Origin of the sequence: Arthrobacter sp. M4, assembly GCF_020251205.1 — a bacterium.
Taxonomy (GTDB): domain Bacteria; phylum Actinomycetota; class Actinomycetes; order Actinomycetales; family Micrococcaceae; genus Arthrobacter.
In genome coordinates this window covers 1-55,684 of the sequence record NZ_JAIWYX010000005.1, presented here as the reverse complement: position 1 = coordinate 55,684, position 55,684 = coordinate 1, and the positions used below count along the sequence as shown (strand labels likewise).

Sequence of the window (55,684 nt, the reverse complement as noted above, 5' to 3'; positions counted from 1 at the left end):
GCCGATGTAGTAACGGGTTTGGGTCCAGGCGTACCCAAGCCAAAGGCCCGCCACCACGAACAGCGCCAGGACGGCGGCGAAGGTCACCGTGATCCAGCGGCGGCGGCGCGGATGGGTACCTTCCTCGGCCTCGAGGGCTGCCAGGCGGTCCTGCTCCGCCTTGTGCGTGAGGACCGTGGCCGCGCGGCGGGCGACGCTTCGCCCGGCGACTGTGGGAATCGAGCCGGTTTCCGCGGCTTCGGCGGCTGCGCCCACTAACTCGTGCGGACGGCTTGCCAGTTCTTCGCGGAGGACCTCGGCGGACAGGTGTTCCCCAAGATGCGGATCTGTGGTGGTGTCTGGTTCCTTGAGATCGTCCGTTGCGGGACTGGAAGAGGCGGCAGCCTCTGACGCCAGTGCGGCAGTCTTGCTGGATGGCGTTCCACCTGCGGCACTGGGGACTGCTTTTGAATCGCTGCCAGCGCCGGCAGTCGGCTTGGCCTTGGGCTGAGCGGAGGCATCGGCTTTACCGCTGGCTGCTGCCGCCGCAGCCGGACTTTCTACAGCGGCCGCCTTTGCTGCGGCTGGAGCCTTAGCTGCCGTCCCGCCGTCGGGCTCTTCATCGGCAGATTTGGTGCCTGTTATTTTGTCCGCCGCCGCCGGAAGGGCCACGACGTCGACGGCGTCCGTACTGACGTCGTCGTGGGTCTCCTGGTTGATTTCCAGAACCACCACGGTGACGTTGTCCGGTGCGCCGGCGGCGAGGGTCAGTTCGACCAGCTTGTTGGCGCATTGCCTGAGGCTTAGAGTCTCGCGGACCACCTTCTCCACGACGTTGCCCGGAACGTAGTTCAGGCCGTCAGAGCATAGGAGCCAGCGTTCGCCGGGTTCTACATCCAGCGTTGCAAGGTCCAGCTCCGGACTGGCATCGACGTCTCCCAGGACGCGCATGAGGACGTTCTTATGCGGGTGGGACTCAGCTTCTTCCGGAAGCAACCGGCCCTCGTCAATGAGGCGTTGCACAAAGGTATGGTCCACGCTGATCTGCTCGAACGTGCCGCCTGCGCCGCCGCGGAGCCGGTATGCGCGGGAATCGCCGATGTGGGCGAAGTGCAGCTTGCCCTCGGCGAGGAGGAGCGCCGTGACCGTGGTTCCCATGCCCGCAAGCTTGGGGTTGATGTGAACCAGCTCGGAAAGCAGGGAGTTGGCCGTTTGGATTTCATCGGCCAGGACGGTTTCGGCATCGCCGTCGTAGTTGTCCTGGTCCAGGTGGATCATGTCCAGCACCGTCGACGCGGAGGCAATGTCACCGCCCGCGTGTCCGCCCATGCCGTCAGCGACGACGGCCAGGTGACGCCCGACGTAGGCGGAGTCATCGTTCTTGGAACGGATCCTGCCGACGTCGGAACGGGCCGCGTAGCGCATGATCAAGGGGCGCTGGGCAGGCACGGCATTGCCTTCGGTGGTCTGGGCAACAGCCATCGGCTACGGCCTCAATTCAATGACCGTCTTGCCGATCCTCACGGGGACGCCAAGCTCCACCGGCAGGGCGCGAGTGAGCTGCTGGTCGGCCAGGTAGGTGCCATTAGTGGAGCCCAGATCCTCGATGAACCAGCGGCTACCCTGCGGGAACAAACGGGCATGCCGGCCCGAAGCGTAGTCGTCTTCCAGGACCAGCGTGGCCTCTTGGGCACGGCCAAGCAGGATGGGGCTGGACGCCAGCGGTACGGAAGTGCCCTTGAGCGGACCTTCCACTACAACCAACTGGCGGGCTTGTTGCCGGACGGGCTGCGGCGGTGGTGTGGCCAGCGAAGGATCCTTCCGCACCTGGCGCGCGGTGGGGGCACCCGTGGCAGCCTTGCGGCCGATCATCAGGTCCCGGCGCATGGCCGACACGATGCTGAAGATAAGGACCCATAGCAGGATCAGGAAACCGAAACGAAGGACAGTAATAGTCAGTTCACTCATGGGCGGCCGCCATTGGTCACGGGGAGGAGGCGGAAGATGATTTTGGTCCGCCCCATCGAAATCGTGGAACCGTCAGTAAGTTCCACGCTGCCGTTGACCTTGTGGCCGTTGACGTAGCTTCCGTTGGTTGAACCGAGATCAACGGCCCAGGTGGCCCCGTTCTCGTTGCGGATTTCAAGATGCTTTCGGGAAACGCCGGTGTCCTCGACGAGGATATCGGCTTCGGACGAGCGGCCCAGAACTACAGACGGTGCGTTCAGCGAGTAACGCTGCCCGGCGATGTCCAGGACGGGCTGGAGCTTGCCGGGATTGCGAGTGGGGGCCGCGGGGACATTCGGGCGCTGCGGAGTGGCAGAGCCTGAGGATTTCTCAGTCTTGGAGACGATCTCAAAGGAGCCCGGGCGGTTCGCTTCCTCCTTGAGGAAGGAGATCCGGACGGGACCTTGAAGTGTGTAGCCCTGGCTCCTGACGTGCTGGATAACAACGTCGCAGAGTTCCTCGGCCAGCGGAGTGCCCCACTCCTGGGCACGGCTGAAGTCTTCGGAACTTAGCAGGACGTCGAAGATATTAGGGGCGAGCGTGCGGCCGGCAGCAATGGTGATGGACTTGTTGTCCAGTTCCCTTCGAAGCCGGCTGGCAATTTCCACTGGCTCAACACGCGCCCGGGACCCCGTGGAGAAGACAGCGCCCACGGCTTTTTCAATGCCGCGTTCTACTTTATCCAGCAGACCCATGGTCTTCTCCTTTCCGTGCCGATGTCCTGCAGAAGCAAGTGCCAGGGACAGTTATCTGCACACGCCGGAGTGCGTGCGCAACAATCGCCGTTACACCCGATACTACTGTCCAACCCTGTTAATGGCCCTAATCCACAACGCACCAGAGCGCGAAAAGGTTCGTCGGTTTCAACCTCTTTTCACAGGTTCTTAGCCTTGTTTCCGCGGCTTGCTGGACCCTCCTGGGCAGAGACCGGGTGTTCGAGTGGGCTCGATATTGAGGCTGATTTACGGGCTCCTGCGCTCGATTGGTGTTTTGCTCCCGGTGTCCGTTATGCTTGATCTCGCTGCTTTTGCAGGGATGAAGCCGGTAACGTCAAGAGACTGGCAACAGACAAGCAAAAGAAGTTGCGCGCGAGTGGCGGAACGGCAGACGCGCTGGCTTCAGGTGCCAGTGTCCGAAAGGGCGTGGGGGTTCAAATCCCCCCTCGCGCACGCAATGAAAACCCCGGTCTTCGGATCGGGGTTTTTTGTTGTCTTGCCTACTGGGTTCATAGGCGGGAGTTCTAGTCTGCGCGGGCCGCAGCTCGTAGCCGGCGGCGGGAGTTGCCCAGGTGCGTGCGCATGGCCGACGCTGCCGCGGCGGAATCCCGTTCCACGATAGCCGCGTATATAGAGGTGTGTTCCTGGACCACGCGTTCGAACTGCTCAGGGGCGTACGGTTCTCCGCCGGGCATAAGGCGTGTGCGGGGCATGGCGATCATGGTTTGACCAAGTCCGGCAATGCAGTCGGCGAAGAACGGATTGGCAGATGCTTCGGCGATGGCCCGATGGAATTCGAAGTCGTATTTCATGGCCGTGGATGGGTGGCCACCGCTGCCCGCAAAGCCATCCAATGCCGTCGACATCGCCGAGAGTTGGCGGTCCGAGTGGTTGCGTGCCGCCAGGGCGGCGGCCTCGGATTCCACGCCGATCCTGAACTCCAATAGGTTCAGGCGATCCTCAAGGCTGACCACAGGCCTCCCGGTTTGGGTTCGAGCGCCGGCGTCCGGCGGCGGGGTCAGCGCGAAGCTGCCCCGTCCGCGTTCGGTCTCCACGAGTCCCTCGGCCTGAAGCCTGGTAATCGCAGCCCTGACCACTGTCCGGCTCACACTGAACTTGCTGATCAGCGTGTTCTCGCTGGGGAGCTTCTCTCCGGGCTGGATTTCGCCGTCGACGATCTGCGCTCTAAGGCGGTCGGCGACGGCGACGGTCAGGTTTTTGCTCATGCCTCCAAGGCTACGCGGCGGTCCTATGTCGGCCATCAGGCTAGGCTCCGGCCGGGACGCCGTTGCCGAACTCGACGCTGTCCGTGGTCCAGGCGCGGGCCTGCTCGCTCAGGGAGACACCTAGGCCGGGGCGGTCGGGAACGATCATGCGGCCGTTCTTGGTTTCAAGCCGCTCGTTGAACAGCGGGTCCAGCCAGTCGAAGTGCTCCACCCACGGCTCGCGCGGATAGGCGGCGGCGAGATGCAGATGGATCTCCATGGCGAAGTGCGGAGCCAGGCCCAGCCCGCGTTCGTCGGCCAGGGCCAGGAGTCGGAGGAACTGTGTGATGCCGCCGACGCGCGGGGCGTCTGGCTGGATGATGTCGCAGCCGTTCGCGGTGATCAGCCCCTTGTGTTCAGAAACAGATGCGAGCATCTCACCGGTTGCGATGGACGTGTCCAATATCTGTGCCAAGTGGGCGTGGCCCTCGAAGTCGTAGGCGTCCAGCGGTTCCTCGATCCAGACCAGGTTGAATTCCTCAAGCTGGCGGCCCATGCGCAGGGCGGTGGCGCGATCCCATTGCTGGTTGGCGTCCACCATAAGCGGTACGTCCCAGCCGATGTGCTCGCGGATTCCGGCTAGTCGGCGCAGGTCTTCCTTGGTGTCCGGGAGGCCCACTTTGATTTTGATGCCGCCGATTCCTTCGTCCAAGGAGCGTGTGGCACGGGCTTTGACCTCGTCCAGCGAGGCGTTGAGGAAGCCGCCGGAAGTGTTGTAGGTCTGAACCGAGTCGCGGTAGGCGCCTAGGAACTTGGCAAGTGGGAGGCCGGCGCGCTTGGCCTTGAGGTCGTAGAGGGCAATGTCGACGGCGGCAAGGGCCTGGGTGGCGACGCCGGAGCGACCCACCGAGGCGCCGGCCCACAGGAGTTTGGTGTAGATCTTGCCGATGTCGTTGGGGTCCTCGCCGATGAGGCCCTCTGCCACTTCCTTGGCGTGTGCGTACTGTGCCGGCCCCCCTGCGCGCTTGGAGTAGCTGAAGCCGATGCCCGTGCGGCCTTGTTCGGTGGCGATCTCGGCGAAAAGGAAGACCACCTCTGTCATGGGTTTCTGCCTTCCGGTGAACACCTTGGCGTCACTGATGGGAACAGCGAGGGGGAGGGTTGCGGTAGAGAGCTTGACGTGGCTGATGAGGTCTACGGAACCCATGGGTCCTCCTTGGTCCGGGTCGGAGCATCGTCGCCCACGCCCGCGCGTTTGCCGGGCTCGAACCTACTCTATAAATCAAAGACTTGTTATACAAGTCGCCCCCCTAAACTGACTGCCTCTTGGAGCAGGAATGTTTAGGCGACCACCCAGATGGCCGCCGCCGCAGTGGTCCCCAGCGCGATGTCCGAGTCCTGGCCGTGGATGCGGACGGTGGTCACATCGGCATAGGGCCGGCGTTCGCGGACGGTGAGGCGCGACTCGGGAGCGAGTCCTAGTTCCGTGAAGTACCTAAGCATGTCCGGATCCTCATCGGATATGCGGGTAACTGTGACCTGGCTTCCAGGTTTGGCCTGGTCCAGTTGGAAACCGACAGTGGCTGCCGGTGTACCAACTGCCGGTGGGATGGGATCGCCGTGGGGATCACGCGAAGGGTGCTTTAACAGTCGGTCGATCCGATCCACCATGAGATCGGAGACGGCATGTTCCAGGACCTCGGCTTCGTCGTGCACTTCGTCCCAACCGTAGCCCAGGATCTCCACAAGGAACGTTTCCAGGAGCCGGTGGCGGCGAACCATGGCCACGGCATGTTCCCGGCCTGCCTCCGTGAGTTCGATGCTGCCGTAGGGGGCGTGTGTCACCAAGCCTTGGGCCGCCAAGCGCTTGATTCCGTCCGAGACTGTGGAGGGCTTGACGCCGATACGCTCCGCCATGACGCCTACCGTGATTGGCTTGTCCGCCCATTCCGTAGCGGACCAGATCAGCTTCAGATAGTCCTGTGCGGTGGAGGAAAGCTCGGAAACGGGCATGGCTTCGATTCTAACAAGTCCAACGCGTGCTGTCGGGTGGCAGAGGATAAATGTTAGAGTGATCTAACATTGGTGTTTGATCAATGGAGTGCGTATGTGCGCGGAATTCGCCCCGGAAACCAACACTCCCCGGAACGAGCGGGCAAAAACCGCCGGACTGCCGAGTCGTCGCGCCATGCTCTCGAGCGCCGCGGCCCTTGCCGCCCTGCCCACCGCTGCCGGCGTCGGACTTCTCTGGCCGTCCCGCCGGCCCGAGGCATTGCTCCCCGGCGACGCCGGATCCGGTCACACACACGACGGCGGCAGCTCCTCCAGCGGGCACGCCGGCGGACAGCCTGGCAGCCAAGCCGGCGGATCGCCGTCGTCGATGTGGACCCATGCCGGGCACCCGGGGTTCGCCGGGGGATCGGTGCCGCCCGCGCGGGCGGGCATGGACCCGACGGCGGTGCTCCGCGACTTTGACCGCGGCCGCACCAGCACACTGCCCGACGGCAGGACGCTGCGGGAGTGGGACGTTGTATCCGTGGACAAGGACTTTGAGATCGCGCCTGGGGTGGTGTTCAAGGGCTGGTGCTACAACGGCCGCATTCCGGGCCCCACCCTGTGGGCAAAGGAGGGCGACGCCCTGCGGATCCATTTCACCAACCAAGGAACGCATCCGCACACGCTTCATTTCCACGGCATTCACCGCGCGGAGATGGACGGCACGCCGGGAATTGGGGCAGGATCCATTGCAGCGGGGCGGAGTTTCACATACGAATTCGACGCAGTTCCGTTCGGCACGCATCTTTATCACTGCCACCAGTCGCCCTTGGCTCCGCACATTGCCAAAGGGCTGTACGGCGGATTCGTCATCGAGCCAAAGTCCGGCCGGCCGCCGGCGGATGACGAGTTGGTTATGGTCATGAACGGCTACAACACCGATGGTGGCGACGACAACGAGTTCTATTCGGTCAACGGACTTCCGTTCCACTTTATGGACAACCCTGTCCGGGTCCGCCAGAACGCCCTGATCCGCATCCACCTGATCAATGTCCTGGAGTACGACCCGGTCAATTCCTTCCACATCCACGGCAATTTCTTCCACTACTACCCGACCGGCACCATGCTGACTCCCAGCGAATACACGGACACTGTGTCTCAGGTCCAAGGACAGCGCGGGATCGTGGAAGTGAGATTTCCGTTCCCGGGGAAGTACATGTTCCACGCCCACAAAACCGAGTTTGCCGAGCTCGGCTGGATGGGCTTCTTCGAGGTGGCAGCGGCATGACTGCCACACAGTCCCGGAAACAAGTGGCCGGCTGGCGTCGCTGGGTCCTCGGGCTGGGTCCACTTTTGTTGATCGCCGTAGTCGCCGTGCTCTTCGCGGCGCTCAATCCCGCACTCAAAGGGTTATCCGGCGGCATCCCGCCCAAGGAGGAGGTCGCCGTCGAAAGTATTCGCCTGGATCCGGGACAGATAGTCATCACGGCGCGAAACGTGGGGCCGGATCCGGTATCCATCGCGCAGGTCAACGTTTCAGACTTCTATACGACGTTTGAGCAGAGCCGTCCCACGATGGCACCGCTGGAGTCCACCACGATCAGTGTCAGCTACAACTGGGTGGAAGGCGATCCGTATGAAATCGCCCTGGTGACCTCCACGGGCGGGAAGTTCACCACGGACATCGCGGCCGCGGCGGCGAGTCCGGAGCGAGGAACACAATTCTTTGGGTTGATGGCGTTGCTTGGGGTGTATGTGGGCGTGATCCCGGTGGCACTTGGCATGTTGTGGATGCCATTTGTCCGGCGATCTCCCGCGATTTGGGTGCGGGCACTGCTGGGCTTGACCGTTGGACTGCTGGCGTTCCTGGCATTCGACGCTGCCTTCGAGGCCTTTGGCCTGGTGGCTGGGAATGGCGCTTTTGGCGGTCCGCTGGTGGTGGTCTTGGGCGCGTTGCTGGCGTACCTGCTGCTGGAGGGCAGCGATGCGCTGATGGTACGACGGCGGGATGCCGGTTCGAGTGCCGCCGCGGACCTGGGCGGACCGGCACGGGCGGGCGGGTTGCGGCTCGCTTTGCTTGTTGCCGTCGGAATCGGTTTGCACAACCTTGGTGAGGGACTCGCGATAGGTTCCGCCTACGCTGTCGGCTCGCTGGCGCTGGGCACCTCCCTGATTGTGGGCTTCGCATTGCACAACACCACTGAAGGTCTGGCGATCGTGACCCCGCTGTCCCGGCAACCAGCGGGCTTGTGGCGTTTGATGGGGCTCGGATTGATCGCCGGCGCCCCGGCCATCCTTGGCGCGGTCCTCGGAGCCACCGTTTTCCAGCCGGCCCTCGCGGCCTTCCTGCTTGGCCTCGGTGCCGGCGCGGTGGCGCAGGTAGCAATCAAGATCCTGCCGCTGATGAAGGATCCTGGCGGCAGGGTGCTGACTGTTCCCACAGTTGTTGGAATGGTGGCCGGGATGGCAGCGATGTTCACCACCGGTTTGCTGGTGGTGGCTTAGCCCTTCCCGGCCAGCAGTGCGCCGAAACCCGAAATCAGGGCCTCCAGGCCGAGGCTGAAGGCCACATCGGTGGGCCTCTTGTGGCCCTGCGCCGCGAGGCTGTCGACGGCGGCATTGAGGTTGGGGGTCCGCTCAGCCAGGCTGCCGGCGTCGTAGATGTCCTCCGGTGCGTTGACGTCGAAGGCGGCACCGAAAATAAAGGCCTCCAGGGCAACCACCGCGGAGATGATCTGTTCCTGGGGGAAGCCGGCGCGACGGAAGCCCGCCGTCACGGCCTCGTACATTGCAAGGGTCTTGGGAGCGTTGGCAACCGGCATCACGGCAATGATCGGGATGAGCGGGGTGTGCTGGGAGAAAACGTCCCGGTATGACCATGCCCAACGGCGCACGGCCGCATCCCATGGCTCGGTTTCGAAGGCGGACACATCAACCAGGTCCGCCACGTGGTCCTCGATGAGCAGCATCACGTCGTCCTTGGATGCCACGTGGTTGTAGAGGGCCGACGGTGCAACCTGCAATTGCTTGGCGAGGGCAGCCATAGTCAGCGCCTCGTAGCCCTTTCGGTTGATCAGGTCCACGGCTGCTTTGGTGATGACGGTCTGGTCCAGGACCGCCGCGGTGGGCCTGCCGGCACGACGTCGGGGAGTGGTCCCGGCAGATGCTGGGCTGGGTGCAGGCATGACGGGCCTTTCGTTGGGCGACCTCAGCATTATTCCACTTGGGTCTTTGGGGGCTTCACAGCGGGCCGGGCCACCGCTATATTGGAGATAAATGAATGACATTCATTTAATGGTCGGCCAACGACGGCGACCAGGAAAGGACATCATGCTTCATCTGGAACGCGACGTTGTAATCGTGGGCGCCGGCCCCTCCGGACTCACCGCAGCTCGCCAACTCACGAAGGCCGGCCTCAGCGTCGCAGTGTTGGAGGCCCGCGACCGCGTGGGTGGCCGGACATGGACCGACAGTGTGGATGGCGCCATGTTGGAAATCGGCGGACAATGGGTTTCCCCAGACCAAACGGCACTTATGGGACTCCTGGAGCAGCTGGGACTCGGAATGTACTCCCGCTACCGTGCCGGCGAATCCCTATATCAGGGCCCGGACGGCCGGACCACCCGCTACACAGGGGATACGTTTCCGGTAGGCGAGGACACCCGGCGGGAGATGGACCGGCTTGTGTCGATCCTCGACGAACTCGCCGCCGAGATCGGCCCCACCGAACCCTGGGCCCACCCGAAGGCCCGGGAACTGGACACCATCTCGTTCCATCACTGGCTCCGTCAGCAGTCAGCCGACGAAGAAGCGTGCAAGAACATCGGCCTGTTCATCGCAGGCGGAATGCTAACCAAGCCGGCCCACTCCTTCTCGGCCCTACAGGCCGTCCTGATGGCTGCGTCGGCCGGTTCGTTTACGCACCTCACGGACGAGGATTTCATTCTGGACAAGCGCGTGATCGGCGGGATGCAGCAGGTCTCCCTGAAGATGGCAGCGGAACTGGGTGACGCCGTCGTCCTTAACAGCCCCGTGCGCACCATCAACTGGGAGGAGGATGGCGACGGCGGCCACCGCGTTGTGGCGGTTTCTGACCGCGCCACTGTGGCGGCCCGGTTCGTCATCATGGCGGTTCCGCCCAACCTCTACTCACGTGTGTCCTTTAACCCGCCGTTGCCGCGGCGCCAGCACCAGATGCATCAGCACCAGTCGCTGGGCTTGGTGATCAAGGTCCACGCGGTCTACGACACACCGTTCTGGCGCGAGGAGGGGCTGTCCGGCACGTGCTTCGGCGCAGACGCCCTTGTCCAGGAGGTCTACGACAACACCAACTATGGGGATACCCGTGGGACGTTGGTGGGCTTCGTCTCTGACGAGAAGGCGGACGGGGTCTTCGAGCTCAGCGCCGAAGACCGCAAGCGCGCCATCCTGGAATCAATCGCTGGTTTCCTGGGCGACAAGGCTCTGACGCCTGAGGTGTACTACGAATCCGATTGGGGCTCCGAAGAATGGACCCGCGGAGCGTATGCCTCAAGCTACGACCTGGGCGGACTGCACCGCTACGGCAAGGACCAGAACACCCCGGTTGGTCCGATTTACTGGTCTTCCTCCGACCTGGCTGCCGAAGGGTACCAGCACGTCGACGGCGCCATCCGGATGGGCCAGGCGACGGCAGCGCGGATCATTGCAGCTGATGTTGCCCTGAGGGCCGCGGTCTAGCTAGCTCCCAACTTCGTCCCTGACCCGCCTTTTCGCTGATGCGCGCCTGTGTGTCAGCGACAAAAGGGCGGGTTAGGGACGCCGTTACAACTTTTCTGGGACGCCGGCCGCGCGTTCGGCTTGCCGGAGCGCATGGCTTAAGCGTTCGACGGCGGCAGGATAGTCGGCGTCGACAGCTGACCGGCTCCGTTCCGCCTCATGAAGGGCGCGGATGAGTTGGGCCGTCTCCGGCACCCGAACGTCGATCATTGCTGGATAGAGGATGGTCTGGCCGGGGTCGATTTCGTACCGACTCCAGCGGGCGACTAGTTCCCGATGCTGCACATCGGCGCCGCTATATCCCGGCTGGCGCCACGGCTGGCGGGAATGCCTGGCATCGAGGCTGTTGCCAGCAAGAAGCGTCCCGATCGCAGTGGCTGCGCTGAGCAAAAGCAGGAATAGGCCGGCGAGAGGGGACGCCAGCGAGGGGATCACCAGCGCTGGAAAAATCACCACTGCGCCGCCGAAGGCGTCCCAGAACAGGGGATCCGGTTCTTCTGCGGCTTCATTGTCCACTGGCTGGGAAACTAACCGGCGCCTCAGCGCAAACACTGTGAACGTCACTGCTGCGATCAGCACGGCACACCAGAACACCAACTGTCCGGCGGACAGCTGGATCCCGGATTGCGCAGCTTGTGCCACAGCGGGCATCGGGAACCTCCGGCGCACTGAATTGGCGGCACCTGCGTGCTGAGACGCGAAGAACCGCTTCCAATTTCAGTATGCGCCGGGCGTCGGGTCCGCGCGAGGGGCTAATTTCTTGCCGCACCGTGGTCAATGACGGCGGCGCATCGCTCGTGTGGTAACGAGGCTGCTAACCCTTTTTGGCAGCCTTTTCTTCAGCGGCTTCCTTGGCACGCTTGGCATCCTTGACCCGCTGGGCCTCGCTGCGGACGGCGGCGTGCGTTGCGCGTTCGACGACCAGCCACTGCGGCGGTGCCTGCAGCAGTGCGGTGATTTCCGCCGTCGTGAGTGCTTCCGTCACTCCGCCCCTGGCGAGGCCGCCGATGGAGATGTTCAACTTCTGTGCCACAACGGGCCGCGGGTGAGGGCCGTTCCGGCGCAGTTCCACCAGCCACTCCGGCGGGTTGGCCTGCAGTTCAGCGAATTCCTCGCGTGACAGTGCGTTGTCTTGGAACTCCTGCGGAGTGGCAGGCAGGTAAATGCCGAGTTTCTTGGCAGCCGTAGCCGGCTTCATGTGCTGGGAGTTCGCGGACGTCATGGATCAAGCCTAGCCGCTAGGGATTGTTGAAGGCCGACGGCTGCTTACGTTTGTGCCGCCGCTGATGATGCAGAAGGCGAGAATTCCTTGTCCAGTGAAGGTTTCCAGCTCCTTGGAGGCGCCGAAAGCTCGGCGGTGATATTCGCCGCCACAAGTTCCTCAACGATGATTTCCACCATCTTTACGCCCATGGCCCGCGTGAGTTCGCCGTCGGTATCGGTATAGATGAACGGTCCCTTGTCCGTTATGAAGACCGGGGATATGTAATCCGGCGTGTACAGATCAGATGTTGATCCCGACTGCAGTTCAACACCTGAATCCGTTACATGGGACAAACGCTGCGACGCCTTGTGGAGCGCCTGGGCAGCCTTCGTCTGCTCCGGAGAAGTGACCAGAAAGGCCGGGGAAGTCGTCCACCCTTCACCGATGGCTGGGTCGTCCCACGCATCACCCTGTCGGCTGAGAATCCGATCCTGCACCGTGACTTTCTGTTTGCCGGGGTACCCCTTGGGGACGGTAGAGGCACACGCAGTTGCGGCCAGCAGGCACAGAGTAGTGAGCACCGCGAGAAAGGTCCTGCGCCAGTTTGAATTCATGTATCCCCCAGTAATAGTGAGATGCACCCTATAGATTCCGGCGGTCGTCGTCCAGCGGTTGGTCCTCGACAAGTGGTGGGTGCTGCCGTCATGACGCATCTGCGGAAGTCCTGGGTGTGATTCTCCGCAGATACGGTTCTAAACTTGCCTCATGCTCTTCATTCGCATTTCAGAGGCAGCCCGTTTCCTGGGCGTGAGCGACGATACTGTCCGTCGCTGGACCGAGAATGGTCAGCTCACGCCGCACAAGGATAAGTCCGGCAGGTTGGCCGTTGATGGCTTGGAGCTGGCAACACTTGCCCGGGACCAGGCGCAGTTGCCCGACGACCCCACGCGCATCGGCCGTTCGGCCCGCAATCGCTTTGTTGGGCTGGTTACGGACATCACCATGGATAAGGTCATGGCGCAGGTGGAACTCCAATGCGGCCCTTTCCGCGTGGTGTCACTGATGAGCAGCGAGGCCGTGCGTGAACTTGGCCTTGAGCCAGGATCTGTCGCTACTGCCGTGGTCAAGGCGACCACTGTGATCGTCGAAACGCCTCAAGGGAAGAGTCTCCTGTGATTTTTGCTAGTCGCAAGCCGGCCGCCCGTCGGCCCTTTCGCGCCGCCCGGCTGTCTGCCGTCGTCGGTGTTTTGGCCATAACGACGGCGGCACTTGCCGGCTGCGCCGGTGCCCAAAGCTCAGGTACGGCGTCGGGGTCCTCAACAGGCCAGCTATCCGGTACCGTCACAGTTTTTGCCGCGGCGTCGCTGAAGGCGAGCTTCACTGAAATTGCTTCGAAGTTTGAGGCAGCGAATCCGGGGACCAAGGTCAAGCTGAGCTTTGCCGGATCCTCGGACCTGGTGACGCAGCTGACGCAGGGCGCGCCGGCCGACGTCTTCGCATCCGCGGACACCACCAATATGAAGAAACTGACCGACGCCTCCCTCGCGGAAGGCCAGCCGGTCAACTTTGCCACCAACGTCCTGACCATCGCCGTTCCGCCGAGCAATACCGCCGGCGTCTCCGGCTTCAGGGACCTTGCAAAGCCGGGCGTCCGGCTGGTGGTCTGCGCGCCCAAGGTGCCATGCGGAGCGGCCACCCAGTCAGTCGCAAAATCCACCGGCACAACGCTGGCACCCGTCAGCGAAGAATCGTCGGTGACGGACGTCCTAGGCAAAGTCAGTTCAGGGGAAGCCGACGCCGGGCTGGTGTATGTCACCGACGTGAAGAGTGCCGGGGACAAGGTGAAGGGTATCGCCTTCCCGGAGTCCTCGAACGCCGTAAACACGTATCCGATCGTGGCCCTGCGTGCGAGCAAGAACAAGGATGCGGCAAAGGCATTCATCGCCATGGTGACCGGCAGCGAAGGCCGGCAGGTGCTGCAGTCCGCAGGCTTCGGGGTTCCGTAGATGGTTGTTGTTCATACGGCCGGAAGGTCGCGGACCGGCTACAGCGGCATTCCCGCGTGGGTGTTCGTCATCGCAGCGGTGGGTGCGGCTTTTGTGCTGCTCCCGCTCGCGGCGATGGTGGCGAGGGTCAATTGGGCGCAGTTCCTTCCCCTGATCACCTCCGAGGCGTCACTGGATGCGCTTTGGTTGAGTATCCGGACATCGGCGGCCAGCACCGTGTTGTGCGTTGTGCTCGGGGTGCCGATGGCGCTTGTCTTGGCGAGATCCGAGTTCCCGGGCCAGCGCCTGCTCCGGTCTTTGGCGCTTTTGCCGTTGGTGCTGCCACCTGTCGTGGGTGGTATTGCGCTGCTCTACACCTTTGGCCGGCAAGGGCTGCTGGGCCGCTACCTCGAGTTCGCCGGAATTCAGATCGCGTTCTCCACCACCGCCGTGGTCCTGGCGCAGACCTTTGTGGCGCTGCCGTTTCTGGTGGTCAGCTTGGAGGGTGCCGTCCGCACCGCAGGACACCGCTATGAGGCGGTCGCGGCTACCCTTGGCGCGCGGCCATCGACGGTGTTGCGACGGGTCACCCTTCCGCTTGTCCTGCCCGGGCTTGCCTCTGGGGCTGTGCTTTCCTTCGCCCGGAGCCTCGGAGAGTTTGGGGCTACGCTAACTTTCGCCGGAAGCCTGCAGGGGGTCACGCGGACACTTCCACTGGAGATTTATTTGCAACGGGAGACCGATGCTGATGCGGCCGTTGCCTTGTCATTAGTGCTGGTGGCGGTTGCCGTTGCGGTTATTGGGCTTAGTATCCGTTCCGGGATTGGTTCTGGCCGTCGGGACGGGGCGTTGGCGGCGTGAGCTTCGAGTTTTCAGCCCGCCTCGAGGAGCGGGCCTTTGACGTCTCATTAGAGCTGGCGCCAGGCGAGACGGTGGCGATATTGGGCCCCAACGGGGCCGGAAAATCGACGCTACTTTCCCTGATTGCCGGGCTGTTAAGGCCCGACGCCGGCAGGGCAGTCTTGGACGGGAAGGTGCTGTTCGACGTCGGCTCTGGCAGTTCGGATTGGAGGCCGCCGCATCGCCGGGGAACAGCATTGCTGGCGCAGGAGGCCCTGCTGTTTCCACACCTGAGTGTTGTGGACAACGTTGCGTTTGGTCCGCGCTCGGCGGGGAATTCACGGAAGTCATCCCGCGATGCGGCGCTGCACTGGTTGGGCGAGGTTGGCGCCGTCGAACTTGCTGAACGGCGCCCGGCGGAACTCTCGGGTGGGCAGGCGCAGCGCGTGGCGGTGGCGCGTGCCCTGGCAGCTGATCCGGAACTGTTGTTGCTGGACGAGCCTATGGCCGCCCTGGACGTCCATGCCGCGCCGATGCTGAGGAGCCTCTTTAAGCGGGTTCTGGCCGGGCGCCGCGCGCTGATCATTACGCACGGTGTGGTTGATGCACTGACCCTGGCGGACCGAGTGGTGGTCCTAGAGGAAGGTCGGATTGCGGAGGTGGGGCCAACGCGTCAGGTGCTGGAACAGCCGCGCAGTCACTTTGCCGCCGGGCTGGCGGGGCTGAACCTCCATACGGGCGTTGTGGTTTCGGATGGGCTCCGAGGTGCGGATGGCTTGCACGTTGCCGGGCATCTGGATCCCGAGGCGGTGCCGGGCCAGGCTGGCGTGGCAGTGTTTCCGCCGTCGGCCGTGTCCATCTTCCTTGAAGCGCCGCACGGTAGTCCTCGCAACGTTTTTCCTGCGGTTATTCACCACCTTGAACCCCATGGCGACCAGATCCGTGTGCGAGCGGGCGGCTTTATGGCCGACGTAACGCCCGCGGCGGTTGCAGACCTGGCCCTGGAGCCCGGGCTGAGGGCGTTCTTTGTGGTGAAGTCGGCCTCGGTGGCTGTATATCCGGCCTGACTGGCTGCCGACGTAACTGTAGGGTGAAGCTGTGCCTGAGCCAGAATCCAACGAATCCCCTTCCCGCGCTGTCCTTCGCGTTGCGTATGTCCCTGGTGTCACGCCCGGGAAGTGGATCAGGCGGTGGGAAGAGCGCATGCCAGGCGTCCCCCTCGAAGCGACATTGACCGACGAGGCGGAGCAGCTGGATGTTTTGCTCGACGGTTCGGCGGACATCAGCTTTGTACGGTTTCCCGTGGAACGTGAGGGCTTGCACGTCATTCCGCTTTACGAGGAGCAGCCTGCGGTGGCGGCTGCTAAAGGCCACGAGATCACTGTGTTCGAGGAAGTGGACCTGGCTGATTTGGCTGAGGAGACCTTCCTGGATGTCGCCGAGATGGGCGGTGCTGATATGGCCCTCCAAGTTGCGGCTTCGGGAGCTGGTTTGGTGGTGCTCCCCATGCCTGTGGCCAGGCACCTCAATAACAAGGACACTGTGGCTCGGCGGCTTCTCGGTGCGGAACCAACGCAGATCGGCGTCGCTTGGCTACAGGACGCCACCGACCACGTTATCGAGGAATTCATCGGAATCGTCCGTGGCCGCACGGCAAGAAGTTCCCGCCAGCCCTCGCAAGCAGCCAAGGCAGCGGGCTCTACAAAGAAGTCCGGGCAGGGCAATCCAGCTCAGGCAAAATCGGGCGCTAAAAAGTCCGGCAAATCCTCCGTGCCGCAGCGGTACGCGCCCAACCCAGACAAGGGCCGTGGCCGCGGATCCCGTAAGAAGGGGCGGCGTTAGAGACGACTTTGGGAGGTGTTGCCGGTATGGTCGGTAGCATCGTGAGGAACGTCCTCGGGTCTCGTGGAATTGGTGTGTGATGGCGCAAAGCAAGTGGCATGAGATTCTCGGGCTAACGTCAGCCGAAGAAAGAGAGAGTCGAAGGAGCAAGGACCTAGTCCGGCTTGTGGCGGTGATGCTGTTCGCAGTGGGAATTGCCAGCCTGCCTTGGGGCAATGCAGCCATCGGACTCATCATCGCCATGCTCGGCGCGACGACTTTCTGCGTGACCTTGCGCCATAAAACGCCGCAATAGCTGTCACGGTGGCTGCGGGCACCACGCTACTTCCGGTCCCTCAGCCACCGTGTTCAATGCGAGTTAGCTGGGCAGAATTGGGTTATGGAATCTCCTGGTGGCCCTCAAGTATTCGGGTTGAATCAACCTCCGTCATCTGACCCGCCGCCGAAGAGTTTTGAACACGCATTTCCATTCATGCCATCGCCTGACTTCAGCGAAGTTCTGCAGCGCTACGGACTGGAATTGGGGGACGGTGGAAGGTCGGTTATTCTTCGAACGTCGCGGCCGCTCAGCCAGAAGGATGCTTTCAAGAAGTTCTCAATTGTCTTAGCCCTGCTCGGCATTTATGAGGGAGTGGGCCTGATTGAACGTGCCGGTGACGGTTTGGAAGGTTTTTCCTCGCGCCCGTCGCAGGAAGAATATGACGAGCCCAGCTATCCGGAGGACGTCTCAGCCACGATTCGCCAGCTGGAGAACGCCAACGATCCCTACCAAATTCAGGCCTGCTTCACGCTGTCCCGGGGCCTGGCGCACGTCACTGATCCGGAAAGTGCCATCATCGAGTTCTTCCGGGTCATTGAGCTGTACATCAAACACTTGGCCTGGACCGAGGCACTGAATCCGGAGGCGGCAAACAACGTCCTGGTGTATAAGCTCATCCTTTCCAAGAGGGTCAAAGATGCCCTTAAAACCCGCAGAATTCTGCGCGCGGAGACAGTTGACTTGATCTACAAGTTGAAGGAAGTTCGGAACAAGTTCCTCAGTCATGGCGGCATCCGCCCTACGCTCAGTGAATTGTTCGGGGACCCTGAAAAGAATGGCGAGGTCCTTGAAAGTGCAGAATTCCGGTACGATCCAGATTTGCATTACGGCCCTGGCTTTTACGAACGCGTGCTAAATGACGTTTCCCTGCTCAGCGGCTTCATTTTCTCAAAGCTGCAGGGAACGGATCGGGTGGTCTTCGTCCGGCAGGGCGCGTGGGTCCAGGGCAGCCCGCAGGTTCACGACGTCCTCGCGGCTGAGCATGTGAGGTGGATTGGTCCGGGAGCGAGCCAGATCCCTGACTAATCCAGCAGATCGTGCGGGTTGCAGCCCCGGTACGTCGCAATAGCCGCTGGATCAATTACAGGGCAGTCAGCTGCTACTCCCCGTGGACTGACCGCTGCTTTTCTTCAGAAGCGTTCAGGTAGGCCAAAAGGAGCTCCCCGGCCTCTTCCGTGCGGCCAGCCTCCAAGGCGGTGCAGATGCGGTCGTTTTCCTCGAGCCAGCCGGAGTAGAACTTCGCATCCACCGTGGCTTTGTGGAAGAACAGCCGCATTTCGGCGAGCACCTGGGCCATGATCATGTCCAGGCGGTGGCTCTCGGCCAAGCCCACAATCGCGCGGTGGAAGTGCTGGTTGGCGCTGCCCAGCCCCTCGTTGTCCCCGGCTTCGGCAGCCTTCCGGCCCTCTTCGACAGCGGCACGCACAGCCGCAATGCGCTCAGGGCTTCCGCCGTTGCGAATGGAGCTGACCTCGATGGCGCGGCGCACGGTGTACACGTCATGGATATCGCCTGCACCCAGGCTCGCAATGAACACTCCGCGGTTCGGGTGACGGACCACCAGCCGTTCGCTGGCGAGTTCCGCGAAGGCCTCCCGGACCGTATTCCTGGAAACGCCCAGTTCTTCGGCAATGGTGGCCTCAGTCAGTTTCTCCCCAGGCAAGAGAGTGCCTTCCGCCAGTTGATACCTCAGCTCGGCGGCCACACGTGAGGCAACGGACGGCACTGCGACCCGGAACCGTGCAGCAGAGGCGGCGGGAGATGCAGCCGCTTCGCCGAAACTCCCCGCAACAGCGCGTACACCCGCGTCAGAACTGGCCATACCAATGAATTTACACGATCGACCCATTGTTGAAATGCTGAATCGTTGAACAATCTGGAGAATTGATGCATCCTAGAACAAGGACTTCAATGAGATGAGGATCACAAATGGCAAGCATCGACCTGAACAGCGACGTCGGAGAGTCGTTCGGACGCTGGACGCTCGGCGACGACGCCGCGATGTTCCGCTCCGTCTCCAGCGCCAATGTGGCCTGCGGTTTTCACGCCGGTGACCCCAGCGTTATCCGCAACACGAGCCGCCTGGCCGCGGAAGCCGGCGTCGTAATTGGGGCCCACGTCGGCTACCGCGATCTGGCCGGCTTTGGTCGCCGGTTCCTGGACGTCAGTCCCACGGAACTGGCCGACGACGTCGTCTACCAAATCGGAGCCCTGCAGGCACTGGCCGCAACCGTCGGCGCCAGCGTGCGATACGTGAAGCCGCACGGCGGCCTTTACAACGCAATCGTCCACCACACCGCCCAGGCCCAGGCGGTCGTCGACGCCGTCAAGTCAGTTGACCCGTCGCTCGCGATCCTGGGGCTCCCCGGCTCGGAAGTGCTCAGGCTGGCAGAGGCCGCAGGCCTGCGGCCCGTCCAGGAAGCCTTCGCGGACCGCGCTTACAACCCCGACGGCACGCTGGTGTCGCGCTCCCAGGCCGGAGCCGTGCTCCACCACACGGATGCCGTCGTCGAGCACGTGCTGCGCATGGCCACCGAATCTACGGTGCGCGCTATCGACGGCACCGTCCTGCCGCTGCACGCTGAAAGTATCTGCGTGCACGGCGACTCACCGGGGGCCGTGGCCATGGCTGCCGCCGTCCGGACCGCACTGGAAAAAACAGGAATCGGCATCAAGCCGTTTGCCTGATCGCACCCAAAGCCAGCCTCTAACCCCAACTATCGGAGGAACAAAATGTCCGCATCCGCACCGGCCAATAGGACAACGCCGTCCGCTGCCGGCAGGCCCCAGACCGGCGCCGTGAAGGCCTATATCGCCAGCCTCACAGGCACGTCCCTTGAGTACTACGACTTCGCCATCTATTCAGTGGCGTCCGCAGTCGTCTTCCCCAAGATCTTCTTCCCGTCCAGCGACGAGTTCGTCGGACTCCTTCTTTCCTTCTCCGCCTTTGCTGTGGGCTATCTTGCCCGGCCCATCGGCGGCGTGATCTTTGGCCGGCTTGGTGACCGAATCGGCCGCAAGAACGTCCTGGTGACCACCCTCCTGCTCATTGGTGTGGCAACGGTCCTGATTGGTGTGTTGCCTGACTATGTCAGCATCGGTGCCGCTGCCCCGCTGATCCTGGTCCTGCTGCGTCTGGCCCAAGGCATCGGTGTGGGCGGCGAGTGGGGCGGCGCGGTGCTGCTGTCCAGCGAATTCGGCGACCCCACCAAGCGCGGGCTTTGGTCCTCAGCTGCACAGATCGGCCCACCGGCCGGCAACCTCCTGGCTAACGGCGCCCTGGCCGTCCTGGCAGGCGCACTCAGCAACGAGGCCTTCCTCGCCTGGGGCTGGCGCGTCGCGTTCCTGTCCTCCGCCATTCTGGTGGTGTTCGGCCTCCTGATCCGCCTGAAGCTCGAAGAAACGCCTGTCTTCAAGGCCATCCAGGCGCACGGCGAACGCCCCAAGGCACCTATCGCCGAGGTATTCACCATGCAGCCCCGAGCGCTGGTGGCCGCCGCCCTGTCGCGCGTTTGCCCTGACGTCCTCTACGCCCTGTTCACCGTGTTCGTGGCCGTTTATGCCACTAAGGAACTCGGCATGACCACGGGGAACGTCCTGGCGGCCATTCTTATTGGCTCGGCCTTCCAGCTGTTCCTTATTCCGGCAGCCGGTGCCCTGACTGACCGTTTCAACCGCCGTTTGGTCTACGGCGTGGCCGCGGTGGGTACCGCCATCTGGATCCCGCTCTTCTTCCTGATGATCCAGAGCCGCTCCGTGGTCCTGCTGACCATCGGCGTGGTGGTTGGGCTGGCGTTCCACGCCTTTATGTACGGCCCGCAGGCAGCCTTCATCACGGAGCAGTTCCCGGCCCGTCTCCGCTACGCAGGCAGTTCCCTGGCCTACACCTTGGCTGGTGTGGTGGGCGGCGCAGTGGCACCGCTGATCTTCACTGCACTCTACGGCGCCACGGGCAACTGGTATCTGATCGCGGTCTACCTGTTGGCCGCAGCCGTTGTGACCGTCATTGGCATGCTGCTGGGCCGCGACCCCAAGCCGGAGGAAGAAGTAGCCCTCCTGCAGGACGCACACGCCTAAACGGGAGTCATGACTGTGCTCGACGTGTCCCCATCCATCACCTCGGCCGCCGCCGAACCGGTCAATCACCGTCCTGCAGGTGCCGTGTCCGTAAGGCCGGTTGGCAGCCGGGCCGTCCTGGCCGAGTTGCCGGGAATGCAGGAGGTCCTGGCCCTGCAGGCCCTCCTGCTCGAAAATCCGCTTCCAGGCCAGGTGGACGTCCTGGCAGCCGCCAAGACCGTACTGGTCACCGCCGAGTCACCCGCCGATGCCCGACGTATTGCCGCAGACTTTCCGGGATTGGATCTAGCGTCGGCGCATCAGGCGGAAGGCGGTCTCGTGGTGATTGACACCGTGTACGACGGCGAGGACCTCGCCGAAGTGGCCCGGCTGACCGGTCTCAGCGAGGATGGCGTGGTGGCCGCACACACCGGGCAAACGTGGACCGTGGCCTTCGCCGGATTCGCTCCCGGGTTCGGCTACATGGTGGGGGAGAACACCCGCTTGGAGGTGCCCCGGCGCAGTTCCCCGCGAACCGCGGTTCCCGCCGGATCGGTGGCCCTGGCTGGCAACTACTCGGCGGTTTACCCGCGGCAGTCGCCAGGCGGTTGGCAGCTCATAGGCCGAACAGCCGCGGGGATGTGGGACCTCGACCGGCCGCAGCCTGCGTTGGCACGCCCGGGCGACCGCGTCCAATACCGGGCGGTTCGGGAACTGGTGACACTGGGCTCCGGTTCCGCTGCGGCCGCTGGGGGCGATCCGACGGCGGAGGGCGGCACCACCGTCGAGCGTTCAGTGGGTGAGGGGAACGTCTTGGCTGCCGGGCTGCGGGTCGTGTCCCCCGGCTTGCAGAGCCTGATCCAGGACCTCGGCCGCCGCGGCTACGCCGCGCTGGGTGTTTCGGCCGCGGGAGCCCTTGATCGTGGATCCCTGCGCCGCGCCAACCGTCTGGTGGGGAACGCCGCCGGCGCCGCCGCCGTCGAAATAGTGGCAGGTGGCCTGCGCGTTCAGGCCGTTGGCGACCAGGTCCTGGCCGTCACGGGTGCGACGTCGGAACTCACCATCCTGCCGGCGTCGGGAGCCTCCAGTGCGGAACATGCCCCGCACGCCGGACCGAACGTAGGGGCTCGAACTGTCGCGATGGCAACGCCATTTGCGCTGCTGGACGGCGAGACTTTGGAGCTGGGTCCTCCGCAGAGCGGGTTTCGCAACTACCTCGGAATCCGCGGTGGCGTCGCTGTCGCTGCTCCGCTGGGAAGCCGCTCAACTGACACCATGTCCGGAATTGGCCCCGCACCGTTGGCGAAGGGACAGATTCTCCCCGCTGGCGTGGCCACCGTGTCCAACGTGGTGGGCAGTCCGGAGATCCAGCCGGAATACCCGGACACCGGCGTGACAGTGTTGGATTTCATCCCCGGCCCCAGGGCTGACTGGTTCGACGAAGCCGCGCTCGAATCCTTGTGCTCGCAGGACTGGCTTGTCACCCCGCAGTCCAACCGGGTTGGCATGCGCCTCGACGGAACGCCTCTCAAACGGAGTCGTGACGGCGAACTGCCCAGCGAGGGCACGGTGGCCGGAGCCATCCAGATGCCGCCCGCCGGCCTGCCAGTGCTATTCCTGGCCGACCATCCGATTACCGGCGGTTACCCGGTGATCGGTGTGCTTGTGGATGAACATCTGGACCTGGCTGCACAAGTGCCAATCGGCGGACGCATTCGCTTCCGCGCTGTGTCCCTTCCCGGCTCCTAAGCCGTCTCCGATCCCAATCCGCATCCAACCGGCCTGGCGCCTCCAGCCACGCCTGGTCCTCCTGCCGCGCCCAACTCCCCGCCTCCTCGAAGAAAGCCAGTAACTCAATGCGCAAGGTCCTCATTGCCAACCGCGGTGAAATCGCCGTCCGCGTCGCCCGCGCCTGCGACGACGCCCAGCTCGCCTCGGTGGCCGTTTATGCAGACATCGACGCCGACGCACTGCACGTCTTAGTCGCAGACGAGGCATACGCCCTGGGCGGCAACAGTCCAGCCGATACCTACCTGAACATCGAAAAGCTGCTCCGCGTCGCCAGTGAATCCGGAGCCGACGCGGTCCACCCGGGCTACGGATTCCTTTCGGAGAACGCCGACTTTGCCCAGGCAGTCTTGGACGCCGGACTCGCCTGGATCGGGCCTTCCCCGGAGACCATCCGTCAGTTGGGCAACAAAATTACTGCCCGTGAAATCGCAGTCCGTGCGGGTGCTCCGCTAGTCGCTGGCTCTGACGGACCCGTGGCTTCGGCGGCCGATGCCCGCGCCTTCGCAGAGGAGCACGGCCTGCCCATTGCCATCAAGGCAGCGTTTGGCGGTGGCGGTAGGGGATTGAAAGTGGTCCGGCGCCTCGACGAAGTGGAAGAAGCTTTTGATTCCGCGGTTCGCGAGGCTGTGGTGGCCTTCGGTCGTGGCGAGTGTTTCGTGGAGCAGTACCTGGACCGGCCCCGGCATGTGGAGGCTCAGGTTTTGGCCGACACCCATGGCAACGTGGTTGTTGTTGGAACCCGCGACTGTTCCCTTCAGCGTCGCCACCAAAAGTTGGTTGAGGAGGCGCCTGCACCCTTCCTCAATGCGGACCAAACCGCCAGGATCTACCAGGCAGCCAAGGATATTTGCCGCGAGGCCGGTTACGTTGGCGCCGGGACTGTTGAATTTCTGGTGTCCGCGGACGGCGCAGTGGCGTTCCTCGAGGTCAACACCCGGCTTCAGGTGGAGCACCCTGTCACCGAGGAAACTACTGGGATCGACCTGGTCCAGGAACAGTTCCGCATTGCTGCCGGCCGCCCGCTCAGCGTTCTGGATGACCCGAAACCGCGCAGCCACGCCTTTGAGTTCCGCCTCAACGCAGAAGACGTTGGCCGCGGTTTCTTGCCGTCACCGGGCACGGTCACTGCTTTTGCCGGACCCACCGGCCCTGGCATCCGCCTGGACACCGGCGTGCGCTCCGGTTCCCTGGTCCCGCCGCAGTTCGATTCACTCGTTGCCAAACTGATCGTCGCAGGGGCCAACCGTCAACAGGCCCTTCGGCGCGCCCGCCGGGCCCTTGCTGAGATGGAAATAGCGGGCGTTGCCACCGTCCTGCCGTTCCACCGAGCGGTGCTGAACGCCGCGGACTTCACCTCAGAATCCGCATTGGCCGTCCACACGCGTTGGATCGAGACGGACTTCGCTGCCAACATTCCGGCCGACCCGGCCTACAGCCACACCGCCCCCGACGGCGCCCGGCGCACCATTAGCGTCGACGTCGACGGCAAGCGGCTCGCGGTCGGACTTCCGGCAGCCTTGCTGGACGCCTGGGTGAGTGGCGCCGCGGCGCTGCCTGCCGGCGTCGGCCTTGGAAGACTCGACGACGGCGGCAGCGCTCCTGGTACCACCGGCGCGGACGACGCCGAACTGCGCTCCCAGATGTCCGGAACCGTGGTCAAGTGGCTGGTGGAGCCGGGCGCCGAGGTTGCGGAAGGTGATCCTGTGGTGGTTCTGGAGGCCATGAAGATGGAAACCCAGGTGTCGGCGCACCGCTCCGGGACTCTTGAAGACATCACTCACGGTCCAGGCGGCATAGTAACCGTGGGGGCTGTGTTGGCGCGGATTGCCTGAGCATCGGTGCGGCAGCCTGCGTCAGTAGAGCGATCTGCACGCACACTCCAATCGCCGTCCACACGGTACGTCGCCACGGTCTGGCCGTTCAGTTCCAGTTCCGTTCGGTCCACCGTGGCGAAGTGGGCCACAGCGCCGTGCGAACAGAACCATCGCCGTGAGCACGCCTATCCCGACGCCGATGGCCAGATTGTGCGTCGCGACCACAACAGCGACGGTGGCCAGCATAACTGCCGTCTCCGACTTAGGCATCCGGCGCAACGTGGCGGGTGAGATCGAGTGCCATTCGAAGGTGATGCAGGAGACGTAGATCATGACCGCCACCAGTACCGCCATGGGGATCTTGCCCACAATGTCACCGAGCACCACAACCAGTACCAGCAGGAAGGCCCCGGCAAGGAAAGTCGAAAGCCTTGTCCTCGCGCCTGAGCCCTTGACGTTGATCATTGTTTGGCCAATGACGGCGCATCCGCCGAGCCCGCCTAGGAAACCGGTGACACTATTGGCGGTTCCCTGGCCCACGGAAACCCTCGTCTTGTTGGAGCGCGTGTCCGTGATGTCGTCCACGAGCTTGGCCGTCATCAGCGATTCCAACAATCCGACGAGGGCCATGGACAGTGCGAACGGGGCAATGATCTGGAACGTTTCCCAGGTGAGGGGAACTTGGGGAAGGAAGACACCGGGGAGGCTGTTCGGCAGATCGCCCTTGTCGCTGACGGTCGGCACGTCCAGGCCTGCAATGCTGCTCACCATGGTGACGGCGATGATCGCCACAAGCGGCGCCGGCACCGCCGTCGTGAATTTGGGGAGGCCGACGACGATAACCAAGCCCATCGCGGTGAGGGCATAAACCAGCCACGGAACGCCGATGAGTTCCGGCAACTGCGCCATAAACACCAGGATGGCAAGGGCGTTAACGAAGCCGACCATAACGGAGCGTGGAATGAACCGCATCAGCCGGGCGACGCCCAGGGCGGCCAGCAGGATCTGGAAGACACCGGCCAGGATGATGGTGGCGATTAGGTAGTCGAGGCCGTGGTCCCGCATGACCGGAGCGATAACCAGCGCCACCGCGCCAGTGGCTGCGGAGATCATGGCTGGGCGCCCGCCAACCAAGGCAGTGACGATGCCCATGGTGAAGGAGGCGAACAGGCCGATTCGGGGATCGACGCCGGCGATCACGGAGAACGCGATGGCTTCCGGGATGAGGGCCAGAGCCACCACAAGGGCGCCCAGAACCTCTGTCTTGAGCCGCCGCGGTGATCGCAGGGTGTTGCGGACTGACTGCAGCTGCTCGGGCGTCACGGTTCCTTTATGCATTCGTCTGGAGGTACCGCTCGATCTGCTTCAAACGGCGCTGGAGGCTGTCGCGCCGCGGGTGCGGAACGACGTCGGGGGCCTCGGCGGTGAGGTCGATGTGGGCGGTGCCGTACTGCCAGAGCAAAAGGTCGTCCAAGAGACGGTCTGGCCCGGGTGAGTAACGGTGGTCCAGCGCCTGGCGGACCTCCGTGATCCGATTGGCGCTCAGCAGGGCAGCAAGTTCGACTGTTTGCTTGAGTCCGTGTGCAGCGAGGAGTTCAGCCGCCCAGCCCCAGTCATCATCAACTTTACGGTCTACGTGGGGGAGGAGCGTTCGCCAAACGTCGCGGATGCGGTTTGGCGTGAGTGGCGTGGCTCCCTCGCCCTCGGTGTCCCAATAGCTGCGGACTTCCTCATAACGCTCGTGCAGGTCCGCAAAGGCGCCCTCCACCGTTTCGAGCATGGCGGCCGTCGCGGTGAATTGCCTGTCGAAGTGCGGGGTCCAAGCGCGGGGGTCCTTGGCCTTAAAGCGGATGTCGTGCTCAATCTCGCTCCAGGCGTGGGCGAACACCGTGCGGATTTGGCATTCGAAGAAGTAGCTCCCATTTGCGGGGAGTTCCGGATTGAAGACCTTTTGGTATTCCTTGACGGTCTCATTCTGGATGGTTCGCAGGATTAGGTGGCGGCTGGAGTAACCGTACGTGCCGGACTCGATGGAGCCGATGTCCTTTTCCCGGTCGCCGCGGCAGTCGAACAATTGCCTTTGGCGCTTGATCAGGTTCGCGACGGCGGCATTCTCCGCCGGAAGCTTGGTGATAACGCGCACGCCCACCATGTCATTGAGCGTGCGGAAGGGGTCCGGGAACTTGAGGACCCGCGGCCCGCCCGGCTCAAGGGGTTCTTCGGTCCGCGAGATCTTCTCCCGGAACGACTCCACCGTTTTTGTCCGGCCGGTCACGAAGAGCGGGACGGTGTCAGTGTCCTTCAGCATGTCCCGGAGGGTCAGCAGTACATCCCGGGTCACGAGCTTTAGGGCTGGCCTGACGCGCTCGTAGAGATCCACATTCGCCTGCACGGATTCGCGCAGTTCGGGGTCCAAGCTGTCCCAGTTACTAGCCATGAATCCAGCTTACGGCGGGGCACTGACAGAAGCCGGGACGGCTGCATTGGTTGTGGATCCCGGGCGTTGGGGTTCAGGCCCGGGCGGCGAGCACCTGTTCGCGGAGGATGTCGGCATGCCCGCAATGCTGGGCGAGCTCCCGGAGCATGTGAAGGTAGACCCACCTCAGGGGCAGCGGACCGCGCCGGTTTCCTTTCACGACGTCGGACAGCCCAAGGGGAGCGGTCCGACGTCGAGATTCTTCGCACGCCAGGCGGTAGGCCGCCTGGATGCCGGCAATCGTGTCGCCTTCATCCAGGACGAATGACTCGTCCGGCGTGGCGGGAATGCCAATGTCCTCTCGCGTTCGGCACGTAATCGCTTCGTCGAACCAGACTTTCTCAACGAAGGTTGCGTGCTTCACCAAGCCCAGGAGGGTTGTCCGGGACGGAACCAGCGAAGCCCGCGCCTCCTGCTCAGTAAGCCCGTCGAGGCAGTCGTGAAGGGCGGCTCGGTGCTCATCGAGGAACACATCGAATTGGGCGCGTAGCTCGTCGGTGAAGGTGGCTGCATCCATGGTGGGAAGGCTGCTCATGGAACCCGAGTATAGACAGTGCGCCCCTGGACCAACTCCGTACTAGTTGTCCAAAAAGGCCTGAACCGCTGCGGTGAACTCGTTCGGACTGCCGGAGTGGATCAGGTGCCCGGCGTCGATGGTCACCAGGCTGCCGCGCTGCATAATCGACACCAGCTCGTCCAGGTGTTGCTGCGGGATGGGGCTCGCCGGGCCTCCGCCGATCACCAGGGTGGCTGCCTTGATACTGCCCATCAGCGTTGGCCAGTACGGGTCCGGACTGTCGATTTCAGGACGCACCTGTTCCACGACGGCCCAGTCGAAGTCCAGTTCTCCTTCAGGCCGGGCCGGCGTGGCAGGAGGGCGCGAATGGGGAACTCCGACGTCCTCGAGGACGAGCCGCCGAACTGGCGCATTGGCTGCCACTAGGCAGGCCACCAGGCCACCGAGCGAATGACCCACAAGATCAACCTCACCCAATTCCAAGGAGCCAAGCAAGCCTAGGATGTCCCGGGCCATCAGCTCGAGGGAATATACCCCTGGCCAGTCGCTGGCTCCGTGGCCGCGCAGATCGACAGCGATTACGGTCCGTTTGCTGCACAGGCGGGAAGCCACTAAATCCCAGTCCGCTGCCGTCTCTCCGGTGGCGTGCAGCAACAGCAGGGGCGGCGATGCCGGATCAGATGAAACCTGATCAGACAAGCAAGGCCACCACCGCATCGATAGGCTCACTTCACCGACAGCGAGGCTCTTAATTTCAGGTACACCACCAATTTCAGGCATGTGACCATCGTGATGACGTGAGGTACATCTGCACAACAGCGGCAGTCCGGCCACGCCAACTGGGCATCGCTTTCTCCGGACCGGTCGGTGGCACGGTATAGGCTCGGTAGGGAGGAGGCGTAATGAAGCGGCATAAGTATTTCTATGGTGACCATCCCAGCCAGTGGGGCGAGCTGTTCATCCCGGAACCAGCCGCCAACGGATCTCGTGCTACCCGCCCACAGGGTGTCGTCGTCGTAATTCACGGTGGGTATTGGCGATCGCAATATGGCGCTGAGCTCGGTGAACCCCTCGCCAGGGACTTGGCAGCGCACGGCATGATCGCCTGGAACCTCGAATATCGCCGCGCCGGCAATGGCGGTGGTTGGCCCCAGACTTTTGAGGACGTCCTGGCTGGCATCGACCATCTTCGTGAAGTGGCTCCGGACCACAACCTCAATCTGGACAAAGTGGTGGCGCTAGGGCATTCGGCCGGTGGCCACCTCGCTGTTTGGGCGGCGGGCCGTTCCAAGCTGTCCCAAATCAGTGCGGCCGACGCCGACCGGCAGATGCACCGGAACGACGACGGCAAGGCCGTCCAGATAACCGGCGTCGTGAGCCAGTCGGGCGTTCTCAGCCTGGCGCAGGCCGAGAAGCTCAACCTAAGCAACGGTGCGGTCTTCAACCTCATGGGCGGCTCATCCGAGCGGTACCCGCAGCGGCACAAGTACGCCGACCCCATGAACCTGCTGCCACTGCCTGTGCCGGTATATGTGGTGCACGGGACTGAGGATCGGGACGTGCCGATGAGCCTCTCCGAGACGTTCGTCCATACGGCCAATCGACAAGGTGGCCAAGCCCATCTGCTCAAGGTCCCCGGAGACCATTTTGCCCTGATCGACCCCCGCGCCACGGCTTATAAAAAGTGCCGGGAGATTGTGTTGAGCCTGCTCGCTTAGGGGGCGTCCCGCGGGCAAAAGAACCTGACTTCAGGGGTCGCCGCGAGCCGGTGAGCGTGGCACAGTTGGTGCATGCTCACAGTGATTGGTGAAGGCCTGGTCGACGTCGTCCAACGCTCCACGGGCATCGAGGCCCACGTGGGCGGCAGCCCGCTCAACGTGGCAGTCGGACTGGCGCGGCTTGATCACGCGGTGCAGTTCATCGGGCGCTATGGGCGCGACCCATACGGCGATTCCGTAGCTGCGCACCTACGGTCCAGTTCAGTTCTGGTGCCACTGCCGCCGGACGACAAGCCAACCAGCGTGGCCACCGCCCTTATTAACGACGACGGCGCCGCCACCTACACGTTCGACCTCCTGTGGGAGCTCCCCGGGCTGAAGGATCGTTTGCCCTTTATGCTTCAGGGAGCCACGCTCCTGCACACCGGTTCCATCGCGACGATGCTGGAGCCGGGCGCGGATACGGTGCTCGCCGCCGTCGAACACGCCCACCCAAGCGCCACCGTCAGCTTCGACCCCAACTGCCGGCCCACCATCATTACTGACCGTGACTATGCCCGGCGGCAGACGGAGAGATTCGTGAAGCTGGCCGACGTTGTCAAGGCATCCGATGAGGACCTCGCCTGGCTGTATCCCGGCGTTGATGTTTTGGAATCGGCCCGCCGCTGGTTCGCCATCGGAGGGCCCGACGACGGCCCGGCAGTGGTGGTGGTGACGCGCGGATCCGAGGGACCTTGGGGAATTACCGCTGCCGGCGAGGCTCATGTTCCCGCTCCCAAGGTGGCCGTGGCCGATACTGTAGGGGCTGGGGATTCCTTTATGGCGGGGTTGCTGTCCGGGCTGGTGGACCGGGGTCTGGTAGGTGGCCAATACAGGCATTCGCTCAGGTCCATGCCGGCCGAAGTTCTTGAGGCGCTGTTACGGCACGCGGCTCGGGCGGCAGCCATCACGGTCTCCAGGCCTGGCGCCAATCCGCCCACCCGCGCCGAAATGAACGGCGATTCCTTGACGTTGGATGCGGGCCTACCGCAGCCGGATTATTCGGGAGAGAGGTAATTGAGATGTCCGGTGATCCATTCGCTTCGTTGCACGGCGGAGCAACTTTGTCAGTCAGCAGCAGTTCCTTCACCGATGGTTCGACGCTGCCGCTGGAGCAGTGCAGTGGCCGCATGGGCGTTCACGGTGGGCGGGACATTTCCCCGCAGTTGAGTTGGTCGGGCGCGCCGCAGGGGACGCTCAGTTATGCCATTTCAGTGCACGACCCGGACGCGCCGGGTGCCGGCGGGTTCTGGCATTGGGCCGCGGTGGACATTCCGGCGTCGGTTACTTCACTGTCCTCTGGTGCCGGGGCCGAGGATGGCGCGTCCCTGCCGTCGGGCGCCAAGCAACTCAAGAACGACGGCGATTCCGTCGGCTATCTGGGTGCGGCACCTCCGCGGGGACATGGGCTGCATCATTACATTGTGCGGGTGCACGCTCTGGACGTGGAGCACTTGAACCTGCCATCCGGTGCCCACGCGAACAAGTTGCCGCAGGCGTTGAAGGGGCATGTTCTGGCGACCGGCAGGGTGACGGGGACGTTCAGTCGGTAGGACTCATCCGCGCTAGGGTGGCCGCGCAAATCACCGCCTCGGCCAGTGTTGCCCGCAAGCTACCCGATGCGGCAACAGTCAACGGGCCACCGCCGACCGACGTCCCTGTCTTGCCTTAAATATCGACAGATGTAAATATTTACGTGTGTCTATGTCCTTGGAGTTAACACCTGTCCAGACGGTGGCGTGCTGCTCGCCGCTGTCCCGGGAGCCCTTGTCGGAGACAGAGGCCGAGGGGATCGCACCGCTGCTGAAAGCTTTGGGCGATCCTGTGCGGCTGCGGCTGATGTCCCTGGTGGCCTCGCACGAGGGCGGAGAGGCCTGTGTCTGCGACCTGAACGATGCCTTCGAGCTGTCCCAGCCCACGATCAGCCACCATCTGAAAATCCTGCACGAGGCCGGGCTGCTGGAGCGGAGCAAGCGCGGTGTCTGGGTGTACTACCGTGCCCAAACCGATGCCCTGAAGGACCTTGGCGCGCTGATCGGTGGACAGGGCCGGTGAGTGGGTTGATTCGGCGGGCCGCGGCGGAGTTCGTTGGCACCGCTTTCCTTGTCATGGCCGTGGTCGGCTCCGGTGTCATGGCCTCCCGACTGTCCCCGAACGATGTCGGCCTGCAGTTGCTGCAGAACAGCATCGCCACCGGCGCCGTGCTGGTGGCTCTGATCGTGGCCCTGCAGCCGGTCTCGGCATCTTTCAACCCGGTGGTGACGCTGGTTGAGCGGGCGCTGGGGCTGGTGGACATCCGCACCGCGGCGGCTCTGGTTGTCGCCCAGTTCGCGGGAGGCCTGGCCGGGACCGTGCTGGCGAACCTGATGTTCAACCTGAACGCCGTGACCCTCTCAACGCATGAGCGTACCGGGACGGGGCTGTGGCTTGGCGAAGTCATTGCGACCATCGGGTTGCTTTTGGTCATCTTCGGCACCGTCCGCTCGGGCGGGGCCGGACGGGTCGCTTTCGCCGTGGGCGGTTACATCGCCGCGGCGTACTGGTTCACGAGCTCCACCAGCTTCGCCAACCCGGCGGTGACCGTTGCCAGGACCATCACCGACACCTTCGCCGGGATCGCCCCGTCCTCCGCGCCGGCGTTCATCCTTGCCCAGTTGCTGGGCGGCGCCGCCGGGTTTGTCCTCATCCGATACCTCTTCCCAGCTGTTGTTGTTCCTGCCGCCGCCGATGGGTCGGCGGCCGATCGAAAGGTCCTCTCATGAGCGACAAGCCCTCCGTACTCTTCGTCTGCGTCCACAACGCCGGACGCTCCCAGATGGCAGCCGCCTTCCTCACCACCCTCTCCAAGGGAAACATCGAGGTCCGTTCCGCCGGGTCCCAGCCCGCTGACAGGGTCAACCCTGCCGCCATGGAGGCCATGGCCGAGGTCGGCATCGACATCGCCGCCGAGATCCCCAAAATCCTCACCACCGAGGCGGTGAAGGATTCGGACGTCGTGATCACCATGGGCTGCGGCGACGAATGCCCCTACTTCCCCGGCAAACGCTACGAGGACTGGGTCCTGGAAGACCCGGCAGGCAAAGGCGTCGAGTCAGTCCGCCCGATCCGCGATGAAATCAAGACTCGCGTGGAAGCACTGATCGAGTCCCTGATCACCCCCGCCAGATAACCCGCGCCGTCCTCAGACAGGTACAGAATCCCGTGAGCACTGACGTAAGCACCGAACAACTGATCATCATAGGCTCCGGCCCCGCCGGGTATACCGCGGCGATCTACGCCGCCCGGGCGGGCCTGAAGCCCCTGGTCCTGGCGGGCGCGGTCACCGCGGGTGGGGCGCTGATGAACACCACCGAGGTGGAAAATTTCCCCGGCTTCCCCGCCTCCGCACCGGAGAAACCCGGCGCCAGAACGCCACCGGCATCTTCGTCGCCATCGGCCACGTCCCGCGCACCGAACTGGTAGCCGGCCAGGTCGAGCTGGACGATGAGGGCTACATCAAGGTCCAAGCACCCACCACGGTCACCAACCTGCCCGGAGTGTTCGCCTGCGGCGACGCCGTCGACCACCGCTACCGGCAGGCGATCACCGCCGCCGGGACCGGCTGCGCCGCAGCGCTGGACGCCGAACGCTACCTCGCGGCCCTGCAGGACGCGGACAGCATCGCCACCGCGCTGGTGGAGGAATCCACCCACGCCTAACTGCCATCAGGGAGGGGGTGAAAAGGATGACAACGGGAAACACCGACTGGGACTGCTCCGACGAAGATTGCTGCACCGGCCAGGAATGCTGCTGAACTCCGCCGACGCATTTTGCCGGCCCCCACAAGGGACCGGCAGGCCCACATAACAACCCGCCACAGGTACGGATTGAAAGAGGACAGCATGGATTCGAGGAAGAACCTCCCGGTGGCCGTGATCGGGGCCGGACCCGTCGGACTGGCCGCCGCCGCGCACCTGCTCGAACAAGGCCTCGAACCGGTCATCTTCGAAGCCGGCCCTACCGTGGGGGCAGCGATCGAGCAGTGGCGGCACATCCGGCTGTTCTCCCCGTGGCGCTTCAACCTGGACCCCGCCGCCGTCCGGCTCCTGGAAGCCGGCGGCTGGGAAGCACCCCGCCCCACAGCGCTGCCCTGGGGCGGGGAACTCATCGACGACTATCTGGCTCCGCTGGCCGCATTGCCTGCCATCCGATCCCGGCTCCAGACCGGATCCCGTGTCACCGCTGTGACACGGCAGGGCCTGGACAAAACCCATGTCCGGGATCGGGACACCACTCCGTTTACCGTCCGCGTCCAGCATGAGGACGGCGAAGTCCGTGACCACACCGTGGCAGCTGTCATTGATGCCTCCGGCACCTGGTCCCAGCGCAACCCGCTGGGCACCTCGGGGCTCCCTGCCCTCGGTGAAGACGGCGCGGCGGAGCGGATTTCCTCGCCGCTGCCGGACGTCACCGGCCTTGATCGTGCCGCCTTCGCCGGACGCCGTGTTCTGGTGGTCGGGGCCGGGCACTCGGCCGCGAACTCGCTCATCAGCCTGGCCAGCCTTGCCAGGGAAGAGTCCGACACCCGGATCCTCTGGGCCGTCCGGGGAGCATCCGGGCAGAAGGCCTACGGCGGCGGCGAGGCGGACGGGCTCCCCGCCCGCGGGCAGCTCGGTTCCCGCCTGCGCCGACTCGTCGAAGCGGGCACCATCGAACTGCACACCGGCTTTGGCATCAGCTCCCTGAAAACCCTGAACTCCCACGTGAGAGTCGAAGCAGTTGATGGCCGCACGCTGGAGGCGGACGTCATAGTGCCCTGCACAGGATTCCGCCCGGACCTTGACATACTGCGCGAGGTGCGGCTCGAACTGGACCCCGCCGTCGAGGCACCCGTGCAGCTTGGACCCTTGATTGACCCGGAATTCCACTCCTGCGGCACCGTTCCCCCGCACGGGGCGAAACTTCTGGCCCACCCGGAGAAAGACTTCTACATCGTGGGCATGAAGTCATACGGCCGCGCCCCCACGTTCCTGCTCGCCACCGGCTACGAACAGGTCCGCTCCGTTGCCGCGGCCCTGGCCGGCGATCACCATTCCGCCGACACCGTGCAGCTGGAACTGCCCGCAACCGGAGTCTGCTCCATCGACACCGCAACCGGCCGCGATTTCCCCGCACCGGACGACGTCGACATCGAGGGCCGGTGCTGCGGCACGCCGGAACCTGTCCTCATCGGTATCCCCACCGGACTGGCCCACGGCCGCTCCGACAGCAATTGAATACAGCCAGAACTGAATAACCATCAGTCCGTCATCCACGAAATTGGAGTGCTGTCATGACTGAAAACCAAGAAACCAGCCTGGGCCTGCAGGACAACACCGAGGTCCTGCAACGCATCAGCGAACGCCTCACCGAACGGTTCACCGGTGTCTTCGCCGCCGAAACCATTGAACGCTACGTCTTTGAGTCCTACACCGCCCTGGCCCGCACCGCGAAAATCACCACCCACCTGCCCGCCACCACCGAACACTTCGTCACCGACCGGCTCAACGCCCTGGCCAAATCCAAAGGCGCCATCGACACCGACGTCCCCGAAGTATTGTTCGTCTGCGTCCAAAACGCCGGCCGCTCCCAGATGGCCGCCGCCCTGCTCACAGTCGAGGCCAAGGGACGCATCACCGTCCGGTCTGCCGGATCCCAACCGGCGGCTGAACTGGACCCCGCCGTCGTAACCGCCATGTCCGAAATGGGACTGGACCTCACCCGGAACTACCCCAAACCCCTCACCGACGACGTTGTCCGGGCCTCTGACGTGGTGATCACAATGGGCTGCGGCGACTCCTGCCCGATCTACCCCGGCAAACGCTACGAGGACTGGGAACTGCCGGAGCCCGCTAATCAGCCCCTCGAAACGCTCTCAACGCGGCATCGAAGGCATGGAACGCATGCGACTCGTCCGCGACGACATCAAGGACAGGGTCACCAAGCTCTACGCAGAATTGAGCTCGGGCGCCTCGATCTGATTCCTTTGGCGCTCAGAGTCCACAACCCGAAACGGACACTATCGACCAAAGAAAGGACCCTGCTGCCACCGCAGCAGGGTCCTTTTGGCGCATCTGCCCGGTCCATTCGGTGGAAAGCTACTTGGAGGTCCACCAGCAGCCGACACACTGTATTGAGTGCAACCATGCTCACCTAGAAGGCTTGAGATGCGAGCATGTCGCGTAGCGTCGTGAGTGGCGTGTGAATAAGGAGATCGAACTTGACGTCAATTGATGACACACGCGGAACGTTATCCGCGCTTGATGCGAGCGAGGAACATAAGCGCCGCGTCCAGAAGCGCACGCTCACCGTTGTGGTGCTCAGCCAGGTACTCGGCGGTGCGGGCTTGGCGGCGGGAATTTCGGTTGGAGCACTCCTGGCGCAGGAGATGCTGGGCAACGACGGCCTGTCAGGTTCGCCTACCGCACTGTTCACGCTCGGGTCAGCCCTGACCGCTTTCCTTGTGGGTCGTTTCACCCAACGCTGGGGCCGCCGCATCGGCCTTGGAGTTGGGTTCGCCGCGGGCGGACTGGGCGCGATCGGGGTAGTAATTGCCGCAGTGACGGGCGCAGTTGCCCTGTTGTTGGTTTCGCTGTTCGTGTACGGCGCTGGCACGGCAAGCAATCTCCAGGCCCGCTACGCAGGGACTGACCTGGCCGCTCCTTCGCAGCGTGGCAAGGCCGTAAGCGTCGCGATGGTCTCGACGACGTTGGGCGCCGTGGCCGGTCCCAACCTCATCACACCCCTCGGCCAATTCGCCGCGAGCATCGGCATCCCGCCTCTTGCCGGACCGTTCCTGCTGGCAGCCGTCGCCTACCTGGCTGCTGGAACTACTCTGTTTGCGCTCCTGCGCCCTGACCCGTTCTTGTTGGCGCGAAAGATCAACGCTGCCGCTAAACAGGCTGACCACGGAGTGCGGGACACCCCCGGCGTTCCGAGGCCGGGCGTGGGCGCCTATGCAGGCGCTGCGGTCATGATCCTCACGCAGATCGCCATGGTCGCGATCATGACCATGACTCCGATCCACATGCGGGCACACCATCAGGGTCTGGACGCCGTAGGACTTGTTATTGGCCTGCATGTTGCCGCGATGTACCTTCCGTCACTGCTGACAGGTGCGCTGGTGGACAAGGTCGGTCGGGCGCCCATGGCCGTCGCGTCAGGCCTTACTCTGCTTGCAGCCGGTGTGGTGGCGGCATTTGCTCCCGGCGACTCGCTCGGGACGCTGATCCTCGCCCTCGTGCTGCTTGGCCTGGGCTGGAATTTTGGACTTATTTCGGGAACGGCCTTGGTTGTGGACGCTACAGTGCCGGAAAACCGTCCGCGAATTCAAGGCACCATCGACGTCCTCATCGCCCTCGCCGGCGCCGGCGGAGGTGCCATGTCCGGCGTCGTTATGGCGTCCACAAGCTACGCCACACTGTCCATGGCCGGCGGATTCCTGTCCCTGCTGCTGATCCCAGTGCTGCTTTGGGCCCGCCGTAGCGCCAAAAAAGCCCAAACAGCCTAAACGGCCACGTGAATCCCCAGGGGAATTAGGACCAGTCCACTACGCCGATTGCCTGCAGGGCATCCCTGACCAGTGCCCGCCCCGCCCAGTCGAGGGCTCGCAGGGGCTGGGGCAGGTTGGGCGACCCGGTCAATCCGAGTTCTTCAGCCATGGTAGCGACCACGCGCAAGCTTCCATGGGTTCGGAAGAGCGCCCAAACCGGCTCGAGTAGGGCCGACTGCCGCGCGGCCCCCTCAATGTCTCCGCGGGAGAAGGCGCGACTTATCGCCAGGCACGGTTTGGGCAGGAGTCCGGCGAGGACGCTATACCAGGCGTCGCAGCCAGCGTTGAGTCCATCCACGGCTGCGGCGTCGCCGCTGACGCCAATGGTGACTGACGACGGAATTCCGGACCTCAGCCCGTCAACCCGTGCCCGTGCCGCGTCAGAATCGGAAGGCACAGGCGGGATTTTGATCGACGCAACGTGCGGCAAATGGGCAATACGGGCGTGCAGTTCGTCGCTGAATTGGAAGTGCGTGGTGGCTGGGTTGTCATAGACACAGAGCGGCACGGAGAGCTCACGCGTGACGTCCTGGTATAGCCCGAACACTTCGTCTTCGGTAAGCGATTGATAGGAAACAGGTGCCAGCAGCACTCCGGCAGCGCCCGCGTTTTGGGCATCCGCAGCCAAGGCCAGTACTTGCTTGGTTCGGAGCGCACCAATCCCGACGATGACAGGAACATTGCCCGCATGCTGCACGGCGATCCGCGCTACGCGGGCACGTTCCGCCTGAGTGAGGTAGGCATAGCTGCCCGTGGAGCCGAGCGCGCCGATCGAGTCCACGCCAGCCGAGGCGAGCCGACTCACCAACCTCGCGAACGCGGCTTCGTCGATGCCATCTTCGTCCATGGGCGTCAGCGGAAAGGCGCTGAGTCTTGTGAAAGTGGGCGGCTTGGTGGTGGAAGCTGGCATGCAATAGATGTTACGGACCGAGCATGGATAAAAGCTTGATGGCGGGATGTCGCCTTCGCGGCGAGCTGCACCGTCGTCGGGCCTCCCAAGGACAGCCCGACGGCGCCCGGCAGCGCCCGCGGGTCGGCTGCCACGTCAGGCGGCCGTCAGGTCAGGTGGCTCTCATGTCAGGCGGCCGCCACGTCGGGCTGCCCTCACGTCAGGCGGCTCCCGGCAGCTCCCGCGGGTCGGCCATCAGCCCGCCGAGTAAACTGACATGATGCGGCTGGTAGCGAGCGACATCGACGGCACGATCCTTGGACACGACGGCAAGATCAGTGAGCGGACCATCCGCGCCTTCGACGCCTGCCGTGCTGCCGGCGTCGAACTTGTCTTCGTCACGGGCCGCCCGCCGCGCTGGCTGTACCCGCTGGAGGAGCAGCTCGGCCATAGCGGAACGGTAATTTGTTCCAACGGCGCCGTGGTGTGGGACTTGGAGACCAACCGCCCACTTTCCGCACAGGGCATTAGCAAAGACGACGTCCTGGAAGCTCGCCGCATCATCAAGGAGCTCCGCCCGGACGCCCTCTTCGCTGCCGAAACCCTCAGTGGCTTCCACCTCGAGCCCGGCTTCATCGAAAACGAAACCAGCGAGTTGTTGCAGGAGTTTGTCCCTGCTCCGCTGGCCGAGACGCTTACAGAGGATGACGCCGTCGTGAAGTTCCTGGCCGTGACCCGGCGCGGCACGGCGGACGAATTCCTGGCCCAGGTGCGCCCCGCCGTCGCGCATCTTGTGGCAACCACGCATTCGGCGCCGCGCGACGCCCTGCTGGAGATGTCCGTCCCGGGCGTCAATAAGGCGGTCACGCTGGCCCGCTATGCCGCGTCGCTGGGCATCGACGCCAAGGACGTTGTGGCGTTTGGTGACATGCCCAACGACGTCGAGATGCTGCGCTGGGCTGGAGACGGTTACGCGATGGCCAGCGGCCATCCCGCAGCGATTCACGCGGCAGGCCAGCAGGCACCGCACTTCGACGACGACGGTGTGGCCCAGATCCTCGAGGCCAAATTGGCGGCCATGGGTGGAGCGGGGACTGAAGATCATTTGGCAGGCGCCAACTAACTGCGGTCCAACTGACACCAATCTCACAGCCGGCATCCAACCGGCGTTAATCTCTGCTCCCTAATCTGAAAGCGTCATAACCAGCACGTGACCATTAGGGGGAGCCATGGCCCGCAAAAGGTCAGCTTTGAACTCCGAGATCCCCACCCAGGAGCAACCCGCGCCGGAGGAATGGAAGAGCCTCCGCAAGGGCGACCGGGTTACCCTGCGCCTCAACCCGGGTTTTGAGACCGGCGGGCACGTGGACGCCGTCACCCACGACTACACAGTGGTTTGGGTGACGCTCGACGACGGTCGCGGCCGCCAGTTGGTTCACTCCAGCGACGGCGTGGAGATCGTTCTCCAGGAGGCCTAGGCGTCCGGCGAAGAACGCCGGGCGCGGAATCCGAAGGGATCCAGCAGATAACGCGGGCTGCGAAAAGGTCACGCCGCATTATCTGCTGGGCCAATGAGGGCAGGTGTCCCCTCAAAGATCCTCGGCGAAGGCAGGGGTCCGCGCTAGGCTTCCGCTGTGACGCAGCGCCATCCGTTTTTCGATCGCCCAGCTGGCTGGCCGATTGCCTTGGCCCACCGGGGTTTCTCATTGGACGGGCTGGAGAACTCGGCTGCAGCGTTTCGTGCCGCCGTCGAGCTTGGTTTTACCCATCTTGAGACGGATGTTCACACCACTGCGGACGGCGTCATCCTTGCGTTCCACGATGACACCCTTGACCGCCTCACCGATAGGACGGGCCGCATAGCCGAGCTGTCATCCGCCGAACTCGCCGAGGTGCGCATCCGGGGCAGGGCCCCGATTCCCCGGCTTGATGATCTGCTCGATGAATTTCCGAACGCACGCTTCAACATCGATGTGAAGACCGTCCAATCGATCCAGACACTGGCCGATGCGATCGAGCGGCACGGCGCCCACCATCGCGTTTTGGTGACGAGCTTCTCCGACCGCAGGCGGCGGGCGGTGCTCAGGCTCCTCAGCAGGCCCGTGGCTTCGTCGGCCGGGATCGTGATTACCGTGGTGTTCAAAGTCTTCGGAGCAATACTGCCTGGCACCTTGCTGCGGCGAATCCTGCACGACGTCCACGCCTTGCAGGTCCCGGAGCGATACGGGGTGGTGCGCGTGGTGACGCCGCGGTTCCTTCGCCGCGCCCACGGACTCGGCCTTGAGGTGCACGTCTGGACGGTCAACGATCCCGCGCGGATGATCCGGCTTTTGGATTTGGGAGTTGACGGCCTGGTTACCGATCGCGCCGACCTTCTGGCGTCGTTGCTCAGGGAGCGTGGGCAATGGCCTCCCCGTGACTGATTCGGGTGCCGGTGACAGTACGACGGCGGGACGCGCCGAACCCGTCATCTCACCGACCGCCTTACGTCATCTCACTGCACGCTGAGGGTCCTTGAACGATGGGCAAGCGCTTTCCATGGGAAGAAATGGCAGGATAGGAACCATGCGCATCCTCATCGCCCCGGACAAGTTCAAAGGTTCACTGACCGCCTCGGAGGCGGCATCTGCCATAGCGGAGGGAGCGCTCCGCGTGTACCCCGACGCGGTCGCCACCCAGTTCCCCGTGGCAGACGGTGGAGAAGGCACACTCGAAGCCGCCGTTGCTGCCGGCTACGAGGAGCGGATCAACGCTGTGACAGGTCCCATCGTGAAGCCGGTGGGTGCCGCCTGGGCCGTGCGCACAGAATCCGGTGCCACCACGGCAGTCATCGAAACCGCGCAGGCTTCGGGCCTTGCGCTTATGGAACCCACTCCGGAGAACTCCCTCCGCGCCCATAGCTATGGCTGCGGTCAGCTCATCTCCGCCGCGCTCGACGCCGGTGCCACCGAGATCGTGCTGGGCGTGGGCGGCTCGGCCATGACCGACGGCGGCAGCGGCGCCCTCCGCGCCCTCGGCCTTAAGCCCCTCGACGTAGCCGGCAACGTGGTTCCGCTCGGCGGTGGTTCGCTGGCCGACGTCGTGTCCGTGGACATTTCCGAGCTGGACCTGCGCCTTTCCGGCGTAAAGTTCCGCATCGCCGTCGACGTCCGCAACCCGCTCCACGGACCCGAAGGCGCCGCCTACGTTTTCGGTCCCCAGAAGGGCGCCGATGCGGATGCCGTCGAAAAGCTCGACGCCGGGCTGCGCAACTGGGCCACCATCCTGCAGTCCGCCACGGGCAGGGACGTCAATGTCCCGGGCGCCGGCGCGGCAGGTGGCTTCCCGGCGTCGTTCCTGGCGCTGACCAACGCCACGCTGGAAGGCGGCTTCGCGCTGGTTGCGGGACTCACCGGACTGGCGGAACAGTTGGAGCAGGCCGATTTGGTGATCACGGGCGAAGGGTCCATGGACTCACAGTCGCTCACCGGCAAGGCGCCGATCGCGTTGGCGGACTCCGCCCGCGAACGGGGCATCCCAGTGCTGGTGGTGGCGGGCCGCATCCTCGTGACGCCGGAGGACTTGGCGGGGCACGGCGTCGTTGGCGCCGCCCAACTGCTGGACGTCGCCCAGCGCAAGTCTGATGGTGCCCCGGACGTTGCCGACGCCGTCGCTAACGCCGCCAAATACCTGACGGTGGCTACCAGCCAGCTGCTCGAGGGCGCCTGAGTTCGCCGGAAACGTGCAGGCCGCGATGAACCTCTCGAGTTCGCCCGACGTTTCCGGCGAACTCGAGAGGTTCATGCTTCAGGGACAGGTTCCGGCTACCGGCGCTTCTTATGCGCGCGCTTTGCTGCCGCATTGATAGCAGCCTTCGCAGCCGGCGGCAGGCCGCTGGTTTCCGCTTCGGGCTCCGCCTCCGTACCGCGCCAGCGGGCCAGCCCCTTCATGCCGTGATAGATCACCAGGGCCGCGGCCGAGCCAAGGGCGATGCCGGTGAACTTCAGCTCTCCGATAGTCCAGGTGTAATCCGCGATGCCGATGATCAGTGCAACGGCGCCTGTGGTCAGGTTGACCGGATTGGAGAAGTTCACTTTGTTCTGCACCCAAATCTTCACACCCAGGATGCCGATCATTCCGTACAGCATGGTGGCCGCACCGCCCAGCACGCCTTGGGGAACTGTGGCAATCAATTCGCCGAACCTGGGGGAGAAGCTAAGCAGGATGGCGAAGAGGCCAGCCACCCAGTAGGCGGCCGTCGAGTACACCTTGGTGGCAGCCATTACGCCGATGTTCTCTGCGTAGGTGGTGGTTCCGGAACCCCCACCTAGTCCGGCCAGAACCGTGGCGGCACCGTCGGCCATCAGCGCGCGGCCGGAGACGCCGTCCAGGTTTTGGCCGGTCATCGCGGCCACCGACTTCACGTGGCCGATGTTCTCGGCAACGAGGACCAGCACAACAGGCACAAACAGGCCAATGACGCCCAAATGGAAGGAAGGCGTCTGGAACGTCGGAAGACCCACCCAAGCGGCAGCGTCCATCTTGGCGAAGTTCACTTCGCCGCGGCCCATGGCTACCAAATACCCGACGACGACACCCACCAGGATGCTCAACCGCCCCAGAATTCCGCGGAACAGGACACTCGTCAGGATGATCGTGCCGAGGGTCACGACGGCGGTGATCGGGGCGGCGTCGAAGTTGTTCTTCGCTGCGGGAGCCAGGTTGAGGCCGATCAGGGCAACAATGGCGCCTGTCACCGTGGGCGGCATCAGGCGGTTGATCCACTCGGCGCCAAAACGCTGAACGATGGCGCCGATCAACGCCAGCACAGCTCCGGCCAGCACCACTCCACCTAGGGCACCGGAGACACCGAACTGCTGCTGCGAAGCGATGATGGGCGCGATGAATGCGAAGCTCGACCCGAGGTAGCTGGGCACCTGGCCGCGCGTAATCACCAGGAACAGGAGTGTCCCGACGCCGGAGAAGAACAGTGTGGTTGCGGGAGGCATGCCCGTCAGGATGGGCACCAGAAAGGTGGCGCCGAACATCGCCACGACGTGCTGCATCCCGACGCCGATGGTCAGTGGCCACGCGAGCCGTTCGTTGGGCGCCACCACGTGGCCCGGCCGGATTGTGGTGCCGTTGCCGTGGAGCTTCCATTTGGTTCCGAGCATGCTCATGGCGCGCCTTCCGCTGGAAAAGTGAGTTGGGGTTCGCTGCAAAGGATACAGCCGTTGCCTGTGGTGCCCACCCGGTGCCTCACACGTTTTGCACGGGGGTGTGTCCAAGTTCACGTGGCGTCACGGGAAGAGGACACGGGCGCACTCAGTTGGAACCATGGAAAGCAGCAGCCACCCCAGCGAAAGGCAGATGCAATGACCATCGCCCACGAGGAAGCAGTTATCGACGCCGCAGCCGTCGACGCCATTTTCACGGAAGCCCGCACCGCCAACTCCTTTTCCGGTGAGGTTACCGAAGAGCAGGCCCAGGCCATCTATGAGCTGACCAAGTACGGCCCCACGGCTTTCAACTCCCAGCCTCTCCGCGTCACCTACGTCCGCTCGGCCGAAGCCCGCGCCAAGCTCGTCGACACCTTGTCCAAGGGCAACCAGGCAAAGACGGCATCCGCCCCGCTGGTTGCGATCCTCAGCTACGACACCGCTTGGCAGGAACAGTGGGACAAGTTCCTCCCGGTCTACACCGCGCCCAAGGGCATGTACGACGCAGACCCGGAGTTCGCCGCTACCACGGGCAACAACAACGCCCACCTGCAGGCTGGCTACTTCATCCTGGCCGTCCGCTCGCTCGGTTTCGCTGCAGGCCCGATGACCGGCGCTGACTTCTCCGCGATCGACGCCGAGTTCTTCCCGGAAGGCGACCAGAAGAGCTTCCTGGTAGTGAACATCGGCCATCCGGGTCCTGACGCCTGGGGAGACGCCAAGCCGAAGTTCGCCTACGAGGACGTTGTCCGCACCGTCTAAATACCCAACGCGAGTTGGCATTTAACGGCAGTGTTTTGACTCAAGACCGCCGTTAAATGCCAACTCGTGGAGGTTAAGGCTAGGAAATGACGCTGTCCACGAGGGCCTTCGCCTCGGCCTGGACCTTGGCCAGGTGGTCGGCGCCTTTGAAGGACTCAGCGTAGATCTTGTAGACGTCTTCGGTGCCGGACGGACGTGCGGCGAACCAGGCGTTCTCCGTCACCACCTTGAGGCCACCGATGGCAGCGCCGTTCCCAGGCGCGGAAGTGAGCTTGGCCGTGATGGGCTCGCCGGCAAGCTCCGTGGCGGTGACATCGTCGGCTGAGAGCTTGCCCAGCTTGGCCTTCTGTTCACGCGTGGCTGCCGCGTCGATGCGCGCGTAGACGGGGTCGCCGAACTGGTCGGTAAGGCCCTTGTACAGCTGGCTGGGGGACTTGCCCGTGACAGCGGTGATCTCGGAGGCCAGAAGGGCCAGCAGGATGCCGTCCTTGTCCGTGGTCCACACGCTGCCGTCCTGCTTATTGAAGGATGCTCCGGCAGATTCTTCGCCGCCGAAGGCGCCCTCGCCGGAAAGCAGGCCGGGAACGAACCACTTGAAGCCCACAGGCACTTCGACCAGCTTCCGACCGAGGCCAGCGGCCACGCGGTCAATGATCGACGACGACACCAGGGTCTTGCCGACAACGGAGTTGGGACTCCAGCCAGTGCGGTTCCGGTACAGGTAGTCGATGGCGACGGCCAGGTAGTGGTTTGGATTCATGAGCCCGCCGTCGGGTGTCACGATCCCGTGGCGGTCGGCGTCGGCGTCATTACCGGTGGCGACGTCGAAAGCCGCGCCGCCCTCCGACATCCGCTTGATCAGGGACGCCATGGCCGATGGCGAGGAGCAGTCCATGCGGATCTTCTCGTCCCAGTCCAGCGTCATAAAGGCCCACTGCGGGTCGACAGTGGGGTTGACGACGGTGAGGTTGAGCTGGTGGCGTTCGCCAATCTCGCCCCAGTAGTCAACGGACGCACCGCCCATCGGGTCGGCGCCGATGCGGACGCCTGCTTCACGAATGGCCTTGAGGTTCAGGACGGACGGCAGGTCGTCAACGTAGCTGCTCAGGAAGTCGAACTTGCCGGTGGTCTCGGCCTTGAGCGCCTCATTGAGTGTGACTCGCTTGACGCCGCGGAGGCCGTTCGCCAGGAGCTCGTTGGCGCGGTTGGCGATCCAGCTGGTGGCGTCCGTGTCGGCCGGGCCGCCGTGCGGGGGGTTGTACTTGAAACCGCCGTCGGCTGGCGGGTTGTGGCTTGGGGTCACCACAATGCCGTCGGCCTGGGGTTCGCCAGGACCAAGTGCATTGTTGTAGCTGAGGATGGCGTGGCTCAGGGCCGGGGTGGGGGTGTAGCCGTGGCGGGCGTCGATCAGCACCTTGACGCCATTGGCAGCCAGGACTTCAAGGGCCGAGTTTTGCGCTGGCTCGCTCAGTCCGTGCGTATCCTTCGCCAGGAACAGCGGACCTGTGATGCCCTGGCCGGCGCGGTATTCGACGATCGCCTGCGTGATCGCCAGGATGTGCTGTTCGTTGAACGCCGCTTTGAGGCTGGAACCGCGGTGTCCGGAGGTTCCGAACGCCACGCGCTGGCCGGGATCGCTTAAGTCCGGGACAACGTCGTAATACGCGTCCAGCAGTGCGGTGAGGTCAACAAGGTCCTGAGGTAGGGCAACAGTGCCCGCACGGTTAGCCATTGCTACAGCATGCCAGACTGGTTCGCGGCTGGGCAGGAAAACCCTGCAAAACACGTCCTGTGACGCATAATGTCGCCACTCCGATGGAAGTTTTCACCCGCAGTTCATGCGCGCGACCATTTACGTGGATCAAGGCTGTACGCAATGCCTGCCCTCCCATTTGATCCGGCGGTACTGTTTTCCATAGGAGACTTCGGAGGGGGAAATCATGACTGATCAGCCAGGCAAGGACAACGCGGAGCCGGCAAAGGGCGAGGAGATCCCGCCCAAGGATGAGGCAGCGCCCAAAGAAGAGGGCACTCACGGCGGCTTCCAGCCGGCGTCGTACGTTGCACCAGCGCCAGCGACTTCCGACGCCGGGACCTCGCCAACCGAAAAGCTGCCGTCCGAGAGTCCGACGCCGTACGGCGGCGCCGGGGGACAGGCGGGCTCCGGTGCCCCGACCACACCGCTGACTCCGCCGGCGGCGCCGTCCTCTTATGGCCAATCAGCCTACGGACAGTCCGGCTATGGGCAGTCCGGCTACGGCCAGTCGGGGTACGGGCAGTCGGGGTACGGCCAGACGCCGTTTGGCCAGCGCGACCAGTCGCAGTCGCAGTCCGCACCCGGCCAGCCCCAGCACGGACAGAACCAGCCCGGTTATGGCCAATCGCCGTACAGCCAACAGTCCTACGGGCAGTCTCCGTACGGACAGGGCCCGCAGGGGCAGGGCAGCTACGGGCAGCCGCCGCAGGGCCCTTCTCCCTATGGACAGGCGCCGAGTCCTTATGGCCAGCCTGCGTACTACGGGGTACCAAATGAACCCAAAGGCCTGAGCATCGCCTCTTTGGTGTGCGGCATCGCGTCCCTTTTCCTGGGCTTCTTCATGGTGCCGCAGCTTGCCGCGATCATCACCGGACACCTGGCGCTCAATCGTGAGCCTTCCGGCAAGGGCATGTCCATCACGGGCCTGGTCCTTGGCTACCTATGCCTCCTGGGCTATGGATTGTTCTGGGTCTTCGGCATAATCCTCGCCGCGCAGTACGGCAACTACTACCGCTACTAGGTCCCGCCGCTGGCAGGTGCGGCTACTAGCCAAGGCGGTTACGCAGAACCGCCCGACATTAGCTGGGCCGCCAATTGCAGCAGGAGCAGTTCCGAGCCGGGCTTGCCGATGAGTTGAACGCCCATCGGCAGCCCGCGGTCGGAGGTGCCGGCTGAGCCAGTCCAATACACCGGTACTGCAATTGCGGGCAGGCCGCAGACATTCACCATGGAAGACCACGGCGCGAATTCGCACTGGCGCCGGTAGTCGTCGTCGGGGTCTCCAGTCCAGTCGGCGGCCGGCCAGGCGCCGCCGCCCGTCGCCGTGCCGGTGAACCAGCCGATGGGCCGCGGCGTCTGCGCCAAAGCTGGCGTGAGGATGACGTCCCATTGGGCATACTGCGTGATCGTGTCCGCGGCGAAAGCGCGCAGGAACTCCACCGCCTCGTTGACTTTGGCGGCGCTCCGTTGTTGTGCTCGCCGGCGGAAAGTCCTGGTGAGCGGTGTCAGCAAGGCCTCACGCTGAGGGGAGATCCGCGCGCTCCCCACACCCGAGGTCCAAGCCGTGGTGAAGGCGGCTGCGTAGCGATTGTCGTACCGCACCGACGCTTCCACTACACGATGCCCCGAAGCGGCGAGCAACTCGGCTCCCACCCGGAGGGCTTCTAGTGCCTCGGGCTCAACGCTGAAGGGGAAAACGGACTGCCACGGGCTATCGAGGGTCATCCCGATGGTCAGTGACGGCGGCCCCTCCTCAATGCGTGCCAGATAGCCGCCCCCCGGCGCGAGCTCGGGTTCGGCCAACACATCCAACATCAGTGCCGCGTCCGCCGCCGTCCGGGCCAGCGGTCCAGCAACCACCAGCCGTGCCGGATCGCCCTGGCCCTCGCCGGAAGGCACCAAGCCCCTGCCGGGTTTCAGCCCGAGTATCCCGCAGGCCGCCGCGGGGATGCGAATGGACCCGCCGCCGTCGGATCCTGGAGCGAACGGCACCAGGCCTGCCGCGACAGCCGCGGCGCTGCCGCCGGATGATCCACCCGAACTCCGGCTTGGCGCGTGAGGATTCCGCGAAGGGGGCGCGATCCGGTTCTCGCTGTACGCGGTGAGTCCAAATTCCGGAACCTGCGTCTTGCCAAGTGAGACGGCGCCGGCGCGCCGGAATCGTGCCACCAGGTCGCTGTCGGCCGGTGCCGGCCGGTGTTCCAAAGCCGCGCTGCCATGTGTTGTGTGAATGCCCGCTACGTCGGTCAGATCCTTGAACGCCACCGGCACGCCGTGGAAGGGCGGCAGTTCACCGAGCCGCTCCGACGTCGGGAGCTTGGCAAACGCCCGATCAGCGGCTTTTGCGTCGGCGATGGCCTGCTCGGCGGTGACGGTGACAAAAGCAGCCAGCAAGCGGTTGGCCGATTCGATCCGGGCCAGGAAGTGCTGGGTCACCTCGAGGGCCGACACCTCACCTGCTGCCAGGGCAGCACGAAGGGCCACCGCGGAAAGTTCGTGGATCTCCACCTAATCAACCACCCTGGCGGAGAAACCTTGGCTCCAGGCGCTCTTCGACGGCGATAGCCCGGCCGGCCTCGACGGAGCGAGTTACTCGATACGCGCCCTTTCCGTCCACTTCCGTGACGGCCTCCGCAAGGCGCGTTCCGTGGTAGACCAAGCCGACGCCGTCGTCCGTGCAGTGCGCCTCGTCAAAGGTGCCGTCCGCTACCAGGCGATGTATCAGCGGCCGCCGCTTTTCCTCGGTGTCGTAGTGGACGCCGTTGGCGAAGGGCAGGAATGCGAGGCCGTTGCGGACAGGACGCAGCTCAGGTCCAAACGAATCAGTGGTTCCGCCCAAGAACCAGCAGATTGAACCCGCAGACACGCCGGCGAGCACCACACCGCGTTCCCACACGCGCCGCATGATGGCATCCAAGCCGTGCGCGCGCCATACAGCCAAGAGGTTCACCACGGAGCCGCCGTTAACCCACACCACGTCCTGTTCCAGCAGGTGCGCCTCCGGGTCGTCCACGTTGGGGATCGTAAAGAGGTTGAGGTGGCTGAAGTCGAAGCCCGCTACGCGTGCGGCCTGATCCATCTCGGCAGCGAACCAGCGCTGGTCGCCGGAGGCGGTGCCCAGATGCGTCACCCGCGGCGCCCTGCCCGTTACCCCGGAAAGTTCGACGGCGTAATGCAGCAAGGCGTCGAACTCCAGCTTGGATCGGTGCCCGCTTTTATAGCCGCCCGAAGTGGCCAGGATGGTGGGCTGCTCTGCCGGCATCTGCAACTCCTCCATACGGGGCCGATTAGGCTAGGTATGGAGACTAGGCTATACCGGGGCCGCACAGCATGCAGGCCCAATCGAGGGAGGACGTGCCATGAGCGACTTCGAGACTGTTCCCGCGGGCGACGTACCGGAGGATGCCCGAATTCTGGACGTTCGGGAGGATTACGAGTGGGCAGCCGGCCACGTCGACGGCGCGGTGCACATTCCGTTGAACCAATTGCCTGAGCGCCTTGGGGAACTTGACCCCGACGAGGACCTCTACGTCATCTGCCGCACGGGTGGGCGTTCGTTCCGCGCCGCCCAATGGCTGGTGGGGCAGGGCTACTCGGCCTTGAATGTTGCTGGCGGCATGGATATGTGGTTCGAGGCTGGGAGGCCCATGGTGTCCGACAACGGCTTGAAACCAGTGGTCCTGTAAGTCCCCCGGATCCATCCAGAGAGCAACAACAGAGGAACCAGCATGTCTTCGTCCGCCGTCACCTACACCTTCCTGGGTCCTGAAGGTACATTCACCGAGGCCGCGCTGATGCAGGTGCCGGACGCGGCGGAAGCTACCAGAATCCCAAGTTCAAACGTCAATTCGGCACTGGAGAGAGTGCGCAATGGCCAGGCGGATGCGGCCATGGTGCCCATTGAGAACTCCGTCGAAGGTGGCGTGACGGCGACGTTGGATGCGATCGCCTCAGGGTCGGAGCTGCGGATCATCCGCGAGGCGCTTGTACCGATTAGCTTCGTCCTTGTCGCCAGGCCTGGGGTGGCACTGTCCGATGTCCGTCGGGTTTCCACGCACGGCCACGCCTGGGCGCAGTGCCGCCTTTGGGTGGAAGATAATATTCCTAATGCGGAATACATTCCTGGATCTTCCACGGCTGCGGCGGCGTTGGGCCTGCTTGAAGATGGTGCGCATTATGAGGCGGCTATTTGTGCGCCCCTCGTAGCCAAGGAACAACCGGGCCTCAATGTGTTGGCCGAGAACATCGGTGACAACCCCGGCGCGGTGACCCGTTTTGTCCTGGTCAGCAAGCCGGGCAAACTGCCTGAACGGACCGGTGCGGACAAGACCACCGTTGTGGTTCCGCTGCCTGAGGACCGCCCCGGCGCACTGATGGAAATCTTGGACCAGTTCGCAACTCGCGGAGTTAACCTCAGTCGTATTGAGTCACGGCCCACGGGCCAATACCTCGGCCACTACTTCTTTAGCATCGATGCTGACGGCCACGCAGAGGATGCCCGAGTTGCGGATGCCCTGGCCGGACTTCACCGGATCAGCCCCGCCACGCGCTTCCTCGGTTCGTATGCCCGGGCTGATGAGCAAACCCCTGTGGTGCCCCCTCACACCTCCGATTCCGCCTTCGCCTCCGCGCATGCATGGGTGGACAGCATCCTGCGCGGCGGCCCGGCAACTGCCCCCAAATCCCCTGCGTAGCTTGGAGTTTATGCACAGATAATGCCGTTTTGACCGGCCATAATGGCACGATCTGGACACAAACTCTATTCGCCCAAGGCGTAGATAATTGAGGCTTCAACCCCTTTCACAACGATTCAACTGTGCGTATGCTTGCTTGATCCACAAAGGGTGGATGCTCACCCCAAGGGAGGGAGCAGGCCATGTCGGGCAGCAGCAGAGACAATGACGGCCAGGGGATGATCGTCAACCCCAAGCCGACCTCGGAAAACCTGGACTGGGACGGGGATGACGCGGATCGCGCCGACCGCCTCCGGTTTGAAGAGGAACAGGCCATGATCCGCGAGCAATCGGAAGCGCGTGCGGCTAAGGCCGCAGCCGAAGCGGCCAAGAAGGCGGCCCACTAGGGCTGGCCACTCGACCGGCTGACGAGGTTCCCGGTTGACTAGGTTCCCGCGGCGCCCGATGGATTATCGCCAGGGAGCGCATCCCCGCGGACCCGAACCAACAGCGACTTGGGCTGCACCTGAACCGTCACCGTCGTCGCTTCACCGGCGGGATCGCCGTCCACCTGTGTGGCCATCGGCTCGTTGCTCTTGATGACCACCTTGCCGGAACGGTAGAAGTTCATAACCGGCAAGCTCCGTTTGTGCTTGAAAATGACCTTGGCGTACATCGCCACCCAGCCAATCGCGCTTCGGGGACTCATCACCACAACATCCAGCACGCCGTCGTCGATCATGGCCTCAGGAATGAAATCCAGGCCACCCGGAATCAAGCCGCAGTTGGCGAAGAGCACGGTGCGGATCTTGCGGACCTGTTCAGGCTCGTCGTTGAGGGATATGCTCACCTTTTTGCGTCGTCCGGGAAGGTGCCGCACGCCGGCCTCCGTGTAGGCGAGCCAGCCAACTGTCCGCTTGAGATCGTCGTTGGTGTCGCTCACCACTTCGGCGTCCATGCCCATTCCAGCGATCACCAGGAAGGTGTGCTCCGCGGATTCGCCAGTGAGGCTGTTGGATACTTTCATCCGCGCTGTATCGATGTAGCGTTGGTGCCCAAAGAGCGCCGTATGGACGCATTCGGCCAGCCCATTGACGTCCAGGTCAATGTTGCGTGCCAGCAGGTTGCCGGTCCCCAGCGGCACCAGGCCGAGGGCGACGTCGGTGCGGACCAATGTTCCTGCGACCGCCCTCACGGTCCCGTCCCCGCCACAGACCAGGACCAGGTCTGCCCCATAGTCCAAGGCGGCTTTGCTTTGCCCGTGTCCGGGGTCTTCTGCGGTGGTCTCGAAGAACTTGGGAGCTTCCCAACCGGCCTGAACGCAGGCCCTGGTAATTTCCTGTCGGGCTTCGTCGGCCCTGTTCTTCACCGGATTAAGGATCACGGCCACCTTCTGCGAACCGGACTCCGGCTTATGCGCAGGCTCCTGAACGGCACTGCGCGTGTGGCGGGCCTTGAGTTTGCGCACGCCCCACCAGCTGGAGACGGCGAAGACCAAACCCCCAGCGAGGACAGCGTAGAGGACCCAGTCGCTCATGGTAATCCCACACTATCCCGCCCGGAGCGGCGAGTGGAGAAGCTGTCAGGTCACGGGTGTCGCCCCAAGGATTCGATACTCTTGTTTGGTGATTGACGTTAAAGACCTCAGCGAAAACCCGGAGAAGTTCCGTGCCAGCCAGCGTGCCCGTGGCGCCGACGAGTCCGTGGTGGACGCCGTCATCGCAGCCGATGCCTCCCGCCGAGCGGCGCTGATCCGTTACGAGAACCTGCGTGCCGAGCAAAACGCTTTCGGCAAGAAGGTGGCGCAGGCCAAGGGTGAGGAGAAGCAGGCGCTGCTGGCCGAGGTCAAGGACCTGGCTAACGCGGTCAAAGCCGCTTCCGCTGAGGCCGATGCCGCGCAGGCCAAGCAGGACGAGCTGCTTCGCGTGATCCCCAACCTCATTGTTGACGGCGTTCCTGCCGGTGGCGAGGACGACTATGTTGTGGTCAAGACTGTTGGCACGCCACGCGAATTTACGGATTTCGAGCCGCGCGACCACCTTGAGATTGCCGAACTGATCGGCGCCATTGACATGGAACGCGGCGCCAAGGTTTCCGGTGCACGCTTCTACTTCCTGAGGGGTGTAGGCGCCCGCCTTGAAATGGCGCTCCTCCAGATGGCGATGGACCAGGCGATCGAGGCCGGCTTCATCCCGATGATCACGCCCACCTTGGTGCGTCCGGAGACCATGCAGGGCACCGGTTTCGACGTGAAGCACGACGCCGAGATCTACCGTCTCGCTGAAGACGACCTTTACCTTGTGGGCACCTCGGAGGTGTCCCTTGCGGGTTACCACGCTGAGGAGATCCTTGACCTTTCCGGCGGCCCCATCCGCTATGCAGGCCAGAGCTCCTGCTACCGCCGCGAGGCCGGTTCACACGGTAAGGACACCCGCGGCATCATTCGCGTGCACCAGTTCAACAAGGTGGAGATGTTCATCTACACCACGGTTGAGGAAGCCGAGGCGGAGCACCAGCGCCTCCTCGCGTGGGAAGAGGAAATGCTCGGCAAATGCGAGCTGCCCTACCGCATCATCGACACAGCCGCCGGCGACTTGGGCATGTCCGCGGCGCGCAAGTTCGACTGCGAGGCATGGGTTCCCACACAGGGCAGGTACCGCGAACTGACGTCCACATCCAACTGCACCACGTTCCAGGCCCGCCGCCTCAACATCCGCGAACGGGTGATCACGGAGGACGGCACACCCAAGGGAACGCGCGCCGTCGCCACGCTCAACGGGACCCTGGCCACCACGCGCTGGATCGTTGCCCTCCTGGAGCACCACCAGAACGCCGACGGTTCCGTCAACGTCCCGCCCGCGCTGCAGAAGTACCTGGGCGGGCTGGAAGTCCTGCCGGTCCTGTAGCTTGATCACCGGCGTCGTAATGTCCGACGGCGGCGCGCAGCCGCCGTCGGAGTTGACGCTGGGGGCGGGCCCCAAGTTAATACTCACACCGTGGACAAGCTGTGAGTTGTAACCGGATGTTCACACGATGCTGTGGCGTTCGTCCTAGTTGCAGTTACAGCCCTCTGCTTCACTTGGAGCATGACACTATTGACTGAAACATCAGTACCCGGCATCGATGACCGGTGGAACCGCAATCACAAGTACATGGTTGCCCTGGACGTGGACGGCACGCTGCTGGACCACGACGGGCACATGACCCCTTCTGTCCGGCAGGCCGCACGGGAAGTTGTAGCCCGTGGACACGATGTCCTCATTGCCACCGGCAGGTCCATGAATGCGGCGCTGCCCGTCATTGAGCAGATCGGGCTGGACCGTGGCTACGCCGTGTGCTGCAACGGCGGTGTGACGCTGCGGCTGGATCCTTCCCTTGAAGACGGCTACGAGGTCATCCACAAGGCCACCTTCGATCCCGGCCCGGCCCTTCGAGCACTCCGCAAGCGCCTGCCCGCAGCGAAATACGCGCTGGAAGACGAGGATGGGAACTTCCTGTCCACGGAACGTTTTCAGGACGCCACCTTCGGCGTGGAAGCGATCGGTGTGGACTTCCAAACGTTGCTGCAATCCACTGCCGTCCGCGTTGTGGTGTTCAGCACGGAGAACACGCCTGAAGAGTTTTCCACAGCCATCCGCAGCATTGGCCTGTCCGGAGTTACGTACTCTGTTGGCTGGTCGGCTTGGTTGGATATCGCAGCCGCCGGCGTCACCAAAGCCAGTGCCCTTGAGCAGCTGCGGGGCCGGATCGGCACACATCCGAGTCGCACGGTGGCCGTCGGTGACGGCCGCAACGACATCGAAATGCTGGAGTGGGCCGCCCGAGGTGTGGCCATGGGGCAGGCACCGGCGGAGGTGCTCGCCGTAGCGGATGAGGTCACGGCGTCCGTGTACGACGACGGCGCGGCCCTGGTACTTCGCAGCCTCCTGTGAGTCTGCACCACCTCCCGGGCTGCTTGTAGTAGCCCAGGAATTTTTGCGACTCTGCCACCTGCTATGTTTGCTCTTTGCTTCCTCCGGGGCCTTCCGCTGGGCGGCCTTCCGCTGGGCGGCCCTCCGCTGGAGGGCGCTCCGCTGGGCGGTGTTCTTCGCGAATCAGGAAATCGTCAAAGCAGAGTGAAACGTCTGCCGGGGCATCCAAAATAGCTTCCCGGACCGCTTTGTATACGCCTTGCAGGTACTGGTCGTCTAACGAATGTCCGGCGCCCCCGCCGCCGGCTCCTTCAAAGTCCCAATGTTCCTGGAAATACAGTTCGTCTTCTAGGTTGGGGCCATGCGTTGAGCTGAGTCGCTCGCTCATGGCATACCTCTTCTTCATTACTCTTCCAAATGTCGGCTTTTGTGTTTGATCCAAATCTCTTACTGGGGGGAAGTGACGGTTCGCTGTTCCTTTCTTTGGGCGTACTAAATGTCGTCCGTGCCGCGAAGCATAGGATCATCCGTGCCGAGCGTCTCATCGGTGACGGTCCCGCGCTCCACTGATCCGCGCCATGCCCCTGTTTCCCGGCCGCGGTCTTCGATGAATTCCTTGAACTTGTCTAGGTCTGCGGCAACTTGCATTTCGTCTGCGGATAGGGCCGCGCCAGCCTTTTCGGCGAACGTGTCCGGGTGCCATTCCAGCTTGACGCTGACACCTGTCCGCCCCGCTCCCAAGTTTTCAAAGGTGACGGTTCCGGCGTTGCGGGGCTCGTCCGTGCTCACCCAACTGATCACCCTGTCAGGAACCTGCTCGACGATCCGCGCGTCGTACTCGCGCTTGACGCCTCCCACCTTGGTGGTGAAGTGGAGGGTGGTGTCGTCAAGTTGCCGAACGTCTTCAACGCCATTCATGAACTCCGGGAAAGACTCGAACTGCGTCCATTGGTTGTAAGCGACCGATATAGGAACGTTGACCTCAACGGACTTGGTCACGGTTTGCATGATGACTCCATTTCATTTGGGAATGGCGACGGGTTGTGGCGAGGCAAAAATGTGCCCCAGTGAGAGATGCTTTGCTTGTCAGCGCCTGCGGGATGCAGCGCACAAAGGGGATAGGGTCCGACGACGGGCTGAAGCTTGGGGCCTCCGGCACCGCTTGGGCGCGACGAAAACCGCGCAAGGGGCGTAAGCGATCCAGTCGGGGAAGAAATGACTGATGCCCCACGGCTTTCAGCCGACAGGCGGTGGGCGTTTACCCCGACTGCCTACGCGCGGGACGCTCGCCGGGAGGGAACTTGCCCGGAGGAGCTGCGGAAATATTCTTTTGCAAGCCGTCAGATTCAGGATTGCTGTGGAAAGTTGCTAACAATTGCGCCACCATAGGGGGCACCTTTGGAGCCAGCAGCTGGAAATGCGCGGAGGCGGTCAGCATTGACGATCTCCTGATGGGGGAGCGGGGCACCCATGGCTTGAGTGAACGAATGCTCCACTTTCAGGCTATGCCCGTCCAAGGGGCACGGGCAACCCCTCGCATTGACTCATAGAAAACCTCCGCGCAGCCCGATACGTTGCCTCATTTGAAAACCTCCGCGTAGCGGCGTGGTTGAGGGTGTTGGCGGCGGGTGCGGGTTATGCCCGTTTTCTATGGAGCTGACGAT

Annotated in this window: 55 protein-coding genes, 1 tRNA gene and 2 pseudogenes (1 of these 58 cut by a window edge); 36 read left to right on the top strand and 22 right to left on the bottom strand. The window is 63.8% G+C overall.

The window, feature by feature from the left end:
• The 3 genes in view from LD110_RS10345 to LD110_RS10335 are tightly spaced (at most 3 nt apart) and all read right to left on the bottom strand, a layout consistent with a single transcriptional unit that may run on beyond the window.
• Positions 1-1,461, bottom strand: partial view of a PP2C family serine/threonine-protein phosphatase gene (locus LD110_RS10345; protein ID WP_225498729.1) — the 5' portion only. 396 nt of this gene lie to the left of the window's left edge; only the first 1,461 of its 1,857 coding nucleotides appear in the window; the start codon lies at positions 1,459-1,461; its stop codon lies off the left edge, out of view.
• A 3-nt stretch (positions 1,462-1,464) separates the two neighbouring features.
• On the bottom strand, positions 1,465-1,947 hold the full coding sequence (locus LD110_RS10340; RefSeq protein ID WP_225498728.1) for an FHA domain-containing protein: 483 nt from the start codon (positions 1,945-1,947) through the stop codon (positions 1,465-1,467).
• On the bottom strand, positions 1,944-2,681 hold the full coding sequence (locus LD110_RS10335) for a DUF3662 and FHA domain-containing protein (protein WP_225498727.1): 738 nt from the start codon (positions 2,679-2,681) through the stop codon (positions 1,944-1,946). The genes LD110_RS10340 and LD110_RS10335 overlap by 4 nt, the downstream gene beginning before the upstream one ends.
• Before the next feature lie 391 nt (positions 2,682-3,072).
• Here LD110_RS10335 and LD110_RS10330 point away from each other — a divergent pair.
• Positions 3,073-3,155 (top strand) — tRNA-Leu (locus LD110_RS10330).
• A gap of 71 nt (positions 3,156-3,226) precedes the next feature.
• On the opposite strand, the gene LD110_RS10325 is transcribed toward LD110_RS10330, so the two are convergent.
• From LD110_RS10325 to LD110_RS10315, 3 genes are all read right to left on the bottom strand, one after another.
• A complete protein-coding gene (locus tag LD110_RS10325; RefSeq protein WP_225498726.1) occupies positions 3,227-3,928 on the bottom strand; it encodes a FadR/GntR family transcriptional regulator in 702 nt (233 codons plus the stop codon).
• Between the two features lie 40 nt (positions 3,929-3,968).
• A complete protein-coding gene (locus LD110_RS10320; protein ID WP_225498725.1) occupies positions 3,969-5,114 on the bottom strand; it encodes a mandelate racemase/muconate lactonizing enzyme family protein in 1,146 nt (381 codons plus the stop codon).
• Positions 5,115-5,248: 134 nt separating this feature from the next.
• On the bottom strand, positions 5,249-5,920 hold the full coding sequence (locus tag LD110_RS10315) for a metal-dependent transcriptional regulator (protein WP_225498724.1): 672 nt from the start codon (positions 5,918-5,920) through the stop codon (positions 5,249-5,251).
• A gap of 94 nt (positions 5,921-6,014) precedes the next feature.
• Here LD110_RS10315 and LD110_RS10310 point away from each other — a divergent pair, with 94 nt between their 5' ends.
• Both LD110_RS10310 and LD110_RS10305 read left to right on the top strand, forming a co-directional pair.
• A complete protein-coding gene (locus tag LD110_RS10310; protein ID WP_225498723.1) occupies positions 6,015-7,190 on the top strand; it encodes a multicopper oxidase domain-containing protein in 1,176 nt (391 codons plus the stop codon).
• A complete protein-coding gene (locus tag LD110_RS10305; RefSeq protein ID WP_225498722.1) occupies positions 7,187-8,407 on the top strand; it encodes a ZIP family metal transporter in 1,221 nt (406 codons plus the stop codon). Before LD110_RS10310 ends, LD110_RS10305 begins: the two co-directional genes overlap by 4 nt.
• On the opposite strand, the gene LD110_RS10300 is transcribed toward LD110_RS10305, so the two are convergent.
• Positions 8,404-9,087: a TetR/AcrR family transcriptional regulator gene (locus LD110_RS10300; RefSeq protein WP_225498721.1), complete on the bottom strand. Its 684-nt coding sequence runs from the start codon at positions 9,085-9,087 to the stop codon at positions 8,404-8,406. The two genes, LD110_RS10305 and LD110_RS10300, sit on opposite strands and share 4 nt — an antisense overlap.
• Positions 9,088-9,232: 145 nt before the next feature.
• On the opposite strand from LD110_RS10300, the gene LD110_RS10295 reads away from it, so the two are divergent.
• Complete coding sequence (locus tag LD110_RS10295; RefSeq protein WP_225498720.1) at positions 9,233-10,621, top strand: NAD(P)/FAD-dependent oxidoreductase; 1,389 nt, start codon at positions 9,233-9,235, stop codon at positions 10,619-10,621.
• A gap of 84 nt (positions 10,622-10,705) precedes the next feature.
• On the opposite strand, the gene LD110_RS10290 is transcribed toward LD110_RS10295, so the two are convergent.
• From LD110_RS10290 to LD110_RS10280, 3 genes are all read right to left on the bottom strand, one after another.
• Positions 10,706-11,311, bottom strand: a complete 606-nt coding sequence (locus LD110_RS10290) for a hypothetical protein (protein WP_225498719.1) — start codon at positions 11,309-11,311, stop codon at positions 10,706-10,708.
• Positions 11,312-11,474: 163 nt separating this feature from the next.
• Entirely contained in the window at positions 11,475-11,882 is a 408-nt protein-coding gene (locus LD110_RS10285) for a DUF5997 family protein (RefSeq protein ID WP_225498718.1), read from the bottom strand.
• Between the two features lie 44 nt (positions 11,883-11,926).
• Positions 11,927-12,577 (bottom strand): hypothetical protein, encoded by a 651-nt coding sequence (locus LD110_RS10280; RefSeq protein ID WP_225498717.1) that lies wholly within the window; start codon positions 12,575-12,577, stop codon positions 11,927-11,929.
• Between the two features lie 52 nt (positions 12,578-12,629).
• Between LD110_RS10280 and LD110_RS10275 the strand changes: the two genes are divergently transcribed.
• The 7 genes from LD110_RS10275 to LD110_RS10245 all read left to right on the top strand — a co-directional run bounded on the left by LD110_RS10275 (position 12,630) and on the right by LD110_RS10245 (position 17,876).
• The gene (locus LD110_RS10275; RefSeq protein WP_225498716.1) at positions 12,630-13,040 is read left to right on the top strand and encodes a molybdopterin-binding protein; all 411 of its coding nucleotides are present in this window, start codon (positions 12,630-12,632) and stop codon (positions 13,038-13,040) included.
• The gene (gene modA / locus LD110_RS10270; protein ID WP_374200331.1) at positions 13,040-13,870 is read left to right on the top strand and encodes a molybdate ABC transporter substrate-binding protein; all 831 of its coding nucleotides are present in this window, start codon (positions 13,040-13,042) and stop codon (positions 13,868-13,870) included. The genes LD110_RS10275 and modA overlap by 1 nt, the downstream gene beginning before the upstream one ends.
• Positions 13,871-14,710, top strand: a complete 840-nt coding sequence (locus LD110_RS10265; protein ID WP_225498715.1) for an ABC transporter permease — start codon at positions 13,871-13,873, stop codon at positions 14,708-14,710.
• Complete coding sequence (locus LD110_RS10260; protein WP_225498714.1) at positions 14,707-15,756, top strand: sulfate/molybdate ABC transporter ATP-binding protein; 1,050 nt, start codon at positions 14,707-14,709, stop codon at positions 15,754-15,756. Before LD110_RS10265 ends, LD110_RS10260 begins: the two co-directional genes overlap by 4 nt.
• Before the next feature lie 31 nt (positions 15,757-15,787).
• The gene (locus LD110_RS10255; protein ID WP_225498713.1) at positions 15,788-16,531 is read left to right on the top strand and encodes a substrate-binding domain-containing protein; all 744 of its coding nucleotides are present in this window, start codon (positions 15,788-15,790) and stop codon (positions 16,529-16,531) included.
• A 79-nt stretch (positions 16,532-16,610) separates the two neighbouring features.
• The gene (locus LD110_RS10250) at positions 16,611-16,826 is read left to right on the top strand and encodes a hypothetical protein (protein ID WP_225498712.1); all 216 of its coding nucleotides are present in this window, start codon (positions 16,611-16,613) and stop codon (positions 16,824-16,826) included.
• A gap of 84 nt (positions 16,827-16,910) precedes the next feature.
• Positions 16,911-17,876: a hypothetical protein gene (locus LD110_RS10245; RefSeq protein WP_225498711.1), complete on the top strand. Its 966-nt coding sequence runs from the start codon at positions 16,911-16,913 to the stop codon at positions 17,874-17,876.
• Between the two features lie 73 nt (positions 17,877-17,949).
• Here the strand turns inward: LD110_RS10245 and LD110_RS10240 are convergent, their stop codons facing one another.
• Positions 17,950-18,672, bottom strand: a complete 723-nt coding sequence (locus tag LD110_RS10240; protein WP_225498710.1) for a GntR family transcriptional regulator — start codon at positions 18,670-18,672, stop codon at positions 17,950-17,952.
• Between the two features lie 107 nt (positions 18,673-18,779).
• Here LD110_RS10240 and LD110_RS10235 point away from each other — a divergent pair, with 107 nt between their 5' ends.
• The 4 genes from LD110_RS10235 to LD110_RS10220 all read left to right on the top strand — a co-directional run bounded on the left by LD110_RS10235 (position 18,780) and on the right by LD110_RS10220 (position 24,529).
• Entirely contained in the window at positions 18,780-19,538 is a 759-nt protein-coding gene (locus LD110_RS10235; protein WP_225498709.1) for a LamB/YcsF family protein, read from the top strand.
• Positions 19,539-19,583: 45 nt separating this feature from the next.
• A complete protein-coding gene (locus LD110_RS10230; protein ID WP_225498708.1) occupies positions 19,584-20,927 on the top strand; it encodes an MFS transporter in 1,344 nt (447 codons plus the stop codon).
• Positions 20,928-21,062: 135 nt separating this feature from the next.
• On the top strand, positions 21,063-22,655 hold the full coding sequence (locus LD110_RS10225; RefSeq protein ID WP_374200330.1) for a 5-oxoprolinase/urea amidolyase family protein: 1,593 nt from the start codon (positions 21,063-21,065) through the stop codon (positions 22,653-22,655).
• 107 nt (positions 22,656-22,762) lie between these two features.
• Positions 22,763-24,529, top strand: coding sequence for a biotin carboxylase N-terminal domain-containing protein (locus LD110_RS10220; RefSeq protein WP_225498706.1), 1,767 nt, complete (start codon positions 22,763-22,765; stop codon positions 24,527-24,529).
• Between the two features lie 50 nt (positions 24,530-24,579).
• On the opposite strand, the pseudogene LD110_RS10215 reads toward LD110_RS10220, so the two are convergent.
• The 4 genes and pseudogenes from LD110_RS10215 to LD110_RS10200 form a co-directional block, all read right to left on the bottom strand.
• Positions 24,580-25,834, bottom strand: a pseudogene (locus tag LD110_RS10215) (SulP family inorganic anion transporter); the annotation flags it as partial.
• Between the two features lie 7 nt (positions 25,835-25,841).
• Positions 25,842-26,948, bottom strand: coding sequence for a GTP pyrophosphokinase family protein (locus tag LD110_RS10210; protein ID WP_225498705.1), 1,107 nt, complete (start codon positions 26,946-26,948; stop codon positions 25,842-25,844).
• 73 nt (positions 26,949-27,021) lie between these two features.
• Positions 27,022-27,522 (bottom strand): DinB family protein, encoded by a 501-nt coding sequence (locus tag LD110_RS10205; RefSeq protein ID WP_225498704.1) that lies wholly within the window; start codon positions 27,520-27,522, stop codon positions 27,022-27,024.
• Between the two features lie 42 nt (positions 27,523-27,564).
• Positions 27,565-28,203: an alpha/beta fold hydrolase gene (locus LD110_RS10200; RefSeq protein WP_225498703.1), complete on the bottom strand. Its 639-nt coding sequence runs from the start codon at positions 28,201-28,203 to the stop codon at positions 27,565-27,567.
• A gap of 203 nt (positions 28,204-28,406) precedes the next feature.
• On the opposite strand from LD110_RS10200, the gene LD110_RS10195 reads away from it, so the two are divergent.
• The 10 genes and pseudogenes from LD110_RS10195 to LD110_RS10150 all read left to right on the top strand — a co-directional run bounded on the left by LD110_RS10195 (position 28,407) and on the right by LD110_RS10150 (position 36,789).
• A complete protein-coding gene (locus tag LD110_RS10195; protein ID WP_225498702.1) occupies positions 28,407-29,222 on the top strand; it encodes an alpha/beta hydrolase in 816 nt (271 codons plus the stop codon).
• 72 nt (positions 29,223-29,294) lie between these two features.
• A complete protein-coding gene (locus LD110_RS10190) occupies positions 29,295-30,278 on the top strand; it encodes a carbohydrate kinase (protein WP_225498701.1) in 984 nt (327 codons plus the stop codon).
• 5 nt (positions 30,279-30,283) lie between these two features.
• Positions 30,284-30,814: a YbhB/YbcL family Raf kinase inhibitor-like protein gene (locus LD110_RS10185; protein ID WP_225498700.1), complete on the top strand. Its 531-nt coding sequence runs from the start codon at positions 30,284-30,286 to the stop codon at positions 30,812-30,814.
• Between the two features lie 151 nt (positions 30,815-30,965).
• Positions 30,966-31,316: a helix-turn-helix transcriptional regulator gene (locus LD110_RS10180; protein ID WP_225498981.1), complete on the top strand. Its 351-nt coding sequence runs from the start codon at positions 30,966-30,968 to the stop codon at positions 31,314-31,316.
• The gene (locus tag LD110_RS10175) at positions 31,313-32,023 is read left to right on the top strand and encodes an aquaporin (protein ID WP_225498699.1); all 711 of its coding nucleotides are present in this window, start codon (positions 31,313-31,315) and stop codon (positions 32,021-32,023) included. The genes LD110_RS10180 and LD110_RS10175 overlap by 4 nt, the downstream gene beginning before the upstream one ends.
• The gene (locus LD110_RS10170) at positions 32,020-32,430 is read left to right on the top strand and encodes an arsenate reductase ArsC (RefSeq protein WP_225498698.1); all 411 of its coding nucleotides are present in this window, start codon (positions 32,020-32,022) and stop codon (positions 32,428-32,430) included. The genes LD110_RS10175 and LD110_RS10170 overlap by 4 nt, the downstream gene beginning before the upstream one ends.
• 32 nt (positions 32,431-32,462) lie before the next feature.
• A pseudogene (locus LD110_RS10165) lies at positions 32,463-32,959 on the top strand (NAD(P)/FAD-dependent oxidoreductase).
• Positions 32,960-33,142: 183 nt separating this feature from the next.
• Positions 33,143-34,516, top strand: coding sequence for an FAD-dependent oxidoreductase (locus LD110_RS10160; protein WP_225498697.1), 1,374 nt, complete (start codon positions 33,143-33,145; stop codon positions 34,514-34,516).
• 56 nt (positions 34,517-34,572) lie between these two features.
• On the top strand, positions 34,573-35,436 hold the full coding sequence (locus tag LD110_RS10155) for an arsenate reductase ArsC (protein WP_225498696.1): 864 nt from the start codon (positions 34,573-34,575) through the stop codon (positions 35,434-35,436).
• A gap of 63 nt (positions 35,437-35,499) precedes the next feature.
• A complete protein-coding gene (locus tag LD110_RS10150; protein WP_225498695.1) occupies positions 35,500-36,789 on the top strand; it encodes an MFS transporter in 1,290 nt (429 codons plus the stop codon).
• Positions 36,790-36,814: 25 nt separating this feature from the next.
• On the opposite strand, the gene LD110_RS10145 is transcribed toward LD110_RS10150, so the two are convergent.
• The gene (locus tag LD110_RS10145) at positions 36,815-37,741 is read right to left on the bottom strand and encodes a dihydrodipicolinate synthase family protein (protein WP_225498694.1); all 927 of its coding nucleotides are present in this window, start codon (positions 37,739-37,741) and stop codon (positions 36,815-36,817) included.
• 259 nt (positions 37,742-38,000) lie between these two features.
• Here LD110_RS10145 and LD110_RS10140 point away from each other — a divergent pair, with 259 nt between their 5' ends.
• From LD110_RS10140 to LD110_RS10125, 4 genes are all read left to right on the top strand, one after another.
• Positions 38,001-38,843, top strand: a complete 843-nt coding sequence (locus tag LD110_RS10140) for an HAD family hydrolase (protein WP_225498693.1) — start codon at positions 38,001-38,003, stop codon at positions 38,841-38,843.
• Positions 38,844-38,949: 106 nt separating this feature from the next.
• Positions 38,950-39,198 carry a hypothetical protein gene (locus LD110_RS10135; RefSeq protein WP_225498692.1) on the top strand — a complete coding sequence of 83 codons (249 nt, stop codon included), beginning with the start codon at positions 38,950-38,952 and terminating at the stop codon, positions 39,196-39,198.
• A 156-nt stretch (positions 39,199-39,354) separates the two neighbouring features.
• Positions 39,355-40,143, top strand: a complete 789-nt coding sequence (locus LD110_RS10130) for a glycerophosphodiester phosphodiesterase (protein WP_225498691.1) — start codon at positions 39,355-39,357, stop codon at positions 40,141-40,143.
• A 142-nt stretch (positions 40,144-40,285) separates the two neighbouring features.
• Positions 40,286-41,428, top strand: a complete 1,143-nt coding sequence (locus LD110_RS10125; protein ID WP_225498690.1) for a glycerate kinase — start codon at positions 40,286-40,288, stop codon at positions 41,426-41,428.
• A gap of 95 nt (positions 41,429-41,523) precedes the next feature.
• Here LD110_RS10125 and LD110_RS10120 read toward each other — a convergent pair whose 3' ends face one another.
• Positions 41,524-42,879: a uracil-xanthine permease family protein gene (locus LD110_RS10120; RefSeq protein WP_225498689.1), complete on the bottom strand. Its 1,356-nt coding sequence runs from the start codon at positions 42,877-42,879 to the stop codon at positions 41,524-41,526.
• Positions 42,880-43,074: 195 nt separating this feature from the next.
• Here LD110_RS10120 and LD110_RS10115 point away from each other — a divergent pair, with 195 nt between their 5' ends.
• A complete protein-coding gene (locus tag LD110_RS10115; protein WP_225498688.1) occupies positions 43,075-43,680 on the top strand; it encodes a malonic semialdehyde reductase in 606 nt (201 codons plus the stop codon).
• Between the two features lie 79 nt (positions 43,681-43,759).
• Here the strand turns inward: LD110_RS10115 and pgm are convergent, their stop codons facing one another.
• Positions 43,760-45,412 (bottom strand): phosphoglucomutase (alpha-D-glucose-1,6-bisphosphate-dependent), encoded by a 1,653-nt coding sequence (gene pgm / locus LD110_RS10110; RefSeq protein ID WP_225498687.1) that lies wholly within the window; start codon positions 45,410-45,412, stop codon positions 43,760-43,762.
• A 208-nt stretch (positions 45,413-45,620) separates the two neighbouring features.
• Here pgm and LD110_RS10105 point away from each other — a divergent pair, with 208 nt between their 5' ends.
• On the top strand, positions 45,621-46,457 hold the full coding sequence (locus LD110_RS10105) for a DUF4190 domain-containing protein (RefSeq protein ID WP_308012425.1): 837 nt from the start codon (positions 45,621-45,623) through the stop codon (positions 46,455-46,457).
• 38 nt (positions 46,458-46,495) lie between these two features.
• Here the strand turns inward: LD110_RS10105 and LD110_RS10100 are convergent, their stop codons facing one another.
• A complete protein-coding gene (locus tag LD110_RS10100; protein WP_225498686.1) occupies positions 46,496-47,944 on the bottom strand; it encodes an amidase in 1,449 nt (482 codons plus the stop codon).
• A gap of 4 nt (positions 47,945-47,948) precedes the next feature.
• The gene (locus tag LD110_RS10095) at positions 47,949-48,698 is read right to left on the bottom strand and encodes a peptidase E (protein ID WP_225498685.1); all 750 of its coding nucleotides are present in this window, start codon (positions 48,696-48,698) and stop codon (positions 47,949-47,951) included.
• Between the two features lie 97 nt (positions 48,699-48,795).
• Here LD110_RS10095 and LD110_RS10090 point away from each other — a divergent pair, with 97 nt between their 5' ends.
• The 3 genes from LD110_RS10090 (at position 48,796) to LD110_RS10080 (ending at position 50,516) form a co-directional block, all read left to right on the top strand.
• Positions 48,796-49,122 (top strand): rhodanese-like domain-containing protein, encoded by a 327-nt coding sequence (locus LD110_RS10090; RefSeq protein ID WP_225498684.1) that lies wholly within the window; start codon positions 48,796-48,798, stop codon positions 49,120-49,122.
• A 42-nt stretch (positions 49,123-49,164) separates the two neighbouring features.
• A complete protein-coding gene (gene pheA, locus LD110_RS10085; RefSeq protein ID WP_225498683.1) occupies positions 49,165-50,130 on the top strand; it encodes a prephenate dehydratase in 966 nt (321 codons plus the stop codon).
• 182 nt (positions 50,131-50,312) lie between these two features.
• Positions 50,313-50,516: a hypothetical protein gene (locus LD110_RS10080; protein WP_225498682.1), complete on the top strand. Its 204-nt coding sequence runs from the start codon at positions 50,313-50,315 to the stop codon at positions 50,514-50,516.
• A gap of 38 nt (positions 50,517-50,554) precedes the next feature.
• On the opposite strand, the gene LD110_RS10075 is transcribed toward LD110_RS10080, so the two are convergent.
• The gene (locus tag LD110_RS10075; protein ID WP_225498681.1) at positions 50,555-51,646 is read right to left on the bottom strand and encodes a diacylglycerol kinase family protein; all 1,092 of its coding nucleotides are present in this window, start codon (positions 51,644-51,646) and stop codon (positions 50,555-50,557) included.
• An 88-nt stretch (positions 51,647-51,734) separates the two neighbouring features.
• Here LD110_RS10075 and serS point away from each other — a divergent pair, with 88 nt between their 5' ends.
• A complete protein-coding gene (gene serS / locus LD110_RS10070) occupies positions 51,735-53,015 on the top strand; it encodes a serine--tRNA ligase (RefSeq protein WP_225498680.1) in 1,281 nt (426 codons plus the stop codon).
• A gap of 180 nt (positions 53,016-53,195) precedes the next feature.
• Positions 53,196-54,041 (top strand): HAD family hydrolase, encoded by an 846-nt coding sequence (locus LD110_RS10065; RefSeq protein WP_225498679.1) that lies wholly within the window; start codon positions 53,196-53,198, stop codon positions 54,039-54,041.
• A gap of 471 nt (positions 54,042-54,512) precedes the next feature.
• On the opposite strand, the gene LD110_RS10060 is transcribed toward LD110_RS10065, so the two are convergent.
• The gene (locus LD110_RS10060) at positions 54,513-55,028 is read right to left on the bottom strand and encodes an SRPBCC family protein (protein ID WP_225498678.1); all 516 of its coding nucleotides are present in this window, start codon (positions 55,026-55,028) and stop codon (positions 54,513-54,515) included.
• Between the last annotated feature and the right edge of the window lie 656 nt (positions 55,029-55,684).

Bases quoted from the DNA above. Each gene is read 5' to 3' on its own strand.
- LD110_RS10340 (WP_225498728.1), bottom strand. From the start codon at position 1,947: ATGAGTGAACTGACTATTACTGTCCTTCGTTTCGGTTTCCTGATCCTG.
- LD110_RS10335 (WP_225498727.1), bottom strand. From the start codon at position 2,681: ATGGGTCTGCTGGATAAAGTAGAACGCGGCATTGAAAAAGCCGTGGGC.
- LD110_RS10325 (WP_225498726.1), bottom strand. From the start codon at position 3,928: ATGAGCAAAAACCTGACCGTCGCCGTCGCCGACCGCCTTAGAGCGCAG.
- LD110_RS10320 (WP_225498725.1), bottom strand. From the start codon at position 5,114: ATGGGTTCCGTAGACCTCATCAGCCACGTCAAGCTCTCTACCGCAACC.
- LD110_RS10315 (WP_225498724.1), bottom strand. From the start codon at position 5,920: ATGCCCGTTTCCGAGCTTTCCTCCACCGCACAGGACTATCTGAAGCTG.
- LD110_RS10310 (WP_225498723.1), top strand. From the start codon at position 6,015: ATGTGCGCGGAATTCGCCCCGGAAACCAACACTCCCCGGAACGAGCGG.
- LD110_RS10305 (WP_225498722.1), top strand. From the start codon at position 7,187: ATGACTGCCACACAGTCCCGGAAACAAGTGGCCGGCTGGCGTCGCTGG.
- LD110_RS10300 (WP_225498721.1), bottom strand. From the start codon at position 9,087: ATGCCTGCACCCAGCCCAGCATCTGCCGGGACCACTCCCCGACGTCGT.
- LD110_RS10295 (WP_225498720.1), top strand. From the start codon at position 9,233: ATGCTTCATCTGGAACGCGACGTTGTAATCGTGGGCGCCGGCCCCTCC.
- LD110_RS10290 (WP_225498719.1), bottom strand. From the start codon at position 11,311: ATGCCCGCTGTGGCACAAGCTGCGCAATCCGGGATCCAGCTGTCCGCC.
- LD110_RS10285 (WP_225498718.1), bottom strand. From the start codon at position 11,882: ATGACGTCCGCGAACTCCCAGCACATGAAGCCGGCTACGGCTGCCAAG.
- LD110_RS10280 (WP_225498717.1), bottom strand. From the start codon at position 12,577: ATGCGTCATGACGGCAGCACCCACCACTTGTCGAGGACCAACCGCTGG.
- LD110_RS10275 (WP_225498716.1), top strand. From the start codon at position 12,630: ATGCTCTTCATTCGCATTTCAGAGGCAGCCCGTTTCCTGGGCGTGAGC.
- LD110_RS10265 (WP_225498715.1), top strand. From the start codon at position 13,871: ATGGTTGTTGTTCATACGGCCGGAAGGTCGCGGACCGGCTACAGCGGC.
- LD110_RS10250 (WP_225498712.1), top strand. From the start codon at position 16,611: ATGGCGCAAAGCAAGTGGCATGAGATTCTCGGGCTAACGTCAGCCGAA.
- LD110_RS10245 (WP_225498711.1), top strand. From the start codon at position 16,911: ATGGAATCTCCTGGTGGCCCTCAAGTATTCGGGTTGAATCAACCTCCG.
- LD110_RS10240 (WP_225498710.1), bottom strand. From the start codon at position 18,672: ATGGCCAGTTCTGACGCGGGTGTACGCGCTGTTGCGGGGAGTTTCGGC.
- LD110_RS10235 (WP_225498709.1), top strand. From the start codon at position 18,780: ATGGCAAGCATCGACCTGAACAGCGACGTCGGAGAGTCGTTCGGACGC.
- LD110_RS10230 (WP_225498708.1), top strand. From the start codon at position 19,584: ATGTCCGCATCCGCACCGGCCAATAGGACAACGCCGTCCGCTGCCGGC.
- LD110_RS10225 (WP_374200330.1), top strand. From the start codon at position 21,063: ATGCAGGAGGTCCTGGCCCTGCAGGCCCTCCTGCTCGAAAATCCGCTT.
- LD110_RS10220 (WP_225498706.1), top strand. From the start codon at position 22,763: ATGCGCAAGGTCCTCATTGCCAACCGCGGTGAAATCGCCGTCCGCGTC.
- LD110_RS10210 (WP_225498705.1), bottom strand. From the start codon at position 26,948: ATGGCTAGTAACTGGGACAGCTTGGACCCCGAACTGCGCGAATCCGTG.
- LD110_RS10205 (WP_225498704.1), bottom strand. From the start codon at position 27,522: ATGAGCAGCCTTCCCACCATGGATGCAGCCACCTTCACCGACGAGCTA.
- LD110_RS10195 (WP_225498702.1), top strand. From the start codon at position 28,407: ATGAAGCGGCATAAGTATTTCTATGGTGACCATCCCAGCCAGTGGGGC.
- LD110_RS10190 (WP_225498701.1), top strand. From the start codon at position 29,295: ATGCTCACAGTGATTGGTGAAGGCCTGGTCGACGTCGTCCAACGCTCC.
- LD110_RS10185 (WP_225498700.1), top strand. From the start codon at position 30,284: ATGTCCGGTGATCCATTCGCTTCGTTGCACGGCGGAGCAACTTTGTCA.
- LD110_RS10180 (WP_225498981.1), top strand. From the start codon at position 30,966: ATGTCCTTGGAGTTAACACCTGTCCAGACGGTGGCGTGCTGCTCGCCG.
- LD110_RS10170 (WP_225498698.1), top strand. From the start codon at position 32,020: ATGAGCGACAAGCCCTCCGTACTCTTCGTCTGCGTCCACAACGCCGGA.
- LD110_RS10160 (WP_225498697.1), top strand. From the start codon at position 33,143: ATGGATTCGAGGAAGAACCTCCCGGTGGCCGTGATCGGGGCCGGACCC.
- LD110_RS10155 (WP_225498696.1), top strand. From the start codon at position 34,573: ATGACTGAAAACCAAGAAACCAGCCTGGGCCTGCAGGACAACACCGAG.
- LD110_RS10145 (WP_225498694.1), bottom strand. From the start codon at position 37,741: ATGCCAGCTTCCACCACCAAGCCGCCCACTTTCACAAGACTCAGCGCC.
- LD110_RS10140 (WP_225498693.1), top strand. From the start codon at position 38,001: ATGCGGCTGGTAGCGAGCGACATCGACGGCACGATCCTTGGACACGAC.
- LD110_RS10135 (WP_225498692.1), top strand. From the start codon at position 38,950: ATGGCCCGCAAAAGGTCAGCTTTGAACTCCGAGATCCCCACCCAGGAG.
- LD110_RS10125 (WP_225498690.1), top strand. From the start codon at position 40,286: ATGCGCATCCTCATCGCCCCGGACAAGTTCAAAGGTTCACTGACCGCC.
- LD110_RS10120 (WP_225498689.1), bottom strand. From the start codon at position 42,879: ATGAGCATGCTCGGAACCAAATGGAAGCTCCACGGCAACGGCACCACA.
- LD110_RS10115 (WP_225498688.1), top strand. From the start codon at position 43,075: ATGACCATCGCCCACGAGGAAGCAGTTATCGACGCCGCAGCCGTCGAC.
- pgm (WP_225498687.1), bottom strand. From the start codon at position 45,412: ATGGCTAACCGTGCGGGCACTGTTGCCCTACCTCAGGACCTTGTTGAC.
- LD110_RS10105 (WP_308012425.1), top strand. From the start codon at position 45,621: ATGACTGATCAGCCAGGCAAGGACAACGCGGAGCCGGCAAAGGGCGAG.
- LD110_RS10095 (WP_225498685.1), bottom strand. From the start codon at position 48,698: ATGCCGGCAGAGCAGCCCACCATCCTGGCCACTTCGGGCGGCTATAAA.
- LD110_RS10090 (WP_225498684.1), top strand. From the start codon at position 48,796: ATGAGCGACTTCGAGACTGTTCCCGCGGGCGACGTACCGGAGGATGCC.
- pheA (WP_225498683.1), top strand. From the start codon at position 49,165: ATGTCTTCGTCCGCCGTCACCTACACCTTCCTGGGTCCTGAAGGTACA.
- LD110_RS10080 (WP_225498682.1), top strand. From the start codon at position 50,313: ATGTCGGGCAGCAGCAGAGACAATGACGGCCAGGGGATGATCGTCAAC.
- LD110_RS10075 (WP_225498681.1), bottom strand. From the start codon at position 51,646: ATGAGCGACTGGGTCCTCTACGCTGTCCTCGCTGGGGGTTTGGTCTTC.
- LD110_RS10065 (WP_225498679.1), top strand. From the start codon at position 53,196: ATGACACTATTGACTGAAACATCAGTACCCGGCATCGATGACCGGTGG.
- LD110_RS10060 (WP_225498678.1), bottom strand. From the start codon at position 55,028: ATGCAAACCGTGACCAAGTCCGTTGAGGTCAACGTTCCTATATCGGTC.